Consider the following 56,074-nt stretch of genomic DNA (forward strand, 5'->3'; position numbering starts at 1 on the left):
GCTTCGCGATCAGCGGCCTGCCCCCGGTGTCGCCGACGGCCATGCCGTCGTTCTTGCCGGACAGCGCCACGCCGTACAGCGTGCCCTTGCCCTTGAGCTGCGTGAGTTTCCACTTGCCGCCGGTCCCCGCCAGGATCAGCGGCTGCTTGTCGCGGCGGCCGACCGCGGCTATCCGGCCCTGGACGGCGCCGACCCCGGCGAGCCAGTCTCCGACGTGCAGCTTGTCGACGACGACCCGGTCGAAGGTGGACCCGCTTCCCACGGCGAGGTACGGCATGCCGTCGTGCCCCTCGCCGACCGCCCACACCTGCCCGGGGGACGCCGCGGCGACGGAGCGCAACAGCCCCGCACCCGTCGGGTCGTTGCGGATGCCGACCTCGGTCCAGGTGCTGCCGTTCCAGTGGGTGATCGCGCCGCGGCTCTGCCAGATGTCCCAGACGCTCTCCTGGCCGACCGCCCAAACGTCGGAGGCTGAGATGCCCGCCACGTCGGACAGCGATCCGTCGCTGCTCAGCCGCGCGCTGGTCGGCGCCTGCCACGCCTCCGCGATGGGAGGGCTGGAAGGATCGGCGTGCGCGGCCGGCGGTTGCAAGGCCGTCAGGAGCAGTCCTCCCGCGCACAGCGCCAGCGCACGCCGCGGAAGGCGACGGGTCATGTCCAAATGGTACGGGGCGGAACGCGGCCCGTGTGCGTGCCTCCCTCAGTTGTCCTCCGGATGGGGATCTCGGGGAAATGCGCGAACCCGGGCCTGCCGGAGCCTTGGGGGTGAGCGGCTCCCCCACCGGTGACCCGCGGGATGAGCGGGCCGTTTCACCGGTCGTCTCACCGGCGTCACCGGCCGTCTCACCGGTCCGGCCGCCCGCGGGCAACCGCGAGTTCCGCGACGACCGGCAGGTGGTCGGTCGCGCGTTCCAGGTCGCGGGGATCGGCCTCGGCCCCGCCGCAGGAGGTCACCGAGAGCCCGGGCGCCGCGAAGATCGCGTCGATGCGCACCCGAGGCCGCCTGGCGGGGAAGGTCAGACCGTCACCGCGTGGCGAGAGCGGGTAGCAGTCGGTCAGCCGCTCGGTGATGAGCCGCCAGGCCGGTTCTCCGGCCCCCTCGTTGATGTCCCCGGCGAGCACGGGCAGCGCGCCGAACCGGTCGGCTGCGGCGTGCAGCAGGGTCAGCGCCTGACCCGCGTGGTACGACCTGGCGGCGGGTTCGAGGTCGAGGTGGACAGAGCCGACGGCCACCCGCCGCCCGCCCGACTCGACCACGGCGATCGCGAGCGCGCGCTGTTCCAGGCCGGGGAAGAACCTGAGCAGGTGTCCCTCCCCGTGCAGCGGCCGTACGGCGGGGCCGATCAGCACGGCCACCCCGCCCAGGCGGCGCCCCGCGACCACGGACATGCCGCCCGAGGCGGCCAGCCGCCCGCGCTTGCGGCGCCAGCGCAGGAACCTCGGCGCCTCCTGGACGCAGAGCACGTCGGCGCGGAGCCCGGCGATCACCCGCCCGAGCGCCGCGATGTCATCCTTCATGGAACGCACGTTGTAGGTGGCGATCCTGAGCGGCGCCTCGTCGCCCGCTCGCGATCTCGGCGGCGCCGTGTCCTCGTCCTGCGCCGCGTTCGGCGGTGTGTCCTCGTCCGGTGTGTCCTCGTCCGGCAGGGGATGTCCTTCCTTCAGCGGATCCTGGCGAGGTCCGCCGCCCCGACCAGGCCCGCGGACGCGCCAAGCTCGGCCAGGCGGATGTCGGCGACCGGACGATGTCCCCTGCCTGTCAGGGTGGCGGCGAAGCTCTCGCGAACCTGGTCGATCCACAGGTCGGCGGCGGTCGAGACGCCTCCGCCGAGGACGAAGCAGCCGGGGTCGAGGATGGCCGCGAGGTCGCACAGGCCCTGGGCGAGCCAGTCGGCCATCGTGGAGAACGCGGCCAGAGCGGCCGGATCTCCCTGCCTGGCCGCATCGGTGACCTCCTTCCCCTCGATCTGCTCCGGCGTGCCGCCGGCGATCTCCAGGAGCCTGGCAGCACGCCCCGGGTCCGCCCTGGCGATCTCCTTCGCCTCGATGACCAGGGCGTTTCCGCTGGCGTACTGCTCCCAGCAGCCGAGGTTCCCGCATCCGCACGGACGCCCCTCGGGGATGAGCTGCATGTGGCCGAGCTCCGCGCCCATGCCCCAGCGGCCCCGGTAGAGCGAGCCGCCGAGCACGATGCCGCCACCGATCCCGGTGCCCACGGTGACGCACACCAGGTGGGTCTCGCCGCGCCCCGCGCCGAACTTGGCCTCGGCCCACGCCATGGCGTTGGCGTCGTTCTCCACCACGACGGGCAGGCCGACCAGCGCGGAGACCTTCTTCTGCAACGGCTCCTCACGCCAGGCCAGGTTGGGCGCGAAGCGCACGAGGGCACGCGTCTCGTCGACGAACCCCGCGGCGCCGAGACCGACGGCCTCGATCTCCCGCTCCTTGGCCAGTTCCCTGACGGCCTCGGCGATGGTCTCCGCGACCCGCTCCGGGTCCCTGGCCGGAGTCGCCCGCAGAAGATGCTCGACGACGCGGCCGTCCTCGTCCACGACGCCCGCCGCGATCTTGGTGCCGCCGATGTCCACACCGATGGTCAGCGCCATTGCTCATCCTCTCCCCCTGGGCTCACCCCAGGTCGATGTGCTCCACGGGGGTTTCCTTCCGGTCGCGCTCACGCTCACGCTGCCCGGGTGAGGGCCTGTTGAGCCCGTCGACCGCGGACTTGAAGGCGGCGAACAGCTCGCTGCCCGCCTGCATCAGGTGGCCGGTGACCGCGCCACCCGCCTCGCGCTGCGCGGCCATCGCCCGGCAGACGGGGCAGGCCCGGCAGATGTACTCGTCGTGCTCGGAGACCGCCTCTCCCCACACGTCCTGGCTGCTCCGGCCGCCGCTGGAGAAGCCGCCGGAGAAGGCGCTGCCGAACCCGCTCATCGTGCCCCTGATCAGGTTCTTGCGCAGCTCCCTGGTCGCCTTCTGCTGGAGCGTGTCGAAGAGCTTGAACGCCTCTTCCGCCGCGCTGCCCAGCGGGTCCCTGTCGTTACCCCTGTCGTTGCCTCTGCCGTCCGCCCTGCCTGCGGTTCTGTCGCCGGCCCTGTTGTCGGCCCTGTTATCGGCCCTGTTATCGGCCCTGTTATCGGCTCTGTCGTCGCCGGGCTTGTCCGTGTCGCCGGCTCTTGCGGTGTTCTCAGTCATCAGGCCCTCCCGTCTCGAACCGTACCCGGAGAAGGCCGTCACGGAGCACGGCCTCTCGCACGGACCTGCGGGCCAGGGCCGCGGGCAGGGCCAGGACCCTGCGATGGGACCCGGCGTTGACGATCAGCTCGTCGCCCTTGCGCAGCAGGTCGACCTCGCTCCTGTCGGCGAGCGGCAGCGCCAGGAGCAGCTCGCCTTCGGGGGTGATCCGCAGCGGCGGGTCGGCGGTGGGCGGGGCGAAGGGGTCGGCCTCGCCGTACATGGCCTCCGCGACCAGGGCGAGGGCGTCAGGCCCGACGGGCTCCGCGTCGAGATAGGGCACCGTGTGCAGGGGCAGCGGGGCGAAGGACTCCCCGATCTCGGCCAGGTGCGCCGCCTGAGCCTCGACCCACCTGCGCCGCCAGGGGTCGGCCCCCTCGGCGGGGAAGACCCGGTTGGCGATCACCGCGTCGACGCGGTAGCCGTACAGGCTGAGGGAGGTGAGCGTACGGCGGGCCTCGGCCAGCACGACGGCCTCCGGGGTGAGCACGAGGCGGACGCTGGCGTCCGGGCCGGTGAGCAGCTCGCGGATCTCCATCAGGCCACGGTGGAGCCGTTCCCCCGCGCCGACCACGTGGTCGCCGGGGACGCTGACCTGGGCCACCTTGCGGATCAGCGGCGAAAGGGTGCGCAGCAGCCGCCTGCCGACCGGCAGCAACCGGTTGACGTGCCAGTCGAGGGCCTCGGGCAGGGCGAGCAGCCTGAGCGTCTCCGCGGTCGGCGCGCAGTCGACGACGATCACGTCCCAGGCTCCGGCGCGGGCGTGCTCGCGCAGTTGCAGCAGGGCGATGACCTCCTCGGCGCCGGGCAGCACCGTGATCTCCTCGGCGGTGACCTCGTCCAGGCCGAGCTCGGCGAACAGGCCCCTGGCGTAGTCGCGCAGCTCGCCCCACTGGCGCTCGAGCGCCCGCTGGGTGTCCACCTGGTGCAGGTAGAGGCCCGGCGTGACCTCGACCGGCTCGCCCCCCGCGGTCACGCCGAGCGCGTCGGCGAGCGAGTGGGCGGTGTCGGTCGAGACCACGAGCGTCTTGAGTCCCGCCCCTGCCGCCATGACGGCGGTGGCCGCGGCCGCGGTCGTCTTGCCGACCCCGCCCTTGCCGGTGAACAGCAGGATCCTGGTCACGTGCCCTCCCCTCGCGGTGCCGCGGCGGGCTCGCCGGGCCGTGTGGCCCGCCGCATCAGGAACCCTCGACGCGCTTCTTCAGTCCCTTCAGGGCGGTGTCGATGATGACCTTCTCCGCTTTGCGCCTGATCATGCCGATCATCGGGACCTTGAGGTCGACCGCGAGCTCGTACGTCACCTCGGTGCCGCTGCCCACCTCGGCCAGGCGATAACTTCCGGTGAGCCCGGAAACCATCTTGCCCGCCTCGACGACGCTCCAGTCGACGGAGTCCTCGCCGTGCCAGGTGTAGCCGAGGGTGTACTCGTCGTTGATCACGCCGGCGTCCAGGACGAACCTGACGGTCGCCGGGAGGCCGTCCTCCCCGGCGGACAGGATCCGCGCCGACTTCACCTGGCCCGCCCAGTCCGGGTACGTCGGAAAGTCGGCGATCACCTTCATGACGGTGGACCGGTCCGCGCCGATGGTGATGTTCGAGGTGGTGCGATCAGCCATGGGCTTACCGTACTCGTTCATCGTTTCACCGAGGATGTCTGGCTCACCACTCAAGTGCGAAAGGCATGCCTTTGCCACGGAAGTGTCCGACGTTGAGGCATTCGGTCCTGCCGATGCGCGTACGGGCGGCCAGCGGTTGGTGCACGTGGCCGAAGAGGGCGTAGCGCGGCTGGGTCCGCCTGATCGCCTCAAGCGTGGCCTCACTGCCCCGCTCGAGGCGCCTGGCGACCACGTCGTAGAGCAGTTCGGGGACGGCGGGAGGGATGTGGCAGCAGAGCACGTCGACCTCGCCGACCGCCTCGACCTTGCGCGCGAACTCCTCGTCGTCGAGCTCGTTCGGCGTCCGGTACGGCGTGCGCAGGCCGCCGCCGACGAAGCCGAACCACAGGCCGCCGATCTCGGCGGTCTGCCCGTCGAGCACGTGATGGCCCTGCCTGACGTACTCGGGCCAGTAGCGCGGCAGGTCCACGTTGCCGGGGATGAGGTAGGCGGGGGTCGGCATCGCGGCGAAGATCTCGGCGTACTGCTTGCGCACCAGGCGCTCGACGTGGTCGCGGGGGTCGCCGTCGAGGGAGGCCCAGAGCTCGGCCGACATCTCCCGCGCCTCGTCGAACCGCTTGGCCAGGCGCAGCCCGATGAGCCGCGTGGCCGTCTCCGCGCCGAACAGCTCGGGGAAGATGCCCTTGGAGTGGTCGTCGTAGTCGACGAACAGGATCAGGTCTCCCAGGCAGACGAGCGCGTCCGCCCCGTCTCCCGCGCGGGCCAGGGCGTCTGTTCTTCCGTGCACATCGCTGACGACATGAACCCGCATGCCCGCCATCCTAATCACCCGGTGAACACGGGCACGGGTAACGACTCAGACGCGACACGGGCGGTGGAAGGCCGGTCAGGAAGCCCGGCGCGGCAGGGCTGATACCGTGAAATCGCCCCCGAGAACGCCTGGTGACGGATCCACCCGCGCGTAGCGCGTCACGCCGACCTCCAGGCGGCCATCGACCGCGCGTCCCGCAGGAGTTACCCGTGCGTGAGTACAGCGTCCCCGTGCTGGTGGATGTCCCCGCCTCCGCCAACCTTACCGACACGGTCTTCCTGCGCGCCGAGCGGGAGCCGGGCGCGGTCTCCCTGCGCCGCAAGGTCGGCGGCGACTGGGTCGCCGTCACGGCGGGCGAGTTCCGCGACCGGATCGCCGCCGTGGCCAGAGGACTGATCGCGTCGGGCGTGCAGGCGGGCGACCGGGTGGCCCTGATGTCGCGGACCCGCTACGAGTGGACCGTGATCGACTACGCGATCTGGGCCGCGGGGGCCGTCAGCGTGCCGATCTACGAGAGCTCGTCGCCCGAGCAGGTCAGATGGATCATCTCGGACAGCGGCGCGAAGACCGTCTTCGTCGAGCTCGACGCGCACGAGGAGACGGTGCGCGCGGCGGTGTCCGGGCTGCCGGAGCCGGAGCACCTCTGGCACATCGAGAACGGCGCCCTCGACGCGCTGGCCGACAGCGGCGCCGAGGTGACCGGGGAGACGCTGGAGGAGCGCAGAACCGGACGCGGCACGGCCGATCTGGCGACCATCGTCTACACCTCCGGCACGACCGGCCGCCCGAAGGGCTGCGCGCTGACCCACGACAACCTGCTGTTCACCGCGAGGAACGTCGCCGCGGGACCGCTCGAGCCGCTGTTCAGCGCGAACAGCGCGGCGCTGCTGTTCCTGCCGCTCGCGCACGTCTTCGCCCGCATGATCCAGCTGGTGCTGCTGGAGACCGGCACGGTTCTCGCGCACACGCCGAACATGAAGAACGTCGCCCCCGACCTTCAGAGCTTCCGGCCGACGTTCCTGCTCGGTGTGCCCAGGGTGTTCGAGAAGGTCTACAACAGCGCGGAGCAGAAGGCCTCAGCCGAGGGCAAGGGGAAGATCTTCCACTCCGCGGTGGCAACCGCCATCGCCTGGAGCCGCGCGGAGTCGGCGGGCGGCGCCGGGCTCGGGCTCAAACTCAGGCACGCCCTGTTCGACAAACTCGTGTACGGCAAGCTCCGCGCGGCCACCGGCGGCAGGCTCTCCGCCGCGGTCTCCGGCGGCTCGGCCCTGGGCGAGCGGCTCTCCCACTTCTTCAAGGGCGTCGGCATCGAGGTCTTCGAGGGCTGGGGCCTGACCGAGACCTCGGCGCCCTCCGCGGTCAACCAGCCGGGCGCCAACAAGATCGGCACCGTCGGGAAGCCGTTCCCCGGCGTCACGATCGGCATCGGCGAGGACGGCGAGGTGCTGGTCAAGGGCCGCCACGTCTTCAGCGGCTACTGGAACGACGAGAAGGCGACCGCGGAGGTGGTCGACGCCGACGGCTGGTTCCACACCGGCGACCTCGGTGAGCTCGACCGGGACGGCTACCTGCGCATCACGGGGCGCAAAAAGGAGATCCTCGTCACCGCGGCGGGCAAGAACGTCTCCCCCGGGCCGCTTGAGGACCGCATCCGCGCCCACCCGCTGGTCAGCCAGGCCATGGTGGTGGGAGACGACAGGCCGTTCGTCGCGGCGCTCGTGACCCTCGACCCCGAGGCGCTGGAGCTGTGGAAGAGGACGAATGGCAGGGCCGGGGCGAGCGTCGCCGACCTCAGCGCGGACCCGGCGATCCTGGCCGAGGTGCAGAAGGCGGTCGACGACGCCAACAGGTCTGTCTCGAAGGCCGAGCAGATCAAGAAGTTCGTGGTTCTCGACACCGACATCACCGAGGAGAGCGGCCACGTCACCCCGTCGCTCAAGATCAAGCGCAACGTGGTCGCGCGCGACTTCGCCGGGCAGATCGACGCCCTGTACGGCGACGCCGTACGAAACTGAGCACGGCCTCGGACGCCCCGGCGTCTCCTCGCTCATCCCGACGGCCGGGGCACCACGGTCGAGCCGGCGCGGAAGAAGCCCGGTGATCGGACCCGGCGGGGCCGGGGTGGCGGCCATGCGGTCCCGCGGCCGGGCTGCGGAAGAGCCTGATGACCTCGGTCAGCTTGTTGTCGTGGCGGGGTAAGCGCCCGGCGCGGGGGCTGCGGAAGAGCCCGATGGCCTCGGTCGGCCTCAGTGGGCGGTCCAGCCGCCGTCGACGGGGAGGATCGCGCCGGTGATGTAGGACGCGGCAGGACTGGCGAGCAGAAGCGCGGCCGCGGTCAGCTCGGCGGTCTCCGCCCAGCGTCCCGCGGGCACCTGGTGGTCGAGGAATTCGCGTACGCGCGGGTCGTCGTCGGCGTCCTCGTTCAGCGGGGTGCGGAACGGCCCGGGTGCGAGGGCGTTGACACAGATGCCGGTGCCGGCCAGTTCGACCGCCAGGCTCCGGGTGAGTTGGACCACCGCGCCTTTGCTGGCGGCGTAGCCCGCCCGGCCCGCGGCCCCCACGAGGCCAAGCGCGCTGGCCAGGGTGACGATACGGCCGTACTCCGCCGCCCGCATCAGCGGGACGGCCGCCTGGCAGGCCAGGAAGGTCCCGACGACGTTGACTTCCAGGCAGCGCCGGAGCGTGGCCGCGCTCAGGTCGCCGATTTCGCCTCTTGCCTGGATCCCGGCGCTGGTCACCAGGATGTCCAGTCGGCCGGACCGGCCTGCGACCTCGTCCACGACCCGGTGGACGGCGTCCTCGTCGCTGACGTCGCACGCCAGCGCCAGGGCCGCCCGCCCGGTGAGGTCCGTGATCCGCGCGGCGGCCCGCCCACTGGTCTCCTGCCGCAGGCCGACGACCGCGACGGTCGAGCCGGCCTCCGCGAGGGCGAGCGCGATGGCATACCCCAGGCCGGACGAGCCACCGGTGACCATCGCGACCTGCCCGGTCAGATCGGCGCCCGCGCGACCGGCAGGTGTTGTCTCGATCATGGTTCTGTTCTTTCTCGAGTGTTCCCCTGCCGGAGGTCTATCAGGAGGGTCGTCGAGAGGGCTCGCCGAGGTAGGCCGCCCCGCCTCCACCGTGAGTGGCCGTCCGCCCGATTCCGAACCCAGGGCCGGTGACCCGCGGGACGGAAGCCGTCATGTCCCCGCGACCGCCGCCGTGCCCGGCGGCACCTCCAGCAGGCCGGCGAAGCGGTCGGTGACGAGCTTCCAGTCCCATTCCCGCTCGACCCAGGCGCGCCCGCGCTCCCCCATCGCGCGTGCCGCCGCGGGGTCGGACAGCAGTCCGACGACGGCCTCGGCGACCGCGTCCGGGGAGGTGCCGTCCACGACCAGGCCCGTCTCGCCGTCCAGGACCGCGTCGGGGGCGCCGCCCGACGAGCCCGCGACCACGGGCAGCCCGCTGGCCGAGGCCTCCAGGTAGACGATGCCGAGCCCCTCGACGTCGAGGCCGCCCAGGCGGGTACGGCACGGCATGGCGAACACGTCGCCCGCGTCGAGGTAGGCGGGCAGCGATGCCCACGGCACCGGGCCCGTGAACCTGACCGAGCCGCCCAGTGGCCGGGCGAGCCGTTCGAGCGCCCTCCGGTACGGCCCGCCGCCGACGATCAGCAGCAGGGCGTCCGGCACTGAGCGCAGCACGCGGGACCAGGCCCGCAGCAGGACGTCCTGGCCCTTGCGGGGCACGAGACGCGACAGGCAGACCACGATGGGACGCCCCTCGAGGCCGAGGGCCGCACGGACCCCGTCCCCGCCCGCGCCGGGCCGGAACACGCCGGTGTCGACGCCCGGGGCGAGCCGTACCAGCCGGTCCTCGGGAACGACCCCCGCGAGGCGGCGCCGGGTGTACTCCCCCAGATAGGTCACCGCGTCCGCGTGGCCGCCGATCCTGGCGAGCAGTCCCCTGGCGACCGGGACCCCGGCCCAGGCCGCCTCGTGGCCGTGGGTGACCATGACGATCCGCCGCGCGCCCGCCGCGCGCATCCGGGGGGCGAGCAGGCCGAGCGGCGCCGCCGCCCCGAAGACCACCGTCTCGCACTTGAACTCGGCGACCAGCTCCGCGGCCCTGCCCGCGACCGCGCGGGTCGGCAACATCAGGGAGGTGGGATGGCGCACGACCGGGTACGGCTGCCGCGCGTCGAAGGCCGCCCAGCCCGGCCAGCGGGGAGCGTAGACGACCACCGACTCCGGTGGGCGGCAGGCGGCCAGGCCGTGCACGAACGACTGGATGCCGCCTGCCCTGGGCGGGAAGTCGTTGGTGACGATCAGAGTGCGTTTCACGGTTGTCCGACGCCGTTCAGCAGGGCCCAGGAACGTGCCATCGCGATGCGCTGTGGCGCCGTCGGATGAGAGGCATAGAGGAGATATTCAACGATATTTGGCGATAAATCCGAAATATTGGTTATCGCGAGTCGTTTCTGCATGGACACGAAAACGGCGGGCTCTCGCGTCAGGTCCAGCGCGTGCGCGTCGGCGCGGGCCTCGATGTGCCTGCTGACCAGATTCTGCCCCGGCCCCGACAGGACGGTCGCCAGGGACAGCAGCCCCATCAGCAGGCCGACCGCCCTCGGGTCCGCGATCGAGGGGACCCCGGTGCGGCGCCGTACCGGCCCGGCGGAGCCCACCAGATAGAGCAGGCACGCCCCGAAGGCCGCGGCCAGGCCGCCGACGAGCGTGCCGTACAGCACGTCGCCCGCCTTGGCGTGGCCGAGCTCGTGCGCGACCACCAGCTCGACCTGGTCCGCGGGCGCCCGCAACAGCGTGTCGTAGACCACGATCCTGCGGGTCGCGCCGAATCCGGAGACGTAGGCGTTGAGCGCGGTCGTCCGCCGGGAGGCGTCGGCCACGAGCACGTTCTCGACCGGCACGCCGTCCTTGCTGGCCATGGCGAGCAGGTCGGCGCGCAGCGTGCTCGCGGGCATGGGCGTGAAGTCGTTGAAGAGGGGCTCGATCACCACCGGGTAGGCGAAGGAGGCGACCACGGTCAGCGTGAACGCGCCGAGCGCGGCGGGGATCCACCAGCGACGGTAGCGGCGGGCCAGCGCGACCACGGCGAGCACCATGATCGCCGTCAGCCCGGTGCCGATCCCGATGTTCTTGAGGCGGTCGGCCGTCCACGACGCCCAGGTCTGCGTTGACAGGCCGAACTCACGCAGGTAGGTCTCCGACCACATGCCCAGTGGCCAGCGCAGGATCGCGACGGCCGCCGAGATCGCCAGGACGCCGAACAGCACCCGCAGCCACCACGGCCCCCGCAGGCGGGCCAGCAGCTTCGCGCCCAGCGGGGTGCCGACCAGCACCCCCGCGACGACAAGCGTCAGGCCGAGCGACAGGTAGGCGGGGACGCCGATCGCGGCGTCGAAGGCCTCGGAGCGGGCGATCTGGGCCGCGGTGAAGTCACGGGCCGGATCGGGCTCGATGGGCGGGGCTCCCGCGGGCAGCGCCCGCCACGGGGTGGTGAGCGCGACGACCGCCAGCGTGGCCACCCCCAGGATGGCCATCGCCCATCCCGCCCCCTTCAGCACCCCCCGCGGACCCGATGGCGTATCCGTCACGGTCCGCGTCATGCGAGTTCCCTCCGGAGGTGGTCGCGCCACGCGGCGGTGAACCCCGCCCGCGACAGGCCCAGTGTGCTGCCCACATCGCTACCGTAAAGCCTTACCAGTGCCTTCTCGCCGAAGCGCTCCGCGACGTACCGGCACGCGAGCCAGGCCTCCTCGTAGGCCTGCGCCAGCCGGGGGGCGCCGGGGGCGAAGTCGGCGGCCCCGGGAAGCCCGGGGGGCAGGACGCCCGCGCGCACCTCCGCCGCCAGCTCGGCGGCGGCCACCCGCACCGCGATCCCCGCGTCGCGGTAGCCCACGTAGTCGGCGAACCCCTCCGACAGCCACATGGGGACCCGGCCACCCCGGGTCGCGCCGGTGGCCACGTGGGTGAGCTCGTGGGCGATCACCACATCCCTGCCGGCCGGACTGAGTCTCGCGTAGCCCGTCGGCAGGACGACCACCCGGTCCGCGGTCGCCATCGCGGCCAGGCCGCCGGTCGCCGCCGCTCCCGTGATCTCCGCCGCCTCCGCGTCGGTCGCGGGAAACAGGATCACCGCCTTGACCGGCCCCCAGATCTCCGCGAGGGTACGGCAGGCACGGTCGGCTCTTGAGGCCAGATCCCGTAGCTCGGCGAGCGGGACACGGTGGCCGACGACGAGCGAGCACTCGCCACGGACCACGCTCGCGGCACCGGGCCACAGGTCGCGGGCCGTCCGCGAGGCGGGCCGCGCCCCACCGGCCAGCCCCGTGCTCATCAGCGCCAGCATCCCGGCGAGCACGGCGCGGCGCCCTTTCGGGACGGACATGTCAGCTGATGCTACTCGACCGGCACCCGCCGGGGCCGTACCCGCCCGCAGGGCAGCCGCCCGGAACCGCCCGGAACCGCCTGCCGGGACGCCCGGCAGGCATGCGACGGTCCCGTCCATCGGGGAGCATGGACGGGACCGTATCCCGCTCTGTCAGCCGCCGGGACGAACCGCTCCGGCGAAGGCGGATCTGTAGTAGCCCTTCAACGTCACAATCCTGACCGTCTTACCGCTGCTCGGCGAGTGGACCATCTTGCCGTGGCCCACGTACATGCCCACGTGGCCCTTACCGTAGAAGAACAGCAGGTCACCGGGGCGCAACCTGCTCCACGAGACCTTCTTCCTGACCGCGCGGTACTGGCTGCCCGTGACCCGGGGGAGGGAAACGCCGGCCTTGCGCCACGCGTACTGGACGAGCCCCGAGCAGTCGAACGCACCCGGGCCTGAGGCTCCCCACCGGTATGGGTCGCCAATCTGCTTTTTGGCCGCCGCCACGGCCGTCCTGGCCCTGGCCTGCTGCCGTACTGCCCGGCTCATTGCGGCCTTCGCCGTGCGCTTGACGCGAGTCTTCGCCGTGCTCTTGACCTGAACCGCGGCCGCGATGTCCGTCGTCGCCTGTGCCGTCGTGGAACCCAGTGCCACCGCTCCGGTTGAGGCGGTCAGCGTGAGGACGAATCCGCCGAGGGAAAGGCGGAAAAGGCGCGACAAACGGGGGTTGTGCGGGGTGGTAGACAGGATTTCTCCTTGGGACTTCCACTGATGCCTACCGGGTTAGCTGACGGATTCGGGCTGGGAAGAAGCCCTACGACAACAGACATGTCGATTCACCCCTGGCCATAGATCAATGGCCGAATGGTTCCCCGGCTCCATGCCTCCTGGCTGCACGGACTCGGCAGGCCACCGCGGCGGGGCGAACCCCATGGGACACGGTGACCAGCTGGATCTTTATATGGACACCGGCCCGTGAGACCGGCATTCGATGCGATGGCATGGCTTGCTCACCGCGACCGCCAGAAGGTACCCCGATTACCAAGTTCCGGCAAAGGTCCGACCAAATCCGAAGATCGAAAAAAAGTTTTCACGTTTATGAAATGCCTGCTGGCGAGGCATTTCCGCCATTCGAATATGACTCTCGTCACATTCCGCGCGCACCACCTGAAAGCCATCGCATGTGTCACATACATCACATCAGTTATCGATCTTCATCGTTCCCACCGAGCCCTGGAACGGCCCGGCGGGCGCGGGATCAGGCCCCGCACGACCACCGGTCCACACGAACCGCCGCGTTCGCGACGCGATGCCCGATCGGGCATGATCTGGGGCATGAGATCGTTCGCCGGCCTCGCGGAACTCGCCGCGGCCAAGGGAGAGCATCTGGGGCACAGCGCCTGGCGCGAGGTGACCCAGGAGCAGGTCGCCATGTTCGCCGACGCCACCGGCGACCACCAGTGGATCCATGTGGATCCCGAGCGGGCGGCCGCCAGCCCCTTCGGCGGAACCATCGCCCACGGCTACCTGACGCTGGCCCTGCTGCCCGCCTTCATGGCCGAGATCTTCCAGGTCGAGGGGATCACGATGGGCGTCAACTTCGGGCTCGACAAGGTCCGCTTCCCCGTCCCGGTCAGGGTCGGCTCCCGGGTGCGTGGCGGCGCCGAGCTCACCGACGTCAAGAACTCCCCCGCGGGGAAACTGGTGAAGATCAGAATGACCGTCGAGGTCGAGGGCCAGAGAAGGGCCGCCTGCGTCGCCGACACCCTGTCGCTCTACGTGGCGTAAGGAAACGCTCCACACGATCGCTCCCCATGACGCCAGGGAACGCTCCACGCGCCACGTAGGGACACTTTGGAGAAAGACCCCCCGAAGACCCCCGCCCGGCCCTCAGAGCCTCTCTAGAGACGTCTCAGGCGCCCCGAGGGCGTCGGGAAACCTGAGACACCGGCCCCCCGGAGCGGACGGAGGGCCGTCGGAGGCGGGAACCGCCGGGACGGGGCACCGGATGAGTCGGTGACGGGTCAGTGCCGGGTCAGGGGCGGACGGCTCCGACCAGGCGGCCGCCGTACGACGACAGCGGGACGACCTTGACGACGTCACCGGTCTGGGGAGCGTGAACGATCTTGCCGTCGCCCGCGTAGAGGCCCACGTGACCCAGGCCGTTGCTGAACAGGAGGTCACCGGGCTGTAGCTCGCTCAGGGAGACCTTGCGGCTGGAGCCCCAGCTCCACTGCTCCCAGGTGGTGCGAGGCAGGCTCACACCTCCGCTGCGCCAGGACGCCTGGACGAGCCCGGAGCAGTCCCAGCCGTCCGGCCCCGTGCCGCCGTACCGGTACGGCTTGCCGATCTGGGCGAAGGCGAAGCTGAGGGCGGCCCTGGCGTTACCCGAGGCCGGGCCGTTGTACTGGATTCCCGTGCTGTTGGGGTCGCCGCTCCTGAAGGTGCCGAGATCGCGCAGGACCTTCGTCTGGTCCTTGACCATCTTCTCGACCTTGGCCTTCTCGTCGGCCAGCTCGTCGCGCGTCTGGTCGGCCTCGGCCAGGGCGTCCTTGGCCTGGTCGCGGTTGTCGCGCAGCGCCTTGTTGGCCTCGTCGAAGGCGTTCAGCGTCTGGGCGCGGGAGGCGGATATCTGGTCGGCCGCGGCCAGGCCGCTCAGCACCAGGCTGGGGTTGCCCTGGCCGACGAGGTTCTGCCAGCCGACGGAACCGCCCTGGTAGGTGCTGACGGCCATGGTGATGAGATCCTTGCGCAGCCCGGCCACCTTCGCGGTCTGCTTGGTGAGGTCGGCGTTCAGGCCCCGGTACTTCTTGCGGGCCTTCTTCCACTTCTCACTGGCCTGGTTGTACTTCTCGACGAGCTGATCAGCCTGGTCGTTGAGCTTGTCCAGCTTCTTCTTGGCCTGCGCGATCGTCGGCTTCGGCTCGGCGATCGCACCGCCCACAGGAAGCAGGAGAAGCGCGAGGGCCAGCCCTGCAGCCATCGGCATCCGCACAAACCCACCCGGCTTACCCGCCACGGCCACGACGCCGCCTCCCCACGCAAAGACCTGGGGCGAAATAGTACAGAATCAGTAAGGGTTAGCTCACCTTTTTGGCTGTTTTGTTCTTTACTTGCAGGCGGCCACGGCGCAAACCTTGGCTGTCATCCGGGTGGCGTCCCGCAACTGGTCTGCCCAGTCACGTTTCACCGGTTTGGCGTACTCTCCCGCCCACAGGTAGACCAGCACGGCGTTGCCCTTGCGGACCACCACGCTCCGGTCCCCGCCGACACCGGCTTTCCCGCCGTAGTAGACCTGTCCGGAGACCTTCAGCGCGTCGTCCCCGAGCCCGGCGACGGGGACCGAGACGTAGCGGTAGGTGGAACCGGCGTCCTTCTTCGTCCCGCACGTGGCCAGCCCGCCGCGGAGCTGGGTCATGGCCTGCTCCGCGCCGGTCCGCGAGCCGTACAGCAGGACCTGCTCGACCTTCATGAAGTCCGGCACGCCGATGAACGTCACCGTCCTGACGGCCAGCCTTCCCGCCCTGCCAACGGCCCCCTTGCCGCACGGGTCGACCGCGAGCGGGGTCCTCAACGAGTCGCTGACCTTCCAACTCGTCTCGGGATCGTCGTCCTTCTTGGCCGCGGCCTTCTCGTACAGCAGGAACCCCTTGGGAATCCCGGGGGCGGCGGCGGCCGTACCGGCGACAAGGGCGGCGCAGACCAGCGCGACGAGCTTCTTCATCGAATCAACCTCCACAGTGATCCGATGCACCATATGGCGAAAAGGTTCAGGCTCGTCCGAGACGTCGCAGAAGTAACACCGAGGGAACGGGCCTGGCCCCCATCCGCCGGACCGACTCGGCCACCTCCCGGTCGGAGGAGACCACCGCGATGGCCCGGCCCATGGGCTCGGCGCGGACCAGCTGGCGGATCAGGTCGTCGGCGATCTGCCCGGGGGCGCTGAACATCACCCGGACGCCGCGGGGCGCGGAGACCGGGACCGGGCCGTTCAGCTCCGCCCCGTCGAAAACGCAGGTCAGCTCGGTACGGGTCTGCGCGTAAAGCGCGCCGAGGCCGGTCAGCAGCCGGTTGCGCTGGTCGGCGAGGGTCAGCGTGCCGTACCCGGTCTTGGTCACGTTGTAGCCGTCCACGATCAGGTGGATCTGCGGCAGCGCGAGCAACTGGTCGAGCAGGGCGGGATCGTCGTCGGCGAGGGCCCGCGCGGGCACGGCCTGGACCCCGTGCCTGCCCGGAGCGACCGAGGACACGGAGTCGGCGGGCCGGTGGATGCTTGAGGGCAGCGCGAGCTCCCTGCGCAGCCCGGCCGCGGCGTCCTGGAGCGCGTCGAGCAACATGCGGACCTTGGTGTCCTCGACACTGCGGCCCTCACGGGCGGCCCTGCGCGTGGCCTCAAGCTGCCGCTCCGCGTCGGCCAGCCGCTCACGCAGGCGGCGCAGCTCGCTCTCTCCCGCGCTGCCCGCCGCGGCCGCGACGGCCTTGGCCTCCTGCGCGGCCTCCTCCATCTCCGCGGCCCTGACGTCGGCGGCCTTGGCGCGCTCCCTGGCGTCGTGCAGCTTGCGGCGCAGATCCGAGATCTCGGAGCGGGCCCCCTTGAGCTGCTCGCGCAGCCGGTCGGACTCCTCCTTGGCCGAGGTCTTCTGCCCGGCGAGCTGCTCACGCAGCCGGGTGAGCGCCTGCTCCTGCGCCGAGCCCTCGGCCACCGTGGCCGCCCGCTCCAGGTCGGCGCGGGCGGTCTCGACCATCTCGACCCAGCCGGGCGGCCTGGTCAGATAGGCCGCGGCGGCGACCAGCACGGGCTCGGCCGCGGGCGGCACGATGCCCTCCGCGAGGCTCTCGACCAGCTCGGGCCAGCCGGTGCCCAGCGCCTCTGCGACCAGCTCCCGGAACTTCTTGTCGGTCTCCAGCTGAGCGGCGATCGGCGCGCCGCCCAGCTTGGCCCGTTTACGGGGGTCGAACCTGGCGATCCCCTTCAGAGGCGCCGGCACGGCGGCAGGAGGCATCGATCCGAGGATCTGGGATGCCAGTTCCACGACATGTAAGCGAACCTGCTCGGGCAGCGGACGAGACAGGCCCTCTCCGGCTGAACTCATCACGGCCCCTACTCGGATTGGTCTTCACGTCAAGGGTACGGCTACCGCACCCCGCCACCGACCTGGCCGACGTATCCTGGACGCCCTCTTCCGGTGAACGCGGCATGGACGATCGCCCAATTTCAGGCGTCCGACAGGCATCGGTCAGGTATACGGCCATGCCCGACGAGCCCGCGGTCATACCTTTCCGACCTCCTCCGCCCGAAGGCGGCAGCGCCTCGGCCCCTCAGATCTGTCCGGGGGCGGCAGCGCCCTGCCCCTCAGATCAGGTGACCCGCGTCATGGACGATCAGCGCGATCTGGACGCGGTTGTTCAGCTCCAGCTTCGTCAGCACCCGGGACACATGGGCCTTGACCGTCGCCACGCTCATGTAGAGCTCGGCGGCGATCTCCGCGTTGGATCTCCCCCTGCCGACCGCAAGGGCGACCTCGCGCTCGCGGTCGCTGAGCCCGGCCAGCAGCGTCACCGCCTGTTCCCTGCGCGTTCCCGCGCCGCCGTCCGCGACATGGGCGATGAGCTGCCGGGTCACGGCGGGCGACAGGATCGGCTCACCGGCCCCGACCCTGCGGATCGCAGAAACCAGGTCTCCCGGCGGGGTGTCCTTCAGCAGGAACCCCGCCGCCCCCGCCCGCAGGGCCCGCAGCACCTGGGCGTCGGCGTGGAAGGTGGTCAGGATGACCACCTCGGGAGGGGAGGCCCCGGCGCGCAGCCGCTCGGTCGCGGCCAGCCCGTCGACCCTGGGCATGCGGATGTCCATGAGCACCACGTCGGGCCGGTGCTCGGCCACCAGCCTCGGCACCTCCTGCCCGTCCGCGCCCTCCCCCACGACGACCAGGCCGGGGGCACCGCCGAGGATCATCGACAGCCCGGCGCGGACGAGGGCGTCGTCGTCCACGATCAGCACGCGGATCTCCGGGCCGGAAGGCGGTGAGCTCATGCTCGTCACGTTAACCACGTCCCCCACCCGCCCCTGCTCCGGGTCATGCCGAACCGCCCGCATCCCTCACCGCTCCTCGCATCCGCGGCCACTACGCGGCCCATGGCAGCCACGCACTGAGCCGGAACCGGCCATCGAGGCCCATGCCGTAGTCGAGGCGCCCTCCCATGAGCTCGGCACGCTCGGTGAGCCCGATCAGACCCGTCCCGCTGCCCGGGATGGCCTGCCCGACGGTTGTGGGGTTGCGGATCTCGACGGTGAGCCCGTCGCCGGGGCCACCCGCGACGGTGACGTCGACCCGGGCGGCGGCGGCGTGCTTGCGCGCGTTGGTCAGCCCCTCCTGGGTGATCCGGTAGGCGTTCCTGCCGAGCCCTGCCGGCGCCTCGCCGGGATCGGTCACCCGCATGTCGAGCGTCACCTCCATCCCGGCGAGCCTGGACTCCTCGACGAGGTCCGCGAGGTCGGCGAGGGTCGGCTGGGGCCGGTCGGGGGTGGTGCCCTCGCTGCCGAGACGGAGCACGCCGATGACCTCCCGCAGGTCCTGGAGCGCCTGGTGCGCTCCGGCCCTGATCACTCCGGCCACCTTGACCAGGTCCTGCGAGGGGATGTCGGGGCGGTACTCCAGGGCGCCCGCGTGCACGCTGAGCAACGAGAGACGGTGCGCGAGCACGTCGTGCATCTCCCTGGCGATGCGCTCGCGCTCCATGTGCCTGGCCCGCTCGACCCTGAGCTCCGCCTCGACCTCCGCCCGCTCCGCGCGGTCGCGCAGCGAGAGCACGAGCTGGCGCCTGGCCCTGATGAACATGCCCCACATGATCAGCAGGAGGTAGAACAGCACGGAGGCCGGAAACGCCGCCCAGAAGGACATCTCGGTGTCGGGCCGCCACCACAGCTGGGGCGCGAGCGTGAGGATGTGCAACGTGCCGACGAAGGCCACGGTCCTGAACGGCCGGTGCACGGCGACCGTGAACATCCCGATGGCGACGGCTCCGGACGCGACCCCCGAGACGAGCCCGATCGGCACGAGGGCGAGGGCCAGTCCCACCGGCCAGCGACGACGCAGCCACAGCAACGCGCACGCGCCGGCACCGACGACCTGGTCGACGACCACGACGGCGGACGGCGGCGGACCGTCGCGCACGACCAGCGCCGAGCCGAGCCCGAGCAGGGCTGCCACGAGGAAGATGACGATGTCGACGCCCCAGTCGCGAGCCGAGCGCCGCACCGGGACCTGCTCTCCCGCGAGGTCACCGTGCAGGATCGCGGGCAGCAGCCACCGATACTCCGTCACGGTGTCCGAGGGTAGGGCCACCCAGGACCCTCCGATACCGACCAAAGTCGATGTCTCGGCGACCTTCAGCCGACGCGGCTGCGCGGCTTCCCCCACCACCATCGAGGCATGAGAACGACCCTCAGGATCCTCGGGACCGTCTGCGTCGTCCAAGCCGTCGGCGGCACGCTCAGCGACCTGTGGGGAGAGGGGCGCGGCTGGTTCCTGGTGAACCAGCTGGGCTTCCTGGACGGTTACCGGATCTTCGCCTGCATCGTGCTGGGGGCGCTCGGGCTCGCGCTGTGCGTGGCGGCCACGTCGGCGAACAAGGAGTGAACGCCCCGGGTCTCCCGGGTGGCCCGCGCCGGGGGCACCCCGGGGCGGCAAATGTCGGTGGAGGCTCCTATGGTCGTGAACCGTGGAGTACGCCGTGCAGGGGACGCTTGACGAACTGGGCACGCCGCTTGAGCAGATCACGTTCGTCGTGTTCGACCTGGAGACCACGGGAGTCTCCGCGGGCGAGCACGCCATAACGGAGATAGGCGCGGTCAAGGTGCGCGGCGGTGAGGTGCTCGGCGAGTTCGGCACGCTGGTCGATCCCGGCTCGCCGATCCCGCCCTTCATCTCGGTGCTCACCGGCATCACGGACGCCATGGTCGTGGCTGCTCCGAAGATCGAGTCGGTGCTGCCCTCCTTCCTGGAGTTCGCGGAGGGGAGCACACTCGTCGCGCACAACGCGGGCTTCGACCTGTCCTTCGTCAAGGCGGCCTGCGCCGCCCTCGGCTATCCCCCGCCCGCCCATCCCGTGGTCGACACCGTCGTGCTGGCCCGCAGGCTGCTGACCCGCGACGAGGCCCCGAACTGCAAGCTGTCGACGCTGGCCCGGATCTTCAGCAAGACAGAGCCCTGCCACCGCGCGCTCGCCGACGCCAGGGCGACCGTGGACGTGCTCCACGCGCTGCTGGAGCGGGCGGGCTCCTTCGGGGTGCACACGCTGGAGGAGCTGAAGGGCTTCGTGCGCGCGCCGACCGAGGAGCAGCGCCGCAAGCGGCACCTGGCCGACGGGGTGCCGACGGGACCGGGGGTCTATGTGTTCGAGGACGAGCGCGGCGACCCGCTCTACGTCGGTAAGAGCACCAACCTCCGTAACCGTGTGCGCAGTTACTTCACCGCGGGCGAGACCCGGCCCCGGATCCGCGAGATGGTCGGCATCGCCGAGCGGGTCAGGACGATCATCTGCGCAACCCCGCTCGAGGCGGAGGTCAGGGAGCTCAGGCTGATCGGCTCCGCCAAGCCTCGTTACAACCGCAGGTCGCGCTTTCCGGAGAAGATGGTCTGGCTCAAGCTCACCGAGGAGCCGTTCCCCCGCCTGTCCGTCGTGCGCGAGGTCAAGGACGACGGCGCCGGATACCTCGGCCCGTTCGGCAGCGTCCGCGCCGCCGAAGACGCCCGCACCGCGCTGCACGAGACGATCCCGCTGCGCCGGTGCACGGAGAGGATCACTCCGCGCACCGGCCGCCCCGCGTGCGCCCTCGCCGGGATCGGCAAGTGCGGGGCGCCCTGCGAGGGACGCCAGAGCGTCGAGGAGTACGGCCTGCACGTCACGGCCGCCCGCAGGGCGATGGAGCTGGACGCGGCCGCGGTCTTCTCCGCGATCGAGGCCAGGATGGAACGCCTGTCCCTGGAGCAGCGCTACGAGGAGGCGGCTGCCGACCGCGACAGGCTCGCCTCCTACATCCGCGTCTCGGCGCGCATGCAGCGGCTGCGCGCGCTGACCTCGCTGCCGCAGATGGTCGCCGCCGCCCCCCTGCCGAGCGGCGGCTGGGAGATCCACGTCGTCAGGCACGGCAGGCTGGCCTCCGCGGGGGTGATGCCGAGGGGCGCCCATCCGACCCCGTTCGTGGACGCGCTGGTGGCCACGGCGGAGACCGTCGTGCCCGGCCCCGGCCCCGTTCCCGCGGCCAGCGCGGAGGAGACCGAGTGCGTGCTGCGCTGGTTGGAGAGCCCCGGCGTGCGGCTGGTGCAGGTCGAGGGCGGCTGGAGCCTGCCGATCGGCGGCGCGGGACGGCTCAAGGCCCGCATCGACCGCGCCTACCAGGCCAGTGAGCCGCACCGGCCGCGCGAGGGCCGCCCGCTGCGCTGATAGCTTCGTAGAAAACTACGAGCAGTTCTCAACGAGGAGGCAGCCAGTGGTCACCGCGATCGTGCACATCAACGCCGAGGTTGACCGGATCCCCGAGGTCGCCCAGACGATCGCCGAGATCGACGGGGTGAGCGAGGTCTACTCCATCACCGGGGAGTACGACCTGCTGGCGATCGTCCGCGTCTCCGCCTACGAGGAGGTCGCCGAGGTCATTCCCGGCCGGCTGAACAAGGTGGAGGGAGTGCTGCGCACCGAGACGCACATCGCCTTCCGCACCTACTCCCGGCACGACCTGGAGGCCGCCTTCTCGATCGGCCTCGGCGAGTCCGACTGAGTTCATGGCGACACCTCCGGTGTCGCGGGCTTGGGCGACAACCAGTCCCCGGGTAACCGGTTCAGTCAGGCCGGGGCTCGGTCCAGAGACCGGGGTGCCTCAGCGTTGCGGCCCGGGACGTTCTGCGGGGCGCGTCTCTCCCATGGTCGGCAACCGCGCCCGCACCTCGAACCCTCCATCGGGCAGTGGCCTGGCCTCCAGGGTTCCGCCGAACATCGTGACGCGCTCGCGCATGGCGAACAGGCCCGCCCCCGTGGCGGCCACGGTGAGCGCGGGGACGGCCTCGCCGTCGTCGCGGACCAGCACGTCGAGGAAGCCGGGACGCCAGCGCAGCGTGACGTTGGCCGACCTGGCCCTGGCGTGCTTGAGGGTGTTGCCCAGCGCCTCCTGGACGATCCGGTACGCCGAGAGCTCCAGGGCGAGACCGATCTCGACGGGGCGACCGTCCTCGACCACGTCGACCCGCAGGCCCGCCGTACGAACCTGGGCGAGCAGGTCGCACAGGTCGGACAGCTTGGGCTGGGGTTCCCTCGTTCCTACCGGGCGGCCCTCGGTGCTCAGCAGACCCAGGATCCGCTGGAGCTCGACGAGCGCCTGACGGCCCGACTCCTCGGCGACGCGCAGGGTCTCGCGGGCCCTGACCGGATCCTTCTCCATGATCATTCGTCCCGCGCCAACGCCCAGTGTCATCATGCTGACCCCGTGGGCGACCACGTCGTGCAGTTCCCTGGCGATGCCGGCGCGTTCCCTCATCGCCGCGGCGCGGGCCAGCGCGTCCCGCTGCCCGGCGGCCTGGACACGCTCCGCGTCGAGGCGCAGAAGCAGCAGGCGCCGTTCGCGCACGAGCCTCGCGGTCGCCAGGGAAAGGCAGAAGACCGCGAGGAGGAGCAGGCCGAGCGCGACTCGCCAGGCCAGAAGGTCAGCACGCCACATGAGCGCAATCTAGGGCGGCGCCCCTGAGGACTACATCCCCTCATGGGTGGATCTTGCGTCCGCCCGTGAGGGGATGCAGGACAGCCGGGTCAGGACGACTTCAGCGCCTGACTGACCTCGACCCAGCGGTCGAGGGTCGCCTCGGCCGCGCCGGAGTCGACGGCCTGCACGGCCCTGGCGTAGGCGCCTGCCATCGCGGCGTCGAGATCGTCACCCGCGCCGTCGAGGGAGACCAGCGCGGCGGCGGCGTTGAGCAGCACCGCGTCGCGGACCGGACCGGTCTTGCCGCCGACCAGGTCGCGTACGGCCTGCGCGTTGAACGTCACGTCCCCGCCGCGCAGCGCGTCGGGCGTGGACCTGGGGATGCCGAGCACGGCCGGGTCGAAGACGGTCTTCCTGGCGGCGCCGTCGCGCACGACCCAGACGGTCGAGGTCGTCGCGGTGGTGAGCTCGTCGAGGCCGTCGTCGCCCCGGAAGACCAGCGCGGAGACGCCGCGCTCGGCGAACACCCCCGCGATCACGGGGAGCATGCCCGCGTCGAAGATGCCGATCGCCTGGGCCTGGGGCCTGGCGGGGTTGGTCAGCGGGCCCAGGAAGTTGAAGACCGTGGGGACGCCGAGCTCCTTGCGCGCGGGCCCGACGAAGCGCAGCGCCGGGTGGTAGAACGGCGCGAAGCAGAAGGCGATGCCCGCCTCGACGGAGAGCCTGGCGGTCGCCTCGGGGGGCAGGTCGAGCACGACCCCCAGATGCTCCAGCACGTCGGCGGCCCCGCACAGGGAGGAGGCCGAACGGTTGCCGTGCTTGACCACCCGCGCCCCGGCCGCGGCGGCCACGATCGCCGCCATCGTCGAGACGTTGACCGTGTGGGCGCGGTCACCTCCGGTGCCGACGACGTCAACGACGGGCCCCTCGACCGACAGCGGGGTCGCCCGCTCCAGCATGGTGCGCGTCAGCCCGGTCAGCTCGGCGACCGTCACCCCCTTGGCCCGCAGCGCCACGGCGAAGCCGGCGATCTGCACGGACGTCGCCGAGCCGGACATGATCTCGTTCATCGCCCAAGCGGTCTCGTCCGCCGTGAGATGCTCACCCGCGAGCAGGGCCGACAACAGCGTGGGCCAGGTGGTGCGCGCGTCCATGGAGGTCTCCAGAGGAAAGGTGTTCTACCGGGCGGTCAGGCGGGTCGACAGGCGGCGGCGCATCAGGTCGGCGACGGTGCCCGCCAGAACGACCGGGTCGATCGGCTGCGGCACGACGGCCTCCGCGCGGGACCACTCGGCCAGCCAGCGGTCGTCGCGGCGGGCGATCAGCAGGCAGATCGGCGGGCAGTCGTACACCTCGTCCTTGGCCTGCCTGGCGACCCCCATGCCACCCGCGGGCCGCGCCTCGGCGTCGAGCACGGCGACGTCGATCTCCCCCGAGTCGAAGTGCTGGACGACCTTCGCGTGGGTGGCGCACTCCACGATCTCCACGAGGGGCACATCGGCGGCGGGACGCCGGCCGATGGCCTGTCGCACCTTCTCGCGGGTGCTCGCGTCGTCGCTGTAGACGAGGACCCTCATCTTGTCGTCGGTGCTCACGGTGGCGCTCACTATCCCTTGTCGATGTATGGTCACCTGGGATGGTACCGGTCGGCTCGCCCGGAGACCCAGGGCGGACGCATCACTGAGTTAATTGCGTCATAAGCCCGGTTTGAGGGGACGCTTGGACCCCCTATTGGGGGGTCGTGCGGCGACCCGACCAGGAGAGCCGCAATAATGCTGCCCGTGGCGACAGCATCCGCAATATCAACGACGACGACAGCACATTCGTCCCGCAGGCCAGACCTGGTCAGTGTCGGGACGATCGTCTGGCTGTCCTCTGAGCTCATGTTCTTCGCGGCGCTGTTCGCGATGTACTTCACCATCCGGTCGGTAAGCCTCGGCCAGGGACTCCCCTGGCCAGAGGCTCACCTGAACGTCCAGTTCTCGTTGGTCAACACGATCATCCTGGTCCTGTCGAGCGTGACCTGTCAGCTGGGCGTGTGGGCGGCTGAGAAGGGCCAGGTCGCCAAGCTGCGCTTCTGGTACATCGTCAGCTTCCTGATGGGTGCCGTGTTCGTCGGCGGCCAGCTGTACGAGTACAGCCAGCTGGCCCACGAGGGGCACACCCTGTCGCACTCCGCGTACGACTCGGTGTTCTTCCTGACCACGGGCTTCCACGGCCTTCACGTGACCGGTGGACTGATCGCGTTCCTGTTCATGCTGGGACGCACGTACGCCGCGAAGCGCTTCACCCGTGAGCAGGCGACCAGCGCCATCGTCGTGTCCTACTACTGGCACTTCGTGGACGTGGTCTGGATTGGCCTTTTCGTGACCATCTACGGCATTCATTAAGGAATCGGGGATCTCTGTGAATAGGATCACCGCTGGGCGGCGGCATCCCCTCGCGAGATACGCCGTCCTGCTTCTTGCCCTGGGGCTGCTCGGCGGGTTCTACACCCTCGCGGCCCCGACGAGCGAGCGGGCTGACGCGTCCATCGCGTCCGGCAGGGCCGACGACGTCGCCGCGGGCAAGAAACTCTTCGAGCAGAGCTGCTCCAGCTGCCACGGCCTCAACGCCGAGGGCACGAAGAACGGCCCGACGCTCGTCGGCGTCGGTGCCGCCGCCGTGGACTTCCAGGTCAGCAGTGGCCGCATGCCCCTGGCCAACCCCGGCGCCCAGGCCCCGCGCAAGCCGACGGCCCACTGGGTCAACGACGACACCATCAGGCAGCTCTCCGCCTACATCCAGTCCCTGGGTGGCGGTCCGACCGTCCCCGGCGAGGAGCAGGTCGACCCCGCCAAGGGCGACAAGGCGAAGGGTGGCGAGCTGTTCCGCGCGAACTGCATCCAGTGCCACAACTTCGTCGGCTCCGGCGGCGCCCTGACCCAGGGCAAGTACGCCCCGCCGCTGAGCGAGGCCAGCCCGAGGCAGATCTACGAGGCCATGATCACCGGCCCGCAGGCGATGCCCGTGTTCAACGACAGCATCATCACTCCCGACCAGAAGCGGGACATGATCGCCTACATCGTGGGCGTGCGTGAGGAGCCCAACCCGGGCGGCGCCGGCCTTGGCCGCATCGGCCCGGTGACCGAGGGTCTCGTAGCCTGGATCGTGGGCATCAGCCTGCTCGCCCTCGCCGCCATCTGGATCACCGCTAAGAAGCGACAGGCCCACTAATGACTGACAACAACCACGACATCGAGCAGCCCGAAGGGCGCGTGCCACGCCGCGTCATCGGCACCCCCTCGCCCGCGGCGGGCACGTCCCTGCTGGGCACGGACGAGCAGCACGCCGCGGGCGTCGCCGACGTCCCCGGCGTGACCCTGCAGAACGAGCAGACCGCGAAGAAGGGCGAGAGGGCCGCGACCCTCTGCTTCACCATCACCTTCCTGGCGGCCATCGGCTTCGTCGTCTCCTACGTGGTCTTCCAGGTCGGCGACGTCGAGACGACCCAGACCTCGACCCTGGCCCTGGGCGGCACGCTGACCGTGGCGCTGCTCGCACTGGCCGCGGGCATCGTGGTCTGGGTCCGCATGGTCATGCCGAAGTACAACCTGGTCCAGGAGCGCCACCCGATGGCCTCCGGTCCCGAGGCCAGGGAGTACGTCGCCGAGACCTTCCTGCAGGGAGCGGCCGAGAGCGGCATCACCAAGAGGCCGCTGCTGCGCCGTACGCTGCTGCTCGCCGCGGCCCCGCTGGGCGTGCTGCCGCTGGTGCTGCTGCGCGACCTCGGCCCGTCCTACACCAACTTCCCCGAGAAGCTGCGGCACACCGTCTGGGGTGAGAAGACCAAGGACGGCAAGAACCGCAGGCTCGTCGTCGAGGGAACCGGCGCGCCGATCCGCGCGGCCGACTTCAACTCCCCCGGCGGCATCCTTTCCGTCGTGCCCGAGGGTTACGAGCACGACCTCAACGCCCTGGCCAAGGCCACCCTGATCCTGATCAAGTTCCGCCCGGAAGAGATCAAGTCCGGAACGAACGTGAACTGGACGCACGACGGGATCGTGGCGTACTCCAAGATCTGCACGCACGTCGGCTGCCCCGCGGCCCTCTACGAGCAGACCACGCACCACATCCTGTGCCCGTGCCACCAGTCGACCTTCGACGCCGCCGACGGCGCCAAGGTGATCTTCGGCCCGGCCGCCAGGCCGCTGCCCCAGCTCCCGATCGCCGTGGACAACGAGGGATACCTGGTCGCCACGGCCGACTTCTCCGTCCCGCCGGGGCCGAGCTTCTGGGAGCGCGGCGACGCCGAGGCCGAGGTTCGTGCGAACGGAGGCCACGCATGAGCACCGAAGCAGTTCCGAAGCCCATAGCGGGCGCGAGTAGTTTCATCGACGACCGGATCGGCGCGGGGAACTTCCTCAAGCGCAACCTGCGCAAGGTGTTCCCCGACCACTGGTCGTTCCTGCTGGGCGAGATCGCGCTGTACTCGTTCATCATCCTGCTGCTGACCGGCACGTTCCTGACGTTCTTCTTCAAGCCCTCCATGGGGCACGTCGTCTACGAAGGCTCCTACGAGCCGCTCAAGGACGTCACGATGTCCGAGGCGTACGCGTCGTCGCTGAGCATCAGCTTCGACGTCCGCGGTGGTCTGCTGATGCGGCAGATGCACCACTGGGCCGCCCTGCTGTTCGTCGCCGGCATGATGGTGCACGCGCTCCGGGTGTTCTTCACCGGTGCGTACCGCAAGCCGCGCGAGCTCAACTGGCTCATCGGCGTCGGCCTGCTGACGCTGGCGCTGGCGGAGGGCCTGACCGGCTACTCCCTGCCCGACGACCTGCTCTCCGGCGCCGGTCTGCGGATCACCGAGGGTGTGGCGATCTCACTGCCGCTGGTCGGCACCTGGATCACCTTCTTCCTCTTCGGCGGCGAGTACCCCGGCGAGGACGTCATCTCCCGGTTCTACTCGCTGCACATCCTGCTCATCCCGGGCATTCTGCTCGCGCTCATCTCCGCCCACATGGTCCTGATGTGGGTGCAGAAGCACACGCAGATGCCGGGCAAGGGCCGCACCAACACCAACGTGGTCGGCGCCCCGTTCTACCCGGCCTTCATGGCCAAGGCGGGCGCGTACTTCATGTTCACGTTCGGGGTGATCGCGCTGCTGGGCACCTTCGCCCAGATCAACCCGATCTGGCTGTTCGGTCCCTACACGCCGGCGGACATCTCCGCGGGTTCCCAGCCCGACTTCTACATGGGCTTCCTTGAGGGTTCGCTCCGCCTGATGCCCTCATGGGAGATCAACTTCCTGGGCTTCACGCTGCCGATGAGCGTGCTGATCCCGGCGCTGGTCCCGATGGGCATCATCATGACCGGCCTGGCCCTGTATCCCTTCCTCGAGCAGTGGGTCACCGGGGACCGCAGCGAGCACCACATCGCCGAGCGTCCCCGCAACAACCCGCACCGCACCTCGATCGGCATCTCGGCGATCACGTTCTACGGCGTGCTGTGGCTGCTCGGCGCGAACGACGAGATCTCCTCGGTCTTCCACGTCTCGCTGAACTGGACGACCTACATCGGCCGGTTCCTGATCTTCGCCGGTCCGCTGGCGGCCTACATCGTCACCTACCGGATCTGCCTGGGCCTGCAGCGCAGCGACGCCGCGGTGATCGGCCACGGTGTGGAGTCGGGCGTCATCAAGCGCCTGCCCCACGGTGAGTACATCGAGGTCCACGTCGCGCCGCACGAGTCCATCGAGGCTCACGTGCGGGGCAAGACCCCGGTCCCGATGATCGCCGGAACCGACGCCGACAGCGACGGCATCCCGTCCAAGGGGATGCGCGGCCCGCTCGGCAGGCTCCGCGCCAAGATGAGCAAGGCCTACGGCGGCGAGAAGATCCTGCTGGACGACGGTCACGGTCACGGCGACGAGCACGGCGCGCAGGTGGAGGTCGGCCCGGGCGGGGACGACAAGTCCCTCACCCACTGAGCTCGCCGATCCACCCGCGACACGCAAGCGGTCGAGGAAAGGGCCCGGACACCACCTGGTGTCCGGGCCCTTTCGCTTCGCCGGCCGCCTCAGCGGCTTCCACCTGCCCGCGGCCGGCCTGGACTTCCCTTGCCACCTCAAACGGCCCTGTACGGCTCACGGAGACCCGGGGAACGCTCTCCCGGCGGGAATGGACCCGGGCTGCTCGTAGCGGCCTCTCAGAACCTCAGAGGCGCAAGCCCGCGGGAACGGAGCGGGCGGGGTCACAGGAGGTCAGCGGTTCACAGGGAGTCAGCGGTTCACAAGAAGTCGGTGGTTCACAAGGAGTCGGTGGTGAAGTACTTGACGCTGCTCCACTTGAGCCACTGCTTCCAGTCCTCCTGCCAGTGACCCCAGCCGTTGGTCGGCTCCAGCTTCCTGGGCGAGCCGGTGATGATGATCGGGTCACCGATCAGCGTGTTGTTGAGGAACCAGACGGCGTTGTCCGGGCTGACGTTGACGCAGCCGTGGCTCACGTTGGCGTATCCCTGGGAGCCGACGGACCAGGGGGCACTGTGCACATACTCGCCGCTGTTGGAGATGCGGACGGTGTTGTAGACGGTCATCTGGTAGTAACCGGCAGAGCCGGGGCCCGCGTCGGGCGAGGTCATGACGGTGACGGGCTCCCTGGACATGGCCAGGTGCACGCCGCCGGTCGTGTAGTACTTCCAGTCGCCCCCCCGGCCCGCGCTCATCGGGATCTCCCTGACGGCCTTGCCGTTGCGCCTGACGGTCAGGTGGTGGGTGGCGGTGCTGCCCTTGGTGATCTGGGACCGGCCGATCTTGAAGTGGAGGCTCTGGTTCTGCTTGCCGTACAGGCCCCTGCCGCCCCTGACGCCCTCGAGACGGGCCTCGACCTGGACGTTGGTGTGGGCCGGCCAGAAGGTCTTCGGGCGGAAGTGCACGGTCTTGTCGTCGAACCAGTGCCATGCCCCGAGGACCGGTTTCGAGGTGCGGACCACCAGGTTCCGCTCGACCTCGACGCGATCGGTGATGGGCTGGTCGAAAGTGATCATGATCGGCATGCCGACCCCGACCGTCAGGCCCGTCATCTCCTTGTCGGGGAGGAACTCCTTGATCGCGAAAGTCTTCTCGACCTTGACCGTCGAGAAGGAGGTCGCGGTCTGGGTGACCTTTCCCGCCGGGTTCACCGCGACCGCGGTGACCTCGTAGGACGTCCCGGGCAGCACGGTGCCCCGGCTGTGCCACTGGGTGGCGTCGGCGCTCAGCACGCCCGCCAGCGAGCCCTTGGGGCCCTTCACGGTGACGCTCTTCAGGGTCCCGCCACTGGCCGCGACCAGGACGGTCGCGTGGGTCGGCACGTCGCCCGCCTTGTCGAGGGGAACCACGCTGACGGCGGCGTCGGCGTACCGCACGGCGCCCGTCGTGCCCTGCGGGGCGGTGGCCGAACCGTCCGAGCACGAGGCCACCAGCACCAGAGCCAGCAGCCCGGCTCCCGGAATCGAACCACGCATCGCCTGCCCCACGTGTACTCCCCTGTTCAGGACCGGTCTACTGATCCTGTTATTACCCGGAGTAAGCGGAGCACCACATATTAAGGCTGGTCTGGGCGCCAATAAACACCAAAAAACGGGCCACGGAAGCTTCCGTGGCCCGTTTCCGGACATGAGGGCGGCCGGTCGGCCGCCGCCGGGTCAGTGCGAGAAGTGACCCCGGTAGTACTCGAAGACGAAACCGATCATGCTCATGATGACGGCGAAGACGCCGATCAGGAACAGCCACCAGCCGATGACCAGGCCGACCGCGGTGAGCGAGACGGCCAGGCAGACGAACAGCGGCCACCAGCTGTGCGGGCTGAAGAAGCCGAGCTCTCCTGCGCCGTCGGCGATCTCGCCCTGCTTGCTGTCCTCAGGCTGCTCGCCGATACGGCGGGCGGTGTACATGAGGTAGTAGCCGATCATGAAGGCGAAGCCGACCGAGATCGCCATCGCCGTCGTGCCGACCGGCTCCCTGGACCAGAACCAGTAGACGACGTCCACGGCCGCGAAGAAGATGCCGCAGAGGATGAACAACCAGCCCTGGACCTTCATCGGGTCTCCTCCCCCAGCTCACGCGAGGCCGGAGCGATGTGCGGATACTTGAGGTCGAACGCGGGGCGCTCGGACCGGATGCGCGGCAGCGAGGTGAAGTTGTGCCGCGGCGGCGGGCAGGAGGTCGCCCACTCCAGCGAGTTGCCGTAGCCCCACGGGTCGTCGACGGTCACCTGGGGGGCCGTCTTGTGGGTCCGCCAGACGTTGTACAGGAACGGCAGCGTCGAGGCACCGAGCAGGAACGCGCCGATCGAGGAGATCAGGTTCAGGTCGGTGAAACCGTCCAGCGGGCTGTAGTCGGCGTAACGGCGGGGGAAGCCGGCGGCGCCGAGCCAGTGCTGGACGAGGAAGGTGGTGTGGAAGCCGATGAACAGCGTCCAGAAGTGCACCTTGCCCAGGGTGTCGTTGAGCATCTTCCCGGTGAACTTGGGCCACCAGAAGTAGAAGCCCGCGAACATCGCGAACACCACGGTGCCGAAGACGACGTAGTGGAAGTGGGCCACCACGAAGTAGGAGTCCGACACCTGGAAGTCCAGCGGGGGCGAGGCCAGGATGACACCGGTCAGGCCGCCGAACAGGAAGGTGACCAGGAAGCCGATCGAGAACAGCATGGGCGACTCGAAGGACAGGTGTCCCCGCCACATCGTGCCGATCCAGTTGAAGAACTTCACCCCGGTCGGGACCGCGATGAGGAACGTCATGAACGAGAAGAACGGCAGCAGCACCTGGCCGGTCGGGAACATGTGGTGCGCCCACACGGTGATCGACAGACCGGCGATGGCGATGGTCGCGCCGACCAGGCCGATGTAGCCGAACAGCGGCTTGCGGCTGAAGACCGGCAGGATCTCGGTGACGATGCCGAAGAACGGCAGCGCGATGATGTACACCTCGGGGTGGCCGAAGAACCAGAACAGGTGCTGCCAGAGCATGGCACCACCGGTCGCCGGGTCGAAGATGTGCGAACCGAGCTTGCGGTCGGCCTCGAGGGCCAGCAGCGCGGCGGCCAGCACCGGGAAGGCCATCAGCACCAGGATCGAGGTGAGCAGGATGTTCCAGGTGAACATCGGCATGCGGAACATCGTCATGCCGGGCGCCCGCATGCAGACGATCGTGGTGATGAAGTTCACCGAGCCGAGGATCGTGCCCAGACCGCTGATGGTCAGGCCGACGATCCACAGGTCACCGCCGATGCCGGGCGAGCTGATCGCGTTCGACAGCGGGGTGTAGGCGAACCAGCCGAAGCTGGCCGCGCCGCCCGGGGTGATGAAGCCCGACAGGGCGATGGTGCTGCCGAAGGTGAACAGCCAGTAGCTCACCATGTTCAGGCGCGGGAAGGCCACGTCGGGCGCGCCGATCTGCAGCGGCATCAGCTCGTTGGCGAAACCGGCGAACAGCGGCGTCGCGAACATCAGCAGCATGACCGTGCCGTGCATGGTGAACAGCTGGTTGAACTGCTCGTTGCTGGTGATCTGCAGACCGGGCTGCGCCAGCTCCGCCCGCATGATCAGCGCCATCACGCCGCCGATCAGGAAGAACACGAACGAGGTGATGAGGTAGAGGTGCCCAATGATCTTGTGATCGGTGGACGACATCCACTTCGTGATGATCGAGCCCTTGCGGGTCGCCACCGGGGCGAGGGCGATGGGCTCGTTTAGTGCGGTCACTGGGCACCCGCCTGACTAGCGATGTACTGGTCGAACTCGGCCTGGGGGACGAGTTTCACCGAGAAGAGCATCCGGCTGTGGTCGGTACCGCACAGTTCGGCGCAGCGGCCGGCGAAGATGCCGGTCTTGTCCAGGGTGTCCACCTCGAACTTGTTCTGCACTCCCGGGATGACGTCACGCTTGAAGTGGAAGGAAGGCACCCAGAAGGAGTGGATGACGTCCGGCGAGACGAGGTCGAACTCGACCTTCTTCCCAATGGGGAGCACCAGCTGCGGGCCCTGCTGGTAGTCACCGACGGGCTTGCCGACGACCGCGACCTGCTTGCCGTTGTAGTCGGTGGTGAAGCGCCAGCTCCACTGGAAGCCCTCGACCTTGACCTTCACGTCGGCGTGGCCGGAGACGGCGTTGACGTAGTTCTGGTCACGCGCGGTGAAGAAGAAGAACACGCCGACCATGATGATCGGCACAACCGTGTAGAGGATCTCGATCGGGAGGTTGTAGCGCACCTGCGGCGGCAGCGCCTCCTTGGAGTTCTTCCTCTTGCGGTGGAACGCCACGGACCACAGGATCAGGCCCCACACGACCACACCGGTGGCGAGAGCCGCGATCCAGGATCCGTTCCACAGATTCTGAACGGTCTCGGCCTGCTTGGTGATGCCGACGGGCATGCCGCCACGGGACCACTCCTCGGCACTGCACGCCGTCGCGGACACCAGCAGCAGCGCCAGAGCGGCAGCGCGTGGCACCCGGCGGCGGGCCAACGAACGCCGTGCAGAACGGCGGGTCGGACTCACGGATCGCCTACCCCACAGATGAAGCCCAGGAGTCGCTCCTGGGCGGTCGTTTGTTCATGTTCACAACTTGTAGTTCACAGCTTTACGCTGGGGGACACATTAGCGCGGACCACCCCCGCCCCCCCGCGCAGCCCCCGATTGCGTCGCGCGTGATGCGACGATTGGGACGTGGCGTACTTCGACGCGGCCTCCACGGAGCCGCTGCACCCTCAGGCGCGCGAGGCTCTGATCGCGGCGCTCGATGTCGGCTGGGCCGACCCGGCGAGGCTGTACGGCCCCGCCCGCCGGGCAAGGATGTTACTGGAACAGGCGCGCACAGAGGTCGCCGAGGCCCTCGGAGCCCGTCCCGACGAGGTCTCGTTCACCACCTCGGGCACCCAGGCGGTGCACCTGGGCGTGCTCGGCACCCTGCACGGGCGGCGCAGGGCGGGACGCCGCCTGGTGACCTCCGCGGTCGAGCACTCCAGCGTGCTGCACGCCGCCGGGGTCCACGAGCGCGACGGCGGCTCGGTCGAGACGGTCGGCGTCGGCCGTACCGGCGCGGTCGACCCGGCCGCGTTCCGCGAGGCCGTCCTCGCGGAGGGGACGGCACTGGCCTGCCTGCAGAGCGCCAACCACGAGGTCGGAACGGTCCAGCCGATCGCGGAGGCCGCGGCCGCGTGCGCTGAGGCGGGCGTTCCGCTGCTGGTCGACGCCGCGCAGACCGCGGGCCGGATGCCACTGCCCGGCGGCTGGTCGGTGCTGACGGCGAGCGCCCACAAGTGGGGCGGCCCCGCGGGAGTCGGCGTCCTGGTGGTCCGTAAGGGCACCCGGTGGCGCAGCCCGCTCCCCGAGGACGAGCGTGAGCGCCGCAGGGTCCCCGGGTTCGAGAACGTCCCCGCGATCGTGGCATCCGCCGCCGCGCTGCGCGCCATGGCCGCCGAGTCGGCCGTCGAGTCGGCGCGTCTGTCCGCACTGGTCGACCGGATCAGAACGGAGGTCCCCCGACTGATTCCCGACGTCGAGGTGATCGGCGATCCGGTGGCACGCGCCCCGCATATTGTCACCTTTTCGTGTCTTTACGTCGAAGGTGAAGCGTTACTGACAGAATTGGACAAGGCAGGGTTCGCCGTATCGTCCGGCAGTTCCTGCACGGCCAGTACGCTTCGTCCGTCACATGTTTTGGAGGCTATGGGCGTGCTTACGCATGGGAACGTCCGGGTATCGCTGCCCCGAGGCGCGTCCGCGACGGATGTCGGCCGTTTCCTCACCGTCCTGCCGGACATGGTGAGGAGGATTCGTGAGGACGCGGGAGTGAAATCGTGATCGATGTTCGGGAAGTGAGCGCTCCATGACGTCCACACAGGCAGCCGCGGCGGGGGCGACCCAGCCTCCGGCCCTGACCATCGACGCGCTGGGCAAGAAGTGCCCCATCCCGATCATCATGCTCGCCGAGCAGATCAACTACGTCCCGCGCAACGCGATCGTCTCCGTCCTCGCCGACGACCCCGCGGCCTTCACCGACATCCCGGCCTGGTGCAGGCTGAAGTCGCACCACCACGTGGCGAGTTACGAGCTTCCCGAGGGCGGCTGGGCCATCCACGTGCGGCGCAACTACTGACCCCCTCCCCCGCGCTCGCCCTCCGGCAGCGGCGCGCGGGAGAGGGGGCGTCCCCGTCTCCTCTCGGAGAGGGGCTCAGGCGTAGTGGCACTCCACGAAGCGGTCGACCTCGGCGGCGGCCTCGGCACCGTAAGCGGCGGCGAAGCGGTCGAGGAAGGTCTTCCTGCCGAGTTCGTACTCCTGGCCGCCGACGCGCTCGAGGACGTGGGTGGCGGTGAGGTTGCCGATCTGGCCGCTGCGCTCCAGGGACAGGCCCCAGGCGACGCCCGCCAGGAAGCCGGAGCGGAAGGCGTCGCCGACGCCGGTCGGGTCGGCCTTGCCCAGCTCGGGAGCGGGTGAGACGTGCAGGGAGGGCTCGCCCTTACGGTCGATCACGGCGCCCTTCGGGCCGAGCGTGGTGATCCGGACGCCGACCCGGTCGAGGATCTCCTCGTCGGACCAGCCCGTCTTCTGCTCGATCAGACCCTTCTCGTAGTCGTTGCCGAACAGGTAGGCGGCACCGTCGACAAGGCGCCGGATGTCCTCTCCCGGCATGCGGGCGAGCTGCTGCGAGGGGTCGGCGGCGAAGGGGATGCCGCGCCCCTTGGCCTCGTCGGTGTGCCTGAGCATCGCGTCGGGGTCGTTGGGGCTGACCAGGACGAGGTCGAGGCCGCCGAGCCGCTCCGCGATCGGGCCGAGCTCGATCAGCCGGGCCTCGGCCATCGCGCCCGTGTAGAACGACGAGATCTGGTTGTGCTCGTCGTCGGTGGTGCACAGGAACCGGGCGGTGTGGTGAACCTCCGAGGTGTGCACGGAGTCGCAGTCGACACCGTGCCGCTCAAGCCAGGACCGGTAGTCGGCGAAGTCCGCGCCGACCGCGCCGACCAGGACGGGCCGCAGTCCCAGGCAGCCCATGCCGAAGGCGATGTTCGCCGCGCAGCCGCCGCGGCGGATCTGCAGGTCGTCCACGAGGAACGACAGGGAGACCCGGTCGAGCTGGTCGGCGATGAGCTGGTCGCCGAAGCGCCCCGGGAAGGTCATCAGATGATCGGTCGCGATTGAGCCGGTGACGGCGATGCGCACGGGATCATTCTCCTCGTTGTCAGCATCTCTGGAAATGACAGGGAGGTGGAGCCCCGCAAGAATACGCGACCTCATGAACGCGCGACGGCCCCACAGGGTGACAGATCTCACCCTGCGGGGCCGCCGCGAGTCACTTGTCCTGAAGTGTTCGCGTGTGTCCGCCTAGTTGAACGAATCGCCGCAGGCGCAGGAGCCCGTGGCGTTCGGGTTGTCGATCGTGAAGCCCTGCTTCTCGATCGTGTCGACGAAGTCGACGGTCGCACCCACGAGGTAGGGCGCGCTCATCCGGTCGGTGACCACGCTGACACCGTTGAAGTCCGTGACGACGTCGCCGTCCATGGAACGGTCGTCGAAGAAGAGCTGGTAGCGCAGGCCGGAACAGCCACCGGGCTGCACGGCCACGCGCAGCTGGAGGCCTTCCTCGCCCTGCTGCTCCAGCAGGCTCTTGACCTTGGCCGCGGCCGCGTCACTGAGGATCAGGCCCTGTGCCGTGGTCTCGCTGCTCTCAACCGACATGTGGTGACTCCCGCGTCTGCGTCAACCGCCCGTTCGGAACGGCTGTCTGTTTGTGACGTCCTTCTTAGACGCTACCAACACGCGTGGACGGCCACACATTCCTGGGACCGCAACCATCCTCGACCCCGGAATAAAACCCCCCATAGCGTGTGTCATCATTAGTCGTCAGTTCGACGATAAGGGGGTGTGGTCGTGACGACCACCGAGACCGGGCTTCCGCTTTTCGTCCTCGGCAGGGGGACAGACCCGCACAGCGAGCGCGGCGTCGACTGTCCCGGAGAGCTGCCTTCCGCCTCGGATCCCGCGCTCGTCGAGCGCGCCAGGCGGGCGAAGGCCGCGCTCGGCGACCGGGTCTTCGTCCTGGGGCACCACTACCAGCGCGACGAGGTCATCCAGTTCGCCGACGTGACCGGGGACTCGTTCAAACTCGCCAAGGACGCGGCGGCCAGGCCGGAGGCGGAGTACATCGTCTTCTGCGGCGTGCACTTCATGGCCGAGTCCGCCGACATCCTCACCAACGACTCGCAGAAGGTCGTGCTGCCCGACCTCGCCGCCGGGTGCTCGATGGCGGACATGGCCACGTTCGACCAGGTCGAAGAGTGCTGGGAGGCGCTGGAGGACGCGGGGATCGCCGATGTGACGGTTCCGGTCACCTACATGAACTCCAGCGCCGACATCAAGGCCTTCTGCGGGCGCAACGGCGGCGCCGTGTGCACCTCGTCGAACGCCAGGCGCGCCCTCGAGTGGGCGTTCTCCCGCGGTGAGAAGGTGCTGTTCCTGCCCGACCAGCACCTGGGGCGCAACACCGCGGTGCTGGAGATGGGCATGTCGCTCGACGACTGCGTCGTCTACAACCCGCACCGGCCGAACGGCGGGCTGACCGCGGAGCAGCTCGAGAACGCCAAGATGATCCTGTGGAAGGGGCACTGCTCGGTCCACGGCCGTTTCACCGCCGGATGCGTCGACGACGTGCGCGAGCGGATCCCGGGGGTCAACGTGCTGGTCCACCCCGAGTGCAGGCACGAGGTGGTCACCAAGGCCGACCACGTCGGCTCGACCGAGTACATCATCAGGAAGCTGCAGGAGGCTCCCGCCGGATCGTCCTGGGCGGTGGGCACCGAGCTGAACCTGGTCAAGCGGCTGGGGCAGATGTTCCCGGACAAGAACGTGACGTTCCTCGACAAGACCGTCTGCTACTGCTCGACGATGAACCGGATCGACCTGCCGCACCTGGTGTGGGCGCTCGAGTCCCTCGCCGCCGGCCAGGTGGTCAACCAGATCACCGTCGACGAGGAGACCACCCGCTGGGCCAAGGTCGCCCTGGACCGGATGCTGGCCCTGCCCTGACGGTGAGGACGCGCCGGTCTGGCCCGCTCAACGGCGCCGGTACGGTCCGCGGTGAGGCGAGCCCGGCCGGCGCCCGCCGGGCTCCCGTCCCGGTGAACCTCACCGGTCACGGCGCTAGCCGAGCCCGTAGACCACCCTGACGCTGACGGAGACGGTCTGCTGACCGGGGCTGATGGAGGCCTTCTCCGCCACGAGCCCGGCGCCGTAGGCCACCGGCCTCGGCGGGGTGACGTTCTCCTCGGTGATCGTCACGACCTGGCCGAGCTCGCGACCGGACAGTTTCGCGTACTGCTCCGCGCGGGACCTGGCGTCCTTGAACGCCACCTCTCGCGCGGCTCTGAGCAGCTTGCGGCTGTCGGAGACCTCGAAGGAGACGCCGTTGAGGCGCACCTCCTCACCAACGGCGACCGCGGCCTCGATGACCCTGTCCGCGCTCTCCACGTTGCGCACCACCGCCTCGACGCCCTGCGCGGCCCGGTAGCCGGAGACCTTGGGGTAGGTGTCGTACTCGGGCCCGAGGGACAGCTCGTTCGTCCGCAGGTCCTTGGCGTCGACCCCCGCCTTGAGCAACGCCTTCGTCAGCCTGGCCGCGGCATCGCGCGCGTCGGCGAAGGCCTGGCTCGCGCTCGCGCGGCGCACCTCGACACCGGTGTTCAGGCGCATGACGTCGGGGGGCGAGGACAGGCTTCCCTCCCCCACGACCGTCACCTGCGATCGGCTTTCGTTCACGACCACCCTCGCAACGTCGGAGCCGGAGTCGGCGAACGCGGCCCCGCCGAACATCCCCACGGTGACGAACGCGGCCGCGGCCACGGTATGAGACAGCTTGATCATAGGCTCATGGCACCACGGAACGGCGATGGCGCCGGAGAGGCGCCACCGTACCCTGCCATGTCTTGAAGCTGACTTCCTCCCCCATCTGAGAGTGAGGGGCCGGAGCCGGGGATTCCGATCAGATCACGGCGCGTTCCCGCCACCAGGCGAACAGTCCCGCGTCGCCCTCCACGGCGTAGTCGTCCGCGCTGCGCCTGCCGTACACGACCTGCAGCAGGTCCGCGGCGGTCGCGGTGCGGACGGTGACCGTTCCCGGCCGCAGGGAGCGTTCGTGGTGGAACCGGTCGGGATCGACGGTCACCACCCACCCGGCGCCGGTGTCGGCCTGCAGGGAGATCGTCTCGCCTGCTCCCCGCAGCTCGGCCACGCCGGGGCTCCAGCGCGCGTGAGGGAGGATGCCCAGGAGCTCGTCGACCCCGTCGGCCGCCACGTCCTCGTCGACCGAGACCGGGACCCCCAGCGCCAGCTCGGCGTCGATCCGGTGGACCACGGTCTCGTGCAGTTGCCGCCGCGACCAGAACCGCGCGCGCCCGCTGCCGTCCAGGGTCCACATCGGGGCGTCGGGATCGGCCGCCAGCAGCGCCTCGGGCAGCAGGACCGCCCCCTCGGCGAGCCAGGCGGGATAGTCTCCGGCGTCGGCGGGCAGGCCCGCCTCCATCCTGGCGCGGTCGTAGCGCCGCTCCGCCAGGTCCCGCACCATCGCGGCCGCCCACCTGTGCACCCGTCCGGTGTGGGCGGTCAGCTCGGCCAGGTCCCAGCCGGGACAGGTCCGCACCTCGGTGGACATGTCGGCACCCCGCAGGACCTCCGCCATCCGGATGATCTCCCCGCGGACGGCCTCGGTGTGCTCCTCGTGGGTCCGGTCCCTCATCTCAGTCCTCTCGCGTGAAGCGCACGTACTGCTTCTCGTACTCCTTGGCGTTGGTGCTGGTGGCCAGGACCCGCTTGACGTTCCCCTCGAAGTCGATCACCACGGCCTCGTGACCGCCGCCCTTGCGCCGCCAGCCCGCGATGTGCCGGTCGTCGTACCAGCCGATGAGCCGGTCGGTCTCGAACGGGACCCTGAACTGGGCGTCCGCGTCGGTGACGGTCGACCAGATGCAGATCTCCTTGTCGTTCTCCTTGCAGTAGGTCATGATCTGCGTGCCCGAGGGAGAGACGTCGTCACCTTCGACGGTGATCGGGGTGCCCACGTCCAGCAGGGTCTGCAGCACGGTTCCCTGCAGGTCGTAGAAGCGGATGCGCTTGGTCTGCCCGGTGAGCGCCCAGGTGCCGACCGCCCTGCCGTCCCCCCGCCAGAAGTAGCTCCACTTCCCGGCGTCCTTCTCCTTCACATGGACAATCCTGACCTTCTTCTTCGCGATGTCGATGACCGCGTAGCCGTACTCCTTGCTGGTGTCCCCGACCGCCTCGTACAGCGTCACCAGGCCCCGCCTGCCGTCGGGGGACCATTGAGGAAGCGTCGGGTAGACCGGCGCCTTGGTGGTCTTGAGCGGGGTCACCGCGCCCGACCGCCGGTCGATGATGGAGACGATGGCGTAGTTGTTGGTGTCGTAGACCTTGTCGGTCGCCAGCGCCTGGGTGCCCGTGGCGTTCACCGTGTACTGGAAGTACTTGTCGTTCTTGGTGAAGGTGCTGCCGCCGGGAGTGCGGACGTAGAGGGTCTTGTCCCAGTCGAGGCTGTAGGAGGTGAGCTTGACCGGGTCGTCCTCGCTCTCCCGGACGGTGATGGAGGTGCCCGGCAGCTTGATCGTGTTCGTCGCCTCCGGCGGATCGGAGGGCGTCGGGGTCGGCGTGGCGGAGGGGCCGGTCGGGGACGGGGTCGACGGACCGTGCGTGTCGGCCGCCTCGGTGGTCACGACACCCCCCTGTGTGCCGTTGCGCAGCGCCAGCGTGATCCCGCCCGCCGTCAGCAGGACGACCAGGAGCCCGGCGCCGACCGCGATCCAGATCCCGCGCCCGCGCCCGCGCCCATGCTCGTGCCCGGTCTCCCCCGTCCCCTGCCCCCGGTACGGCGGGGCGCCCTGGGGCGGGTGGTTCACCGGACCGCCGTGGGGCTGCGCGGGCGGCTGCTGCGGATAGCCCGGACCCGGCTGGGGGTAGCCGGGCGCCGCGTACCCGGCCTGCGGATAGCCCGCCGGGGCCGTTCCCGCCATGTTGAAGCCCTGGGGGGCGCCATGGCCGCCGGGCCCCGTCTGCTCGGGACGACCGTACGGCACGGTGGGAGGGTAGGCGCCCTGCGGTGCCTGCTGGAGATGCCGCTGAGGGTGCGGCTGCCCGCCGGGCCCGGTGTGCTCGGGGGCGGAGGCCTGGCCGTACCCGCTCAGCGGGGGACCTCCCGGGCCCGTCCGCTGCGCGGCGGCGGCCGATCCCTCCGCGAGGATGCCCCTGGGGGCGGTCGGCATCGCGACGCCCGGCGGGCCCGCGGGCGCGCCGCCCGCGTGGCCGAGCAGCCGCAGCAGGGCCTCCCCCGCGGTCGGCCGCAGGGCCGGGTCCTTCGACAGGCACTGGCCGACCAGGTCGCGCAGCGCCGGATCGGCGATGGCCCGCAGGTCGGGGTCCATGTTCATGATCCGGTTGAAGATCGCGGGCAGGCTGTCCGTGCCGAACGGCGGCTGGCCCGTGGCCCCGAAGACCATCGTGCAGCCCCAGGCGAACATGTCGGCGGGAGATCCGGCGTTCTCTCCCGCGAGCTGCTCGGGGGTCATGTAGGAGGGGGTGCCGATCGCCGTCGCGGTCAGCGTCGAGGTCCGGTCGAGCGCCTTCGCGATGCCGAAGTCGATCACCCGGGGGCCGTCGGAGGCGAGAAGCACGTTGGACGGCTTGAAGTCCCTGTGCACGATCCCCGCCTGATGGATCGCGACGAGCGCGGTCACCGTGCCGATCGCCAGGCGGTGCAGGGCCGAGCCCTCGCGGGGCCCCTCCGTGGCCACGACCTCGGCCAGCGTCGGGCCGTCGATGTACTCGCTGACGATGTAGGGACGGTGCTGGTCGACCCCGGTGTCGATGACGGCGGCGGTGCAGAACGGGGCGACCCGCCGGGCCGTGCTGACCTCGCGGACGAAGCGTTCCATCGCCTCCTCGTCCTGCGCGAGATCGGCGCGGAGCAGCTTGACCGCGACGCGGGCGCCCGTGGGCGAGACGCCGAGATAGACCGTTCCCTGACCGCCCTCGCCGAGCCGCGCGGTGAGCCGGTACTCCCGCACCTGCTCGGGGTCCCCAGGCCGCAAGGACACAAGGTCCGGCATACCCACCCTCCCTTTAGGGACTTTTTACGCTCCATTGTGACGGCAAATAGTCACAGTCAGTGCGTCAATCCCCGAGACGGACAGACCGAAAGGCGCTATCCGTACCGCTTGTCCGGCGTGCCCCGCGGCCCTCCGCGCAGGCCGCCGAGCGTCCCGACCGCCTCGACGATCGCCTCGGGGTCGTCGAGGTGCACCTCGTGCCCGGATCGGGGCAGGGAGATGAGGCGGGCGTTCAGGAGCCCGGCCAGGGCCCGGTGGCACGGGTCCTCCGGGCCCGCGCTGAGGATCACGACCGGGATCGCGGGGAAGGGATGGCTCTCGCGCAGGTCGCCGAGTTCGGCGGCCATGTCGGGGTAGGCGAGCCACTCGGCCAGCGCCGCGGCCAGGACCCGGCCTCTGCCGTACACAACGCGGGCGCGGTCGTGCGGGCCCATGAGGAGACGATGCGCGAGGGGCAGCACGAGGCGGGCGAGCGCGGTCGCGCCGAACGTCCCGCCGAGGGCGGGAAGGGCACGCTGTACGGCCCGCACGACAGCCGCGCGTGGCCCGCTCCTGCGCCTGACCTGCCGCTCACAGCTCGGGTCGACCAGGACCAGTCCCGCCGCCCGCTCCGGGTTGAGCCTGGCGAAGGCCTCGGCGTGACGGCCCGCGACCGAGTGGCCGACCACGATCGCGGAGTCCGCGAGCGCGGCGATCCGCTCCGCCTCCTCGCGCAGCGTCGGCGGGCCCAGGTGCCCCGAGCTGAGCCCGAGCCCGGGGCGGTCGAAGCGGATCACCAGGTGGTCGGGGCTCAGGCTCGTGGCGACCCGGTCCCAGTGGAACCACGCCCCCGCCATTCCCGCGCAGATCACCACCGGCGGCGTTCCCGCCCCCTCAAGCAGGACGTGCGACTTCGGCGGCGCGGCCCGCGTCCTGTCCCGCCACAGCGCCGCCCCGACCAGCAGCAGCCAGAGCGCGACGACCCCCACCTGGAAGCGCTGGGCGGTCCCCACGGGGCCGTCGTGCCCGCCGGGCCCGCCCCGGGCGGTCTCGACGGCGGCGACCAGGGAGAGGGTCCACACCGTCGCGGCGGCCATGAGGGCGGCCAGCGCGGCGCCGCCGTACACGAGGAGCGGCCATCTGCGCCGCCGCAGCGCGCTCACCGGCAGCGCGACGAGGCTGACCGCGGCCCCGGCGAGCGCGAGGGAGCTGGCCGCGGCGTGGATCACATGGGAGGCGGAGACCCGGCCCACGGCCTCGGCCGCCGCACACGAGGGGGCACTCAGCGTGGCGCAGTCCAGCGGGAAGGCTCCGGCGTCCAGCACCGTCATCACGCCGAACAGCGCGAGCCCGAGCCAGCCCACAGCGCCCGCCCTGCCAGGGCGTTCGTCGGGCGCCAGGGCGACCCCCGCCAGGCAGGCGGCCCCGACCAGCACATCGGCGCCCCGCACCAGCCACGACCACGGCTGGTCGGCGGCGGCCAGCTCGCTGAGGTACGCCCAGGACCGGTCGACGCCCGGGTTGAGGAACTGCAGCGGCACCCAGGCGCTGTAGCACAAGCCCGCCAGGAGGAACGCGCGGGCGGCGGCCAGGGTCGCCCTTCGCCGGGAGCGCACCACTCACAGCCCGGGAGCGCCCCAGAGGGGGAACCAACGGCCGAGGTCGGGCTCGATTCTCAGCTCCCCGTCGAGCGCGGCGCGCACCTGGAGCTCGAGCGCGTTGTCCCTGCGCTGGCCGGGCAGCGGCGCGAACGGGTAGAAGGTGCCTCTCTTGTAGAGGTAGACCAGGGCGAGCCCGCGCCCGGCGTGGCCGGAAGAGTCCGCGAAGGCCACCAGCGAGCAGAGCAGGGAGGGGCCGAAGCCCGCCGACTCCAGGGAGGAGTTGACGGCGTGCAGGTCGGTGACCAGATCGCCGAGCAGCTCAGGATCGCGGCGCACCACCAGCCAGGTGTAGCCGTAGGAGTCCTTCGACTGCTCGACCGGCGGCCCTCCCCCCGCGGCGAGCAGTTCGACGACGTCGTGCTCCAGCGTGGCGAACGCCCCGCCCTCAGCGGAGCGGAAGCAGACCGACCCGATCCCGGTCGGCTCAAGACCGGTCGCGGCCTGCAGGGTCACCGCGGCGGACGGCAGCGCGAACAGCGCGTCCAGATCGGGCTTGACGGGTTCGGTACGGCCCAGCAGCGCGTCCCACCACCTGGCCACCCTCACACTCCCTGTCCAAGCTGGGCGGAGATCCGCCTGAGCTGCTCAAGCCGCCGTTCGAGCGGCGGGTGGGTGGCCATCAGGGAGGTCAGGGCCGAGCGGCCCGCCAGGGCGGGGGCGAAGAAGAAGGCGTTGAACGGCTCGGCCTCGCGCAGGTCCTTGGTCGGGATGCGGGCCATCTCGCCGGAGACCTTGACCAGCGCGCTGGCCAGCGCGGAGGGACGCTGGGTGAGCAGGGCGCCCGCGCGGTCGGCGGCCAGCTCGCGGTAGCGCGACAGGGCGCGGGTGAGCAGGAAGCTGACCGCGTAGACCAGGATCGAGACCAGCATCACGATCACGCCGATCGGCGGGCCGTTCTGGTTGTCCCTGCGCCCGCCGAGACCGCTGTAGAGCGCGACCCTGGTCATGAGCCCGGCGACGATGCCCAGGAACGACGCGATCGTCATCACCGCGACGTCGCGGTGGGCGACGTGGGACATCTCGTGCGCGAGGACGCCCTCGAGCTCCGCGCGGTCGAGGCGGCGCAGCAGCCCGGTGGTCGCGCAGACCACCGAGTTCTTCTGGTTGCGGCCGGTGGCGAACGCGTTCGGGACATCCGAGTCGGCGATCGCCACCCGCGGCTTCGGCATGTCGGCCATGCCGCAGAGCCGGTCGATCACACCGTGCAGCTCGGGCGCCTCCTGTGGGCTGACGACACGCCCGTGCATCGCGAACAGCGCGATGCGGTCGGACATGAAGTACTGCACCAGGAGGGTGATGCTCGCGATGAGCAGCACCGTGACCGTATGGACGCCCAGCGCGACCAGCGCGCCGACGAAGACGACATACAGCAGCCCCAGCAGGAACATGGTCAGAACCATGCGGCTGGTCAGGCCCCGGTCCGGGGCGAACCGGGTGTGTGCCATATGCCCAAACTATCCGGGAATCAGCCCCTCATTGCCGAGCATCTCCCGCACTTCGTCCATGGAAGCGTCGGCCGGAGGCAAAATCAGCTCGGACGGCTCCAGGCTGTCGTCGGGAAGCGCCTTGCCGACGTGGCGGACCTTGTCGAGCAGGTCGTGCAGCCTGCTCCTGAAGGAGTCCTCGTCACCGGCCGCGATGGCCGCCTCGAGCTCGCCGTCGAGGGCGTTGAGGACGTCGAGGTCGCCCTCCGCGATCTCGATCTGGCCCTCGCCCATGATGCGTACGATCACAGCCCCTCCCCCTGCTGGTGGAACTGCTGCGTCTGGTGCGGCTGCTGCTGTTGGGGCTGCTGGGATGGTCCCTGCTCGATCGCGCTCTTCGGCGCGGGCCCCTGGCCCAGCTCGGCCTTCATCCGGGCGATCTCCAGCTCCACGTCGTGCCCGCCGCCCATGCGGTCGAGCTCGGCCTGGATGTCGTCGCCGCGCTGGCCGCTGAAGTCGTCGAGCGCGCCACTGGCCAGCAGCTCGTCGATGGCTCCCGCGCGGGCCTGCATCGAGGCCGTCTTGTCCTCGGCGCGCTGAATCGCCAGGCCGACGTCGCCCATCTCCTCGGAGATGCCGGAGAAGGCCTCGTTGATCCGCGTCTGCGCCTCGGCGGCGGTGTAGGTCGCCTTGATCGTCTCCTTCCTCGTGCGGAAGGAGTCGACCTTGGCCTGAAGGCGGTGGGAGGCCGTGGTGAGCTTCTCCTCCTCAGCCTGCAGGTTGTCGTGCTGCACACGAAGGTCGGCGATCTGGGTCTGCAGGCTCGACCTACGGGTCAGCGCCTCGCGGGCGAGATCCTCACGGCCAACCCCGAGCGCCTTGCGGCCCTGCTCCTCAAGCTTGCGCGACTGCGCCTCGATCTGGTTGATCTGCAGCTCCACCCGCTTGCGCGAGGTGGCGACGTCGGCCACACCACGGCGCACCTTCTGCAACAACTCCAACTGACGCTGGTAGGAGTAGTCGAGGGTCTCGCGCGGATCCTCCATCTTGTCCAAGGCGTTGTTGGCCTTGGACTTGAAGATCATGGAAAGTCTCTTCATCACGCTCATGCGCGTCGGCCGTCCCCTTCATCAAATGCGCTTCGGGTCACCCCAGTGATTCCAGCCCCCCAAGAAAAGCACCGGAGCCACCTAGGTTCACCCTACGCATAACGCACGGGGGCGTCACTAAGTTGCAGTCCCGGTAGGCTGACGATGTGTTCCGACGTACCCAGACCACCGCGGACGACTCCCCCGTCTCCGTCAACGATCCTAAGCCTGCGGGCAAGGGGCGTCCCACACCCAAGCGCCGGGACGCCGAAGGTCGTCGCCGCCAGCCGGTGAACGCCCCCCAGAACCGTAAAGAGGCGTACAAGCAGCTTCGCGAGCGCCAGGCCAACGACCGCGTCAAGGCGCGCGAGGGCATGCTGCGCGGCGAAGAGCGCTACCTCCCCGCCCGCGACCAGGGCCCGGCCCGCAAGTTCGCCCGTGACTGGGTCGACTCCCGGCGCCTGGCCAGCCAGTACTTCCTGCCGTTCTCGCTGCTCATCCTGCTGCTGACCTGGATTCCCTTCCCCGAGGCGGTCCGCGGCCAGGTCTACGTCGCCGTCATCACGGTCGGCTGGCCGCTCATGATGGTCGGTGTGCTGCTGACCTCGTTCTGGGTCTCCTGGAAGGTCAAGAAGCTGGCCTCTGAGAAGTTCCCCGGCGACAACCTCAAGGGTGTCGGCTTCTACGCCGCGATGCGCGCGCTGCAGATCCGCAAGCTGCGCTTCCCGCCGCCGACCGTCCTGCCGGGCGGCAAGCCCGTCCCGCCGAAGAAGTAGGCCCGCAGGCCCCGTCCCGTGTCCCGGGAGGGGCCTGACGGCGCTCAGCCCGTCTGCTTCGCCTACTCCGTCCCCTCCACGACGTTCCAGTCGAAGTTCCCGTCGGCGATCCGCGGCTTCCAGTGGCCGATCGTCCCTCCGGTCTCCAGCGCGTCGGCGGTCGCCTTCAGCAGCGCGTAGTACGACCTGACCCGGACCCCGCCCGGCATGAAGTCGAGCGGGCCGTCCTCGGCGCTCTTTCCCACGTCGTGCTCGACCGAGTCGACCAGCAGGTGGCCGCCGACCCCGTCGGCGCCGAACGGGACCATCCGCCCGTCCCACACCTCGCCGCGCGGGTCGGGCTCAACGCCCGGCTCGTAGTCCCCCTCCAGCGGGCCGATCCCGCACAGCATCCGCCAGGTGTCGCGGATCTGCCTGACATCCAGGAGTTCCTCGCCCATCGGGCCGAACCCCCACGCCCTCCCCGTCGTCACGGAGCCGTTGTGCCGCAGCAGGGAGGCGCGCAGGTCGTCGGGGAAACGCAGGCCCATCTGCGCCTCGGCGACCGCGATGGTCCCGGGCCTGGCGGGACCCGCGAGGGTGCGGTAGGTCGCGGGGGCGTTGGCCCTCAGCCACTTCTCGATCCGGCCCCACTGCCGGTCGACCGCCCTGGTCACCTTCGGGCTGAGCGGCCGTCTGTGCGGCACCCGCGCCGCGGGATGGCAGTCGGCGTCCTGAACAGGGGCCACCGCCTCCGGGGAGGGGGTCTCCTGATCCTGGGGGGCCGCCTCGCCGGAGAGGCCCTCGTGGACGGTCCAGGGCCGGGAGAAGTCCTCTCCCGACTCCACACAGGTTCCGGCGTCCTCCCCCGCGCCTGCCTGCCCGTACGGCGGGCACACGCTCTCCCCCAGGACACCGGTCAGATACTCCGTGCCCGTCTCCTTGGAGAAGACCGCGTTCTCCAGGACCTGGCTGCCGAGGGCCAGCAGGCACAGCGTGCACGCGACGGCGCCCCACCGGTTCAGCGTGCGCCTGACCGCGCGGTCAAGGGGAGCCCGCGGGGTGATCTCCCTGGTGAGGAAGGCGGGGAGGCGGGACTCGACGGCGTAACGCTTGAGGTCGTCGGCGGTCGGGGTGCCGAGGATCGGGGCCTGCGGCCACCGGGGCGCCTGGACGGCCTCGGCCTCGGGACGTGGCGCGACCTCGACGCGAGACTCGGCCCCGGGGACGGTCCCGGCGCGGGAGCCCGCGCCCGAGACGGCCGGAGACCGGCGCGGGCGCAGGACCGCGACGACGATCGCCGTCGCCACGGCGGCCGCCAGCGCGAGCCGTACCCATCGAGAAGTGATCAAGCGCGACACGCCGGGCAGAGTATCCCGAATCCCCCTATGCCATCGCACCCAATAGGGTCAACGGCATGGAATTCCGCCATCTCGGCCGTAGTGGCCTCAAGGTCAGTGAGATCAGCTACGGCAACTGGATCACGCATGGCTCCCAGGTCGAGGAGGACGCCGCCAGGGAATGCGTACAGGCGGCGCTCGACGAGGGGATCACCACCTTCGACACCGCGGACGTCTACGCCGGGACCAGGGCCGAGGAAGTGCTCGGCCGCGCACTGAAGGGCGTTCGCCGCGAGTCCCTGGAGATCTTCACCAAGGTCTACTGGCCCACGGGGCCCGGCCAGAACGACCGCGGACTGTCCCGCAAGCACATCACCGAGTCGATCCACGGCTCGCTGCGCCGGCTGCAGACCGACTACGTCGACCTCTACCAGGCCCACCGCTTCGACAACGAGACCCCGCTCGAGGAGACCCTCAAGACCTTCGACGACCTCGTACGGCAGGGCAAGGTCCTCTACGTCGGCGTCAGCGAGTGGAACGCCGACCAGATCGGCCGCGCTCTGAAGATCGCCGACGAGCTGGGCTTCGACCGCCTGGTCTCCAACCAGCCGCAGTACTCGATGCTGTGGCGGGTCATCGAGGCCGAGGTCGTGCCGCTGAGCGAGAAGGAGGGCCTCAGTCAGATCGTCTGGTCCCCGATCGCCCAGGGCGTGCTCACCGGCAAGTATCTCCCGGGTCAGCCGCCGCCCGCCGGGTCCAGGGCGACCGATCCGACCGGAGGCGGCTTCATCTCCCGGATGATGGACGACGACCTGCTCACCCGCGTCCAGAATCTGAAGCCCATCGCCGCCGACCTCGGCCTGACCATGGCGCAGCTCGCGGTGGCGTGGGTGCTGCAGAACCCGAACGTCGCCTCGGCGATCGTCGGGGCGACCAGGCCCGAGCAGGTCCGCGACAACGTCAAGGCCGCGGGCGTGAAGCTGGACGACGAGGTGTTGAAGAGGATCGACGACGTCCTCGGCCCCGTCGTCGAGCGGGATCCCGCGAAGACCGTCAGCCCGGAGAAGCGACCGTAGTCACCGGCCCCAGCCGGGCACCCCGAAGCCCGGACCCCCTCGGGCTCTCCCGCGTGGAGAGGCCCAAGGGGGCGTCCGTTCAGCTCACCGGCGCGCCATCGTGATGTCGGTGGTCGAGCGTGCATTCCAGGTGCCGCCGGGTCACCGCCCCGCTCGCTCGGCCGGTCGGGGTCCAGGATGGGTTCCTCGGGATCCGGCGGTCAGCCGAGGCACGCTCATTCGGGGCGCAGCGACATCTTCTCGTACTCGATCCGGTCGTCTTCGAGCAGCGTGACCCTTTCGACGCCTGCCTCGAGCAGCTCGCGCCAGCTCTCACCGAGCCAAGACTCCGCGTCCGCCTGGCTCGGGAACGCGTCGGACGGCGTGACCCCCTCGGTCACCTCGCCGCCGTTCGCGTTTTCATAACGCCAGTGCCAAGTCATGCATACGCTCCTTCTCACGGGGTCAGGCGATGCCTTACAGACGGCTCAGCGAACCCTACATCGCCCGCGCCCGCGCCGAACCTGGGGCGGGGCCTCACTCGCCCGGATGTCACGCCCCTACGCTGGGGCCGTGAAGGTCCTGATCTCCGGCACGGGGGGAACGGCCGGATGGCCGGCCCAGGGGTGCGGATGCGCCTCGTGCTCCCGTCTCTCCCCCGATCACCGGCGCCCCGCCGAAGTCGTCCTCGGCGAGCCCGGCGAGCCGGTACGGCTCCCGCACGACCTGCCCGCCCTCCCAACGCCTCAGGGGCCGCCCAGCGCGTCCGCGCCAGACGGGTGGCAGGACGCCTCCCCTCCCGGCCCCGGCCCTGTCTCGGGAGGCGGCCTGCCGCTCTCCGGGCCGACAGGCGCGGGACTGCCCGTGGGATCGGGAGGCTCAGGGCGGCTGCCCGTGGGATACCGGGTCTCGACCGGCGGGGACGGCCTCCTCCTCACCACTCCCGGCGGCCGCCGGGTCCTCTACGCGGTCCCGCCGGGGCATGACGGGCACGCCGGGGCGCGGGACCTGTCGCGCGCGGGCGGCGGCCGCACCGACGGCGACACGGCAGATGACGCGGCGGGCGCCGGCCCGGCCCTGGGCACAGCGGGCGGCCCGGCCCTGGGCTCGGCGGACGACACGGCACGCGGCCCAGCGGAGGACACGGCGTGCGACCTGGTGCTGGTCGACATGCTGGACCGGCCGGAGCTGCTGGGCGACCTGCGCCGCCGGGGCGTGGTCGCCGAGCGGACCCACGTCGTGACGGTGCACGTCGACCACCGGGTGCCGTCAGAGGCCGAGCTGGCCAGGCGGGCGCTGCTGTGGGGGGTGCGGGCCGTACCCGACGGGACGGTCCTGGACCTCGACGAGCCCGCGCCCCCGCGCGCCCCGTCCCCCCGCCGGACGCTGCTCCTCGGCGGGACACGCTCCGGCAAGTCGGCGGAGGCCGAGCTGAGGCTGGCGGCGGAGCCCGAGGTCCTCTACGTCGCGACCGGCCCCTCCTGCGGCGACGACGCCGAATGGGGCCGCAGGGTCAGGGCGCACCGGGAGCGCAGGCCCGCCCACTGGGACACCGTCGAGACGACGGACCTCGCCGGGCTGCTGCGTACCGCGGAGACCCCGATGCTGGTCGACGGGCTCGGCACCTGGGTGGCCGCGGTCTTCGACGAGTGCGATGCCTGGTCGGACGCGGACGCCGGAAGAGCCGGGGACGGCGGAAGGGGCGCAGACGCGGTCACCGCCAGGTTCGACGAGCTGGTGGCGGCCTGGCGGCAGACCCGCTGCCGGGTGGTCGCGGTCTCCGACGAGGTCGGCCTCGGCGTGGTGCCCGCGACGTCGAGCGGCCGGAGGTTCCGCGACGCCCTCGGCAGGCTGAACCAGCGCCTGGCGGCAGAGTCCGAGGAGGTCGCCCTGGTTGTGGCGGGCCGCCTGCTGCCCCTGCCTCTCTGACCGGCGGCGCTACGATCGTCGATCGTGTCAGGAACACCGTCCCCAGACTCCCCGGCGGAGCCGCCCTCGGGGCCGCCCTCTGGGCTGACCGACGGGCTGCGCCTGGCGGTCGGCACGCTGAGCGTGTTCCCCGTCCGTCCCGGGATCGTCGACCGCCGGGCGGGAGGGACCGCGATGACGGCCGCCCCGTTCGTGGGTGCGCTGCTCGGCGCCGTCTGCGCGGTCGTACTCACGGGGGCGCTGTGGCTGGGCGTCACTCCGCTCCTGGCCTCGGTGCTGGCCGTGGCGGCCCTGGCGCTGCTCACCCGGGGGCTGCACCTGGACGGGCTGGCCGACCTGGCGGACGGCCTCGGCAGCGGCAAACCCGCCGCGCAGGCACTCGACATCATGAAAAAGTCCGACATCGGGCCGTTCGGTGTCGTGACGCTGATCCTCACACTGATGGTCCAGGTGGCGGCGCTCTCCGAGGTCGCCGCCGCGGGGAGGGGGCAGATCGCGCTGGTCATCGCGTGCGTCGCGGGAAGGCTGGCGCTCACCTGGGCCTGCCGGGCGGGCGTCCCCGCCGCCCGCCCCGGCGGTCTCGGCGCCCTGGTCGCCGGAACCGTGCGGCGAGGCCCCGCGCTGGCCGTGACGGCGCTCGTGCTCCTCGGGGCGGCGGTCCTGACGCCCGCCTACGAGATCGGCGCCCTGGACCCGCCGCTCTCCCTGCTCGCCGGGAGCCTCTCACCGGACGAGCGCCTCCCGGACAGTGTGTCCGGCCTCCTCGGACCTTCCCTGGCCGTCGTCGCAGGCCTGCTGGCGGCCTGGGTCCTGCGGCGACGGGCCACACGGCGGCTTGGCGGGATCACCGGGGACGTGCTCGGCGCGCTCGTCGAGATCGCCACGACCGCGGCGCTCGTGGTGTGCGCGGCGGTCGTGTGACGGGCCGGGAGCTCAGTTCCCGGCAGGGACGGGTGTCCGCACCGGGCGGCGCGCGAACAGCAGGGCGGAGAGTACGGCCAGCAGCGCCGAACCGGCCAGGCCGCTGATCCCCGCGAGGGCGAAGTTGGGCGGGCTGGCCGCGTCGCCGACGAGAAACACCAGGCCCGCGGAGGCGTTCAGGGCCCCGTGGCCGACGACGGCGGGCCAGACGCTGCCCGAGTACAGGCGCAGCCAGCCGAGCAGCGAGCCGAAGGCGACGCAGAACACGAGGAAGAAGGGGGCCGCCCAGGCGCCGAGCTCCGGGTAGTTGTAGCCGCGCAGGGTGAGCGGAGCGTGCCAGGCCCCCCAGATCAGCCCGGAGACCAGGAGCGCCCGCCAGGTGCCCAGCGGCATCAGCCTCGGCAGCAGCCAGCCGCGCCAGCCCCACTCCTCGCCGAACGCCGCGATGGAGTTGATCAGCGGGGCGACGAGGACCGCGCTCCCGACCTGCAGCGCGACGAGCGCTCCGGGGGCCAGTGGGAGAGACCGTCCCTGGGCCGCCCGCTCCAGGCTCTGGCGGAACAGGCTGAGCCCGTCGAGGTCGAGGACGACCAGGCCGAGGGCGGCGCTGAGCGCGATCGCCGCGACCGCCAGCAGCGGGGTGCCGAACCAGGCGAGCACGAAGAGCGCGACCGTGCGTCCTGTCCGCTCCCCCCGGGTCAGGCCGGTCCGCCTCGCCCATTCGCGCCAGGTGGTCCCGGCCTCTCCACGCCGCCTGCCGTACAGCAGGACGGCCAGGACGCCGAGCGACGGGGTGAACATCATCACGACGCCGGTCACTATGAACAGCGGCGAGCCGGAGGAGGCGTCGTTCAGCCAGAGCGGGAGGGCGGACAGCCAGGACAGGCCGAACGCGACGAGCAGGAACAGCCACAGATCGGCGGGGCGACGGGGCATGACATCACTTTCCTGGGACGGTGTGGGACTCCGCCGGGCTCGTGACGGGAGCCCGGCCGGCGGGGACGGAGCAGTGGCAGGCCGCGCGAGAGCCGGCCGGGCGGGGAACCGGGGACTGGCCGGGCAGGGGAACCGGGGAACCGGGGAGGAGAGGGGATCGGCGGAGTCGGACCGCGTGCGGGGCGGCCGCCAGCGGCGGGGAGCCGACTGGGCGGGAACCCGAAGTCAGTCAGGAGCCGGGTCAGACCCCGCCGGGAGGTGCTCACCTACATCCATCTCTGTCAGGAGTCGACTCTCTCCGCGACGTAGGCGTTCAGCAGGGCGGCGCCGTTCCTGGCGTCGTCGACGGAGACCGCGAACTCGCCTCCCGTAACGCGCCGGATGACCAGGCACTCCCCGCCGCGCAGCATGAACGTGACCCTGCCGCCCGCGCCGGGCAGGCCGCGCACGCCCCAGCCGCCGACCTCGGCGGGACTGCGCGTCTCGACCCAGGCCGACTCGATCCTGTCGACCGGGGTATGGCGCGCGATCCTGCCGAGGGGGCCGAAGCCGACACGCAGGCCGTCCGCGTCGACGCGGACGCGGACCGAGCACGTGCCGAACCCGAGCAGCGCCGCCGCGGACAGGGCGGCCAGGTTGATCCAGACGGCACCGCCCGACATGACGCCCGTCACGGCGAGCACCGCGGTGGCCAGCACGCCGACCAGCGCCACGAGGAACAGGCCGGCGAGCCAGTGGTTGGTGGTACGGCTCACCCAGACCGCCCGCTGTCCCGGCCGCAACCGCATGATCGGCGGCGAGGCGGGGTCGTGGTGCGGGTCGGGCCCGCCCCTGCCGAGCAGTCCAGCCGGCACACCCGTGGCCACGGCGGCGACGATCACCGCGATGACCTGCCAGGTCGGCAGCGTGGCCTGGCGCCAGTCGGCGAGGTCGAGGTTGACATAGAGGGTCGAGCCCTGCATGCCGACCGACAGCACGGCCCAGCCGAAGAGGAAGCCGCACCAGCAGCCGCGCCCCAGGCGGGTGCTCAGCGTCGGGCCCCGCAGCGCGAGGACCATCAGGACGATCCAGGCGACACCCCAGAAGAGCAGGGTGAACAGGAGGTTGGCGGCGAAGGACATGTGGCCGTCGGGGACGCCCGTGCCGTTCCAGTGGGTCGCGAGCGGGTCCGGGAGACGGTCGCGGAAGACGAGCGGAACGCCGATCAGCACGGCGGTGACGAACACGCCCCAGATGAGGGCGAGGGTGGCGCGGCCTCTGAGGGTCATCGCGCCTCCTTCCATGGAAAAGACCCGCTGTTCGGGAGATGACCGCTACGCGGAAAGCGCCGGGGGCGCGGCGGGAGGGTCATGACAGCTCCCTGATGATGTGGATCACTTCTTCGGGGCCGTAGCCATACCGGTCGGCCTCGGCGAGCAGTTCGCGTGCCGCCTCCGCCAGCACCGCACGGGCGTCCGGCCTGCTGAGCACGCTGACGCCGCGCCCCCTGCGGAACTCGAGGAGTCCCTCGTCGCGCAGCTCACGCAGCGCACGCAGCACGGTGTTGGCGTTGATGCCCAGCGCGTCCGCCAGGTCTCTCGCGGGCGGCAACCTGTCCCCTGGGGCGTACGAGCCGTCCGCTATGGCGCGGCGGATCGTTCCCGCGACCTGCTCGTGCAGTGGCCGGGAGTCGTTCAGATCCAGAGTGAGCAACATGATGCTATCGACAGTAGCACCATCATCTGAATGGTGCTACTTGAGATAGCTTTATTTCCGGCTTCGCCAATTCATGGGACGAACCCTCGTTTATGCGTACGGCCCAAGCAGGGCTAGCATCGGGCGCGTGACCACTGTGCGGGTGAACCCAACTGACAACGTCGTCTCGTTCGACACCGATGCGCTGGTCGTCGGCGTCCACACCGGAGAGGGCGGTCCGCGCCCCGCTCCCGGCGCCGAAGGGCTGGACGAAGCACTTGGCGGCAAGCTCGCCGCGACGCTTGACGCCATAGGCGTCAAGGGCAAGACCGGCGAGATCGCCAAAGTTCCGACTTTCGGCGCGCTGGCTGCCCCGCTCCTGGTGGTCGTCGGCCTTGGTGACGCCCCCGAGGGCGACTACGACGCCGAGGCGCTGCGCCGCGCCGCGGGCGTCGCGGTGCGCTCCCTTTCCGGCACCGCCCGCGTCGCGCTCGCACTGCCCGCGGCCGACGCGCGGCAGGCGGGGGCCCTGGCCCTCGGCGGCCTGCTGGGCGCCTATTCCTTCACCAAGTACCGCACCAACGGCGAGCAGCCCTCCCCTGCCGGGGAGCTGACCGTGCTGAGCGACGCCGACGACGCTCAGGCCGCGGTCGAGCGCGCCGTCACTCTTGCGGAGTCGGTCTCCCTCGTGCGCGACCTGGTCAACACGCCGCCCTCCGATCTCTGGCCCGCCCGCTTCGCCGAAATCGCCGAGCAGACCGGCTCCGCGGTGGGCCTCTCGGTCGAGGTCCTCGACGAGAAGGCCCTCAAGGAGAACGGCTACGGCGGCATCGTGGCCGTCGGCCAGGGGTCGGTCAACCCCCCGCGCCTGGTCCGCCTCGCCTACAGCCACCCCGAGGCCGCCAAGACGGTCGCGTTCGTCGGCAAAGGCATCACCTTCGACTCCGGCGGCCTCTCGCTCAAGCCGTCGGCCTCGATGGACTGGATGAAATCGGACATGGGCGGCGCCGGCGCAGTCTTCGGTGCGCTCGTCGCGATCGCCAAGCTGGGCCTGAAGATCAACGCGGTCGGCTACCTCTGCCTGGCGGAGAACATGCCGAGCGGCACCGCCCAGCGTCCCTCCGACGTGTTCACCAGCTTCGCGGGCAAGACCGTCGAGGTGCTCGACACCGACGCCGAGGGCCGCCTGGTGCTGATCGACGGCATCGCCCGCGCGGCCCAGGACTCCCCCGACGTGATCGTGGACATCGCCACGCTCACCGGCGCGCAGATCGTCGCGCTCGGCTGGCGCACCGCGGGAGTCATGGCCAACGACGACGCGCTGCGCGAGGAGGTCGTCGCGACCGCGGGCGAGCAGGGCGAGGGCGCGTGGGGCATGCCCCTGCCCGAGGAGCTCCGCAAGGGCCTCGACTCCCCCGTCGCCGACATCGCCAACCTGCACCCGGAGCGTT

Annotated in this window: 56 protein-coding genes and 1 riboswitch (2 of these 57 only partly in view); of the genes, 17 read left to right on the forward strand and 39 right to left on the reverse strand. The window is 70.6% G+C overall.

The annotated features are described in order from the left end of the window. The 7 genes from AB0395_RS09335 to AB0395_RS09365 all read right to left on the reverse strand — a co-directional run. Positions 1–655: the 5' portion of a hypothetical protein gene (locus tag AB0395_RS09335; RefSeq protein WP_366278591.1), read on the reverse strand. The gene continues 473 nt to the left of window position 1, outside the view; 655 of the gene's 1,128 nt are visible here — the first part of the coding sequence; it begins with the start codon at positions 653–655; its stop codon lies beyond the left edge, outside the window. A gap of 188 nt (positions 656–843) precedes the next feature. Beyond that, positions 844–1,527: an endonuclease/exonuclease/phosphatase family protein gene (locus AB0395_RS09340; RefSeq protein ID WP_366278592.1), complete on the reverse strand. Its 684-nt coding sequence runs from the start codon at positions 1,525–1,527 to the stop codon at positions 844–846. Between the two features lie 134 nt (positions 1,528–1,661). Next, positions 1,662–2,606 carry an ROK family glucokinase gene (locus AB0395_RS09345; protein ID WP_366278593.1) on the reverse strand — a complete coding sequence of 315 codons (945 nt, stop codon included), beginning with the start codon at positions 2,604–2,606 and terminating at the stop codon, positions 1,662–1,664. 22 nt (positions 2,607–2,628) lie between these two features. Further along, on the reverse strand, positions 2,629–3,195 hold the full coding sequence (locus tag AB0395_RS09350; RefSeq protein ID WP_366278595.1) for a hypothetical protein: 567 nt from the start codon (positions 3,193–3,195) through the stop codon (positions 2,629–2,631). Next, positions 3,188–4,357: an ArsA family ATPase gene (locus AB0395_RS09355; RefSeq protein ID WP_366278597.1), complete on the reverse strand. Its 1,170-nt coding sequence runs from the start codon at positions 4,355–4,357 to the stop codon at positions 3,188–3,190. The genes AB0395_RS09350 and AB0395_RS09355 overlap by 8 nt, the downstream gene beginning before the upstream one ends. A gap of 55 nt (positions 4,358–4,412) precedes the next feature. Next, complete coding sequence (locus AB0395_RS09360) at positions 4,413–4,850, reverse strand: SRPBCC family protein (RefSeq protein WP_366278599.1); 438 nt, start codon at positions 4,848–4,850, stop codon at positions 4,413–4,415. A gap of 43 nt (positions 4,851–4,893) precedes the next feature. Next, positions 4,894–5,661, reverse strand: a complete 768-nt coding sequence (locus AB0395_RS09365; RefSeq protein ID WP_366278601.1) for a metallophosphoesterase — start codon at positions 5,659–5,661, stop codon at positions 4,894–4,896. 209 nt (positions 5,662–5,870) lie between these two features. Here AB0395_RS09365 and AB0395_RS09370 point away from each other — a divergent pair, with 209 nt between their 5' ends. Then, a complete protein-coding gene (locus AB0395_RS09370; RefSeq protein WP_366278603.1) occupies positions 5,871–7,676 on the forward strand; it encodes a long-chain fatty acid--CoA ligase in 1,806 nt (601 codons plus the stop codon). Between the two features lie 231 nt (positions 7,677–7,907). On the opposite strand, the gene AB0395_RS09375 is transcribed toward AB0395_RS09370, so the two are convergent. From AB0395_RS09375 to AB0395_RS09395, 5 genes are all read right to left on the reverse strand, one after another. Next, entirely contained in the window at positions 7,908–8,693 is a 786-nt protein-coding gene (locus tag AB0395_RS09375; protein WP_366278605.1) for an SDR family oxidoreductase, read from the reverse strand. A 150-nt stretch (positions 8,694–8,843) separates the two neighbouring features. Then, entirely contained in the window at positions 8,844–9,986 is a 1,143-nt protein-coding gene (locus tag AB0395_RS09380; protein WP_366278607.1) for a glycosyltransferase family 4 protein, read from the reverse strand. Beyond that, positions 9,983–11,206: a M48 family metallopeptidase gene (locus AB0395_RS09385; protein ID WP_366278608.1), complete on the reverse strand. Its 1,224-nt coding sequence runs from the start codon at positions 11,204–11,206 to the stop codon at positions 9,983–9,985. Before AB0395_RS09385 ends, AB0395_RS09380 begins: the two co-directional genes overlap by 4 nt. 62 nt (positions 11,207–11,268) lie before the next feature. Beyond that, positions 11,269–12,054 (reverse strand): hypothetical protein, encoded by a 786-nt coding sequence (locus tag AB0395_RS09390; RefSeq protein ID WP_366278610.1) that lies wholly within the window; start codon positions 12,052–12,054, stop codon positions 11,269–11,271. Between the two features lie 153 nt (positions 12,055–12,207). Beyond that, positions 12,208–12,762, reverse strand: coding sequence for a C40 family peptidase (locus AB0395_RS09395; RefSeq protein WP_366278612.1), 555 nt, complete (start codon positions 12,760–12,762; stop codon positions 12,208–12,210). Positions 12,763–12,799: 37 nt separating this feature from the next. Further along, positions 12,800–12,959: riboswitch (cyclic di-AMP (ydaO/yuaA leader) on the reverse strand. Between the two features lie 418 nt (positions 12,960–13,377). On the opposite strand from AB0395_RS09395, the gene AB0395_RS09400 reads away from it, so the two are divergent. Further along, positions 13,378–13,830 carry a MaoC family dehydratase gene (locus tag AB0395_RS09400; protein ID WP_366278614.1) on the forward strand — a complete coding sequence of 151 codons (453 nt, stop codon included), beginning with the start codon at positions 13,378–13,380 and terminating at the stop codon, positions 13,828–13,830. A 247-nt stretch (positions 13,831–14,077) separates the two neighbouring features. On the opposite strand, the gene AB0395_RS09405 is transcribed toward AB0395_RS09400, so the two are convergent. The 5 genes from AB0395_RS09405 to AB0395_RS09425 all read right to left on the reverse strand — a co-directional run bounded on the left by AB0395_RS09405 (position 14,078) and on the right by AB0395_RS09425 (position 19,364). Next, on the reverse strand, positions 14,078–15,025 hold the full coding sequence (locus AB0395_RS09405; protein ID WP_366278616.1) for an NlpC/P60 family protein: 948 nt from the start codon (positions 15,023–15,025) through the stop codon (positions 14,078–14,080). Between the two features lie 126 nt (positions 15,026–15,151). After that, on the reverse strand, positions 15,152–15,766 hold the full coding sequence (locus AB0395_RS09410; RefSeq protein WP_366278618.1) for a hypothetical protein: 615 nt from the start codon (positions 15,764–15,766) through the stop codon (positions 15,152–15,154). A gap of 46 nt (positions 15,767–15,812) precedes the next feature. Continuing rightward, a complete protein-coding gene (locus AB0395_RS09415; RefSeq protein ID WP_366278620.1) occupies positions 15,813–17,030 on the reverse strand; it encodes an NYN domain-containing protein in 1,218 nt (405 codons plus the stop codon). 365 nt (positions 17,031–17,395) lie between these two features. Next, positions 17,396–18,073 carry a response regulator transcription factor gene (locus tag AB0395_RS09420; RefSeq protein ID WP_366278622.1) on the reverse strand — a complete coding sequence of 226 codons (678 nt, stop codon included), beginning with the start codon at positions 18,071–18,073 and terminating at the stop codon, positions 17,396–17,398. Between the two features lie 91 nt (positions 18,074–18,164). Further along, entirely contained in the window at positions 18,165–19,364 is a 1,200-nt protein-coding gene (locus AB0395_RS09425; RefSeq protein WP_366278623.1) for a histidine kinase, read from the reverse strand. 108 nt (positions 19,365–19,472) lie between these two features. On the opposite strand from AB0395_RS09425, the gene AB0395_RS09430 reads away from it, so the two are divergent. From AB0395_RS09430 to AB0395_RS09440, 3 genes are all read left to right on the forward strand, one after another. Beyond that, a complete protein-coding gene (locus AB0395_RS09430; RefSeq protein WP_366278625.1) occupies positions 19,473–19,679 on the forward strand; it encodes a hypothetical protein in 207 nt (68 codons plus the stop codon). 82 nt (positions 19,680–19,761) lie between these two features. Further along, positions 19,762–21,486 carry a DEDD exonuclease domain-containing protein gene (locus AB0395_RS09435; RefSeq protein WP_366278627.1) on the forward strand — a complete coding sequence of 575 codons (1,725 nt, stop codon included), beginning with the start codon at positions 19,762–19,764 and terminating at the stop codon, positions 21,484–21,486. Positions 21,487–21,532: 46 nt separating this feature from the next. Continuing rightward, positions 21,533–21,820, forward strand: a complete 288-nt coding sequence (locus AB0395_RS09440; RefSeq protein WP_366278629.1) for an Lrp/AsnC ligand binding domain-containing protein — start codon at positions 21,533–21,535, stop codon at positions 21,818–21,820. A 99-nt stretch (positions 21,821–21,919) separates the two neighbouring features. On the opposite strand, the gene AB0395_RS09445 is transcribed toward AB0395_RS09440, so the two are convergent. The 3 genes from AB0395_RS09445 to AB0395_RS09455 form a co-directional block, all read right to left on the reverse strand. Continuing rightward, positions 21,920–22,753 carry a histidine kinase gene (locus tag AB0395_RS09445; protein ID WP_366278631.1) on the reverse strand — a complete coding sequence of 278 codons (834 nt, stop codon included), beginning with the start codon at positions 22,751–22,753 and terminating at the stop codon, positions 21,920–21,922. An 89-nt stretch (positions 22,754–22,842) separates the two neighbouring features. After that, complete coding sequence (gene trpD / locus AB0395_RS09450) at positions 22,843–23,889, reverse strand: anthranilate phosphoribosyltransferase (RefSeq protein WP_366278632.1); 1,047 nt, start codon at positions 23,887–23,889, stop codon at positions 22,843–22,845. Between the two features lie 24 nt (positions 23,890–23,913). After that, a complete protein-coding gene (locus tag AB0395_RS09455) occupies positions 23,914–24,312 on the reverse strand; it encodes a hypothetical protein (RefSeq protein WP_366278693.1) in 399 nt (132 codons plus the stop codon). A 195-nt stretch (positions 24,313–24,507) separates the two neighbouring features. On the opposite strand from AB0395_RS09455, the gene AB0395_RS09460 reads away from it, so the two are divergent. The 4 genes from AB0395_RS09460 to AB0395_RS09475 are packed head-to-tail and all read left to right on the forward strand — an operon-like array spanning position 24,508 to position 28,706. Beyond that, positions 24,508–25,125, forward strand: coding sequence for a heme-copper oxidase subunit III (locus AB0395_RS09460; protein ID WP_366278633.1), 618 nt, complete (start codon positions 24,508–24,510; stop codon positions 25,123–25,125). A 16-nt stretch (positions 25,126–25,141) separates the two neighbouring features. Then, positions 25,142–25,951: a c-type cytochrome gene (locus tag AB0395_RS09465; protein ID WP_366278634.1), complete on the forward strand. Its 810-nt coding sequence runs from the start codon at positions 25,142–25,144 to the stop codon at positions 25,949–25,951. Further along, positions 25,951–27,063: a Rieske 2Fe-2S domain-containing protein gene (locus tag AB0395_RS09470; RefSeq protein WP_366278636.1), complete on the forward strand. Its 1,113-nt coding sequence runs from the start codon at positions 25,951–25,953 to the stop codon at positions 27,061–27,063. Before AB0395_RS09465 ends, AB0395_RS09470 begins: the two co-directional genes overlap by 1 nt. Beyond that, positions 27,060–28,706 carry a ubiquinol-cytochrome c reductase cytochrome b subunit gene (locus AB0395_RS09475; protein ID WP_366278638.1) on the forward strand — a complete coding sequence of 549 codons (1,647 nt, stop codon included), beginning with the start codon at positions 27,060–27,062 and terminating at the stop codon, positions 28,704–28,706. The genes AB0395_RS09470 and AB0395_RS09475 overlap by 4 nt, the downstream gene beginning before the upstream one ends. Positions 28,707–29,023: 317 nt before the next feature. Here AB0395_RS09475 and AB0395_RS09480 read toward each other — a convergent pair whose 3' ends face one another. The 4 genes from AB0395_RS09480 to coxB form a co-directional block, all read right to left on the reverse strand. Continuing rightward, positions 29,024–30,220 (reverse strand): Ig-like domain-containing protein, encoded by a 1,197-nt coding sequence (locus tag AB0395_RS09480; protein WP_366278639.1) that lies wholly within the window; start codon positions 30,218–30,220, stop codon positions 29,024–29,026. A gap of 180 nt (positions 30,221–30,400) precedes the next feature. After that, complete coding sequence (locus AB0395_RS09485; protein WP_363953850.1) at positions 30,401–30,796, reverse strand: cytochrome c oxidase subunit 4; 396 nt, start codon at positions 30,794–30,796, stop codon at positions 30,401–30,403. Then, the gene (gene ctaD, locus AB0395_RS09490) at positions 30,793–32,460 is read right to left on the reverse strand and encodes a cytochrome c oxidase subunit I (RefSeq protein WP_366278641.1); all 1,668 of its coding nucleotides are present in this window, start codon (positions 32,458–32,460) and stop codon (positions 30,793–30,795) included. Before ctaD ends, AB0395_RS09485 begins: the two co-directional genes overlap by 4 nt. Then, on the reverse strand, positions 32,457–33,206 hold the full coding sequence (gene coxB, locus AB0395_RS09495) for a cytochrome c oxidase subunit II (RefSeq protein WP_366278643.1): 750 nt from the start codon (positions 33,204–33,206) through the stop codon (positions 32,457–32,459). The genes ctaD and coxB overlap by 4 nt, the downstream gene beginning before the upstream one ends. A gap of 216 nt (positions 33,207–33,422) precedes the next feature. On the opposite strand from coxB, the gene AB0395_RS09500 reads away from it, so the two are divergent. Then, on the forward strand, positions 33,423–34,559 hold the full coding sequence (locus tag AB0395_RS09500) for an aminotransferase class V-fold PLP-dependent enzyme (RefSeq protein WP_366278645.1): 1,137 nt from the start codon (positions 33,423–33,425) through the stop codon (positions 34,557–34,559). 25 nt (positions 34,560–34,584) lie between these two features. Then, positions 34,585–34,854: a sulfurtransferase TusA family protein gene (locus tag AB0395_RS09505; RefSeq protein WP_366278647.1), complete on the forward strand. Its 270-nt coding sequence runs from the start codon at positions 34,585–34,587 to the stop codon at positions 34,852–34,854. A gap of 75 nt (positions 34,855–34,929) precedes the next feature. Here the strand turns inward: AB0395_RS09505 and AB0395_RS09510 are convergent, their stop codons facing one another. Beyond that, entirely contained in the window at positions 34,930–35,916 is a 987-nt protein-coding gene (locus AB0395_RS09510) for a carbohydrate kinase family protein (RefSeq protein WP_366278649.1), read from the reverse strand. 162 nt (positions 35,917–36,078) lie between these two features. Further along, on the reverse strand, positions 36,079–36,432 hold the full coding sequence (gene erpA, locus AB0395_RS09515) for an iron-sulfur cluster insertion protein ErpA (protein WP_068894270.1): 354 nt from the start codon (positions 36,430–36,432) through the stop codon (positions 36,079–36,081). Positions 36,433–36,624: 192 nt separating this feature from the next. Here erpA and nadA point away from each other — a divergent pair, with 192 nt between their 5' ends. Continuing rightward, positions 36,625–37,779 carry a quinolinate synthase NadA gene (nadA, locus tag AB0395_RS09520; RefSeq protein ID WP_366278651.1) on the forward strand — a complete coding sequence of 385 codons (1,155 nt, stop codon included), beginning with the start codon at positions 36,625–36,627 and terminating at the stop codon, positions 37,777–37,779. Between the two features lie 114 nt (positions 37,780–37,893). On the opposite strand, the gene AB0395_RS09525 is transcribed toward nadA, so the two are convergent. The 8 genes from AB0395_RS09525 to AB0395_RS09560 all read right to left on the reverse strand — a co-directional run bounded on the left by AB0395_RS09525 (position 37,894) and on the right by AB0395_RS09560 (position 46,034). Continuing rightward, complete coding sequence (locus AB0395_RS09525) at positions 37,894–38,613, reverse strand: SIMPL domain-containing protein (RefSeq protein ID WP_366278652.1); 720 nt, start codon at positions 38,611–38,613, stop codon at positions 37,894–37,896. Between the two features lie 118 nt (positions 38,614–38,731). After that, positions 38,732–39,484, reverse strand: a complete 753-nt coding sequence (locus tag AB0395_RS09530; protein ID WP_366278654.1) for a maleylpyruvate isomerase family mycothiol-dependent enzyme — start codon at positions 39,482–39,484, stop codon at positions 38,732–38,734. Between the two features lies 1 nt (position 39,485). Continuing rightward, positions 39,486–41,861: a protein kinase gene (locus AB0395_RS09535; protein WP_366278656.1), complete on the reverse strand. Its 2,376-nt coding sequence runs from the start codon at positions 41,859–41,861 to the stop codon at positions 39,486–39,488. A gap of 95 nt (positions 41,862–41,956) precedes the next feature. Beyond that, positions 41,957–43,456, reverse strand: coding sequence for an alpha/beta fold hydrolase (locus AB0395_RS09540; RefSeq protein ID WP_366278658.1), 1,500 nt, complete (start codon positions 43,454–43,456; stop codon positions 41,957–41,959). A gap of 3 nt (positions 43,457–43,459) precedes the next feature. After that, positions 43,460–44,041 (reverse strand): hypothetical protein, encoded by a 582-nt coding sequence (locus tag AB0395_RS09545; RefSeq protein WP_366278660.1) that lies wholly within the window; start codon positions 44,039–44,041, stop codon positions 43,460–43,462. 2 nt (positions 44,042–44,043) lie between these two features. Continuing rightward, entirely contained in the window at positions 44,044–44,946 is a 903-nt protein-coding gene (htpX, locus tag AB0395_RS09550) for a zinc metalloprotease HtpX (RefSeq protein ID WP_366278662.1), read from the reverse strand. Between the two features lie 9 nt (positions 44,947–44,955). Then, positions 44,956–45,234, reverse strand: coding sequence for a hypothetical protein (locus AB0395_RS09555; RefSeq protein WP_366278663.1), 279 nt, complete (start codon positions 45,232–45,234; stop codon positions 44,956–44,958). Continuing rightward, entirely contained in the window at positions 45,231–46,034 is an 804-nt protein-coding gene (locus AB0395_RS09560) for a PspA/IM30 family protein (RefSeq protein WP_366278664.1), read from the reverse strand. The genes AB0395_RS09555 and AB0395_RS09560 overlap by 4 nt, the downstream gene beginning before the upstream one ends. Before the next feature lie 146 nt (positions 46,035–46,180). Here AB0395_RS09560 and AB0395_RS09565 point away from each other — a divergent pair, with 146 nt between their 5' ends. Further along, complete coding sequence (locus tag AB0395_RS09565; protein ID WP_366278666.1) at positions 46,181–46,789, forward strand: DUF3043 domain-containing protein; 609 nt, start codon at positions 46,181–46,183, stop codon at positions 46,787–46,789. Positions 46,790–46,851: 62 nt separating this feature from the next. Here the strand turns inward: AB0395_RS09565 and AB0395_RS09570 are convergent, their stop codons facing one another. Further along, a complete protein-coding gene (locus tag AB0395_RS09570) occupies positions 46,852–48,129 on the reverse strand; it encodes an SMI1/KNR4 family protein (protein WP_366278668.1) in 1,278 nt (425 codons plus the stop codon). A gap of 56 nt (positions 48,130–48,185) precedes the next feature. On the opposite strand from AB0395_RS09570, the gene AB0395_RS09575 reads away from it, so the two are divergent. Further along, positions 48,186–49,184, forward strand: a complete 999-nt coding sequence (locus AB0395_RS09575; protein WP_366278669.1) for an aldo/keto reductase family protein — start codon at positions 48,186–48,188, stop codon at positions 49,182–49,184. A 215-nt stretch (positions 49,185–49,399) separates the two neighbouring features. Here the strand turns inward: AB0395_RS09575 and AB0395_RS09580 are convergent, their stop codons facing one another. Next, complete coding sequence (locus AB0395_RS09580; protein ID WP_366278670.1) at positions 49,400–49,606, reverse strand: hypothetical protein; 207 nt, start codon at positions 49,604–49,606, stop codon at positions 49,400–49,402. A gap of 130 nt (positions 49,607–49,736) precedes the next feature. Between AB0395_RS09580 and AB0395_RS09585 the strand changes: the two genes are divergently transcribed. Both AB0395_RS09585 and AB0395_RS09590 read left to right on the forward strand, forming a co-directional pair. Next, entirely contained in the window at positions 49,737–51,092 is a 1,356-nt protein-coding gene (locus AB0395_RS09585) for a bifunctional adenosylcobinamide kinase/adenosylcobinamide-phosphate guanylyltransferase (protein ID WP_366278671.1), read from the forward strand. A gap of 24 nt (positions 51,093–51,116) precedes the next feature. Further along, positions 51,117–52,013, forward strand: coding sequence for an adenosylcobinamide-GDP ribazoletransferase (locus tag AB0395_RS09590; protein WP_366278672.1), 897 nt, complete (start codon positions 51,117–51,119; stop codon positions 52,011–52,013). 12 nt (positions 52,014–52,025) lie between these two features. On the opposite strand, the gene AB0395_RS09595 is transcribed toward AB0395_RS09590, so the two are convergent. The 3 genes from AB0395_RS09595 to AB0395_RS09605 form a co-directional block, all read right to left on the reverse strand. Further along, positions 52,026–52,949, reverse strand: coding sequence for a CPBP family intramembrane glutamic endopeptidase (locus tag AB0395_RS09595; RefSeq protein ID WP_366278674.1), 924 nt, complete (start codon positions 52,947–52,949; stop codon positions 52,026–52,028). Between the two features lie 281 nt (positions 52,950–53,230). Next, positions 53,231–54,217, reverse strand: coding sequence for a DUF1648 domain-containing protein (locus tag AB0395_RS09600; protein ID WP_366278676.1), 987 nt, complete (start codon positions 54,215–54,217; stop codon positions 53,231–53,233). Positions 54,218–54,296: 79 nt separating this feature from the next. Continuing rightward, complete coding sequence (locus AB0395_RS09605; RefSeq protein WP_366278677.1) at positions 54,297–54,644, reverse strand: GntR family transcriptional regulator; 348 nt, start codon at positions 54,642–54,644, stop codon at positions 54,297–54,299. 127 nt (positions 54,645–54,771) lie between these two features. Between AB0395_RS09605 and AB0395_RS09610 the strand changes: the two genes are divergently transcribed. Then, positions 54,772–56,074, forward strand: partial view of a leucyl aminopeptidase gene (locus AB0395_RS09610; protein ID WP_366278679.1) — the 5' portion only. The gene runs 185 nt beyond the window's last position; the window shows 1,303 of its 1,488 coding nt (coding positions 1–1,303); the start codon lies at positions 54,772–54,774; its stop codon lies off the right edge, out of view.

The sequence above is a fragment of the Streptosporangium sp. NPDC051023 genome (assembly GCF_040689595.1).
Lineage (GTDB): Bacteria > Actinomycetota > Actinomycetes > Streptosporangiales > Streptosporangiaceae > Streptosporangium.

Bases quoted from the DNA above. Each gene is read 5' to 3' on its own strand.
- AB0395_RS09345 (WP_366278593.1), bottom strand. From the start codon at position 2,606: ATGGCGCTGACCATCGGTGTGGACATCGGCGGCACCAAGATCGCGGCG.
- AB0395_RS09350 (WP_366278595.1), bottom strand. From the start codon at position 3,195: ATGACTGAGAACACCGCAAGAGCCGGCGACACGGACAAGCCCGGCGAC.
- AB0395_RS09360 (WP_366278599.1), bottom strand. From the start codon at position 4,850: ATGGCTGATCGCACCACCTCGAACATCACCATCGGCGCGGACCGGTCC.
- AB0395_RS09365 (WP_366278601.1), bottom strand. From the start codon at position 5,661: ATGCGGGTTCATGTCGTCAGCGATGTGCACGGAAGAACAGACGCCCTG.
- AB0395_RS09375 (WP_366278605.1), bottom strand. From the start codon at position 8,693: ATGATCGAGACAACACCTGCCGGTCGCGCGGGCGCCGATCTGACCGGG.
- AB0395_RS09385 (WP_366278608.1), bottom strand. From the start codon at position 11,206: ATGGCCATCCTGGGGGTGGCCACGCTGGCGGTCGTCGCGCTCACCACC.
- AB0395_RS09390 (WP_366278610.1), bottom strand. From the start codon at position 12,054: ATGTCCGTCCCGAAAGGGCGCCGCGCCGTGCTCGCCGGGATGCTGGCG.
- AB0395_RS09400 (WP_366278614.1), top strand. From the start codon at position 13,378: ATGAGATCGTTCGCCGGCCTCGCGGAACTCGCCGCGGCCAAGGGAGAG.
- AB0395_RS09405 (WP_366278616.1), bottom strand. From the start codon at position 15,025: ATGGCTGCAGGGCTGGCCCTCGCGCTTCTCCTGCTTCCTGTGGGCGGT.
- AB0395_RS09410 (WP_366278618.1), bottom strand. From the start codon at position 15,766: ATGAAGAAGCTCGTCGCGCTGGTCTGCGCCGCCCTTGTCGCCGGTACG.
- AB0395_RS09420 (WP_366278622.1), bottom strand. From the start codon at position 18,073: ATGAGCTCACCGCCTTCCGGCCCGGAGATCCGCGTGCTGATCGTGGAC.
- AB0395_RS09430 (WP_366278625.1), top strand. From the start codon at position 19,473: ATGAGAACGACCCTCAGGATCCTCGGGACCGTCTGCGTCGTCCAAGCC.
- AB0395_RS09445 (WP_366278631.1), bottom strand. From the start codon at position 22,753: ATGTGGCGTGCTGACCTTCTGGCCTGGCGAGTCGCGCTCGGCCTGCTC.
- trpD (WP_366278632.1), bottom strand. From the start codon at position 23,889: ATGGACGCGCGCACCACCTGGCCCACGCTGTTGTCGGCCCTGCTCGCG.
- AB0395_RS09455 (WP_366278693.1), bottom strand. From the start codon at position 24,312: ATGAGGGTCCTCGTCTACAGCGACGACGCGAGCACCCGCGAGAAGGTG.
- AB0395_RS09460 (WP_366278633.1), top strand. From the start codon at position 24,508: ATGCTGCCCGTGGCGACAGCATCCGCAATATCAACGACGACGACAGCA.
- AB0395_RS09470 (WP_366278636.1), top strand. From the start codon at position 25,951: ATGACTGACAACAACCACGACATCGAGCAGCCCGAAGGGCGCGTGCCA.
- AB0395_RS09475 (WP_366278638.1), top strand. From the start codon at position 27,060: ATGAGCACCGAAGCAGTTCCGAAGCCCATAGCGGGCGCGAGTAGTTTC.
- AB0395_RS09480 (WP_366278639.1), bottom strand. From the start codon at position 30,220: ATGCGTGGTTCGATTCCGGGAGCCGGGCTGCTGGCTCTGGTGCTGGTG.
- AB0395_RS09485 (WP_363953850.1), bottom strand. From the start codon at position 30,796: ATGAAGGTCCAGGGCTGGTTGTTCATCCTCTGCGGCATCTTCTTCGCG.
- AB0395_RS09505 (WP_366278647.1), top strand. From the start codon at position 34,585: ATGACGTCCACACAGGCAGCCGCGGCGGGGGCGACCCAGCCTCCGGCC.
- erpA (WP_068894270.1), bottom strand. From the start codon at position 36,432: ATGTCGGTTGAGAGCAGCGAGACCACGGCACAGGGCCTGATCCTCAGT.
- AB0395_RS09525 (WP_366278652.1), bottom strand. From the start codon at position 38,613: ATGATCAAGCTGTCTCATACCGTGGCCGCGGCCGCGTTCGTCACCGTG.
- AB0395_RS09530 (WP_366278654.1), bottom strand. From the start codon at position 39,484: ATGAGGGACCGGACCCACGAGGAGCACACCGAGGCCGTCCGCGGGGAG.
- AB0395_RS09535 (WP_366278656.1), bottom strand. From the start codon at position 41,861: ATGCCGGACCTTGTGTCCTTGCGGCCTGGGGACCCCGAGCAGGTGCGG.
- htpX (WP_366278662.1), bottom strand. From the start codon at position 44,946: ATGGCACACACCCGGTTCGCCCCGGACCGGGGCCTGACCAGCCGCATG.
- AB0395_RS09560 (WP_366278664.1), bottom strand. From the start codon at position 46,034: ATGAGCGTGATGAAGAGACTTTCCATGATCTTCAAGTCCAAGGCCAAC.
- AB0395_RS09575 (WP_366278669.1), top strand. From the start codon at position 48,186: ATGGAATTCCGCCATCTCGGCCGTAGTGGCCTCAAGGTCAGTGAGATC.
- AB0395_RS09580 (WP_366278670.1), bottom strand. From the start codon at position 49,606: ATGACTTGGCACTGGCGTTATGAAAACGCGAACGGCGGCGAGGTGACC.
- AB0395_RS09595 (WP_366278674.1), bottom strand. From the start codon at position 52,949: ATGCCCCGTCGCCCCGCCGATCTGTGGCTGTTCCTGCTCGTCGCGTTC.
- AB0395_RS09600 (WP_366278676.1), bottom strand. From the start codon at position 54,217: ATGACCCTCAGAGGCCGCGCCACCCTCGCCCTCATCTGGGGCGTGTTC.
- AB0395_RS09605 (WP_366278677.1), bottom strand. From the start codon at position 54,644: ATGTTGCTCACTCTGGATCTGAACGACTCCCGGCCACTGCACGAGCAG.